Below are 43168 nucleotides of genomic sequence, written 5' to 3' on the forward strand. Positions count from 1 at the left end.
CTGGGCCCGATGGCATTGCCGGTGGAGATGGCGAAGAACAGCCCGACGCAGCCGGTGATGACCGCGCTTTCGATGAAGGCCCACCAGTTCGCCTCGGCCGACAGCGCGTCGAGCGCAGCGGGAATCAGCATGAGCACACCGAGGACGGTGAGCATGACACCGATGACATGCCCCACTGGACGAAGGTCGATCATGATGCGCGAGCCTTCGCCGCGGTGCCGCGACAAGTCAAGCCCGCGGGACGGGACCGCCGCCCGGACGATGGCCGCCGGGGTGGAACGGTTCCTGCGCGCCGACGCGGCCATCCCGGCCGAGGTGGCGGGTCCCGTGCGGCTGAGCGTGTCCGAGGCGATGGGGATCGAGGTGATGCCCCGGGTGCGGGCGGTCATCGACGCGGGTCGCCGCCTTCACCGCCCCGGCCGGCGGCGATCAGCCGGCGGGATAGCCGGGCGGGATGTCCACCCCCGGCAGCCAAGGCTTGATGTCGATCAGCGGCGTGCCGTCGAAGGCGTCGATGGCGTCGATCTCCAGCACCCCCGCCGCCGCATCGACGGATATGAGCCGCACCACCGCCAGCGCCACCGGGTTCGGCCGCGCCGGCGAGCGCAGTGCGAAGGTGCCGCAGGGCGCCGCCTTGTGCCGGGGCGCCTGCACCACGAGGTCGCGCCGCGCCTGCCCCGTCCAGTACAGCAGGATCGCCGCATCCCCCGCCTGCAGCCCCGTCAGCGCGGGCCGGAACGCGGGCGCCACCACCGCCGCGAACCGCCCGCCCCGCGCCCGCGCCTCGGTCAGGTTCTTCGGGCAGTCGCCCCGCCGCCAGGGCGATGCGATATGGCCGATGAAGCACAGGCCCGCATCGGCCCGCGCGCCCGGATCGACGGGCAGCGCGACCTCGCCCGGCCGGGGCGCCTGCCCTGCCCCGCCGCTCATGCCGCCGCTCATGCCGCCTCCTCCATCCGGTCGACGATCATCGCGGCGATGGGCATGGCCGAGGTCGCGGCCGGCGAGGGCGCGTTGCAGACATGCAGCTGCCGCGGCGTGTCGAGGAACAGGAAATCCTGCACCAGCGTCCCGTCCGCCATCACCGCCTGCGCCCGGATGCCGGCGCCGGGCTCGCGCAGGTCGTCCAGCGTCAGCGACGGGCAATACTTGCGGCACAGCGCCAGATAGCCGCGCCGGGACAGGGAATTTCGGAACTCTCCGATCCCGCTGCGCCAATGGCCCGCGGCCATCCGCCAGAAGCCGCCGAAGCCCGCCATGTCGGCCAGATCGGCCGGCCGCAGGCTGCCCCTGGCATAGCCCTCGCGGTGAAAACCCAGCACCGCGTTCGGCCCCACCGTGACCCGCCCGTCGATCATCCGCGTCAGGTGGACGCCGAGGAACGGCAGGTCGGGGTCCGGGATCGGATAGATCAGGTGCCGCACGATCCCCGACCGCGCCGGCGGCAGGGTGTAATATTCGCCCCGGAACGGCACGATCCGGTGGCGGGGCGCGAGGCCGCCCATCCGCGCGACCCGGTCGGATTGCAGCCCGGTGCAGGCGATCAGCCGGTCGGCGGCGATCCGGCTGCCATCGGACAGACGCAGCTCCACCCCGCTGCCGGTTTCGGCGATGGCGGTGGCGGCGATACCGGTGCGCAGCTCTGCCCCCGCCGCCGCCAGCTCCTCGGCCAGCGCCGCACAGATGCGGCGATAGTCGACGATCCCGGTCGAGGGCACGAGGATCGCGCCCAGCCCGGCCACATTCGGCTCGATCTGCCGCAGGCACGCGGCCGAGACAGGCTCGATCCCGATGCCGTTCTCTGCCGCGCGGCCGGCCAGCACCTCCATCCGCTGCAGTTCCAGCGGCGTGGTGGCCACGAGGAGCTTGCCGCAGGTGTCGAAGGGAATGCCCTTCGCGCGGCAGAAGGCCTTGGTCGCCTCGGCCCCCGCCTTGCACAGCCGCGCCTTCAGCGAGCCGGGCGCATAGTAGATGCCGGCATGGATCACGCCGCTGTTATGCCCGGTCTGGTGGCGGGCGAAGCCCGGTTCCTTTTCCACCAGCAGCAGCCGCGCCCGCGGGTCGCGGCGCAAGAGTTCTGCCGCCGTGGCGAGGCCCAAGATGCCGCCCCCGAGGATACAATACCGATAGCGCATCCGCCCTGCCCCCTTCACCGGCCGTCCCCGATGCTTTGCCTCTGCCCGCGAAAGGCGCTAGAACGGCGCGAAGGAGAGACATATGGCCGACCTGAACCGCCCCACCCTCACGCCGCCCGGCGGACACCGCAAGGTGCTGCTGCATTCCTGCTGCGCGCCCTGTTCGGGCGAGGTGATGGAGGCGATGACCGCCTCGGGCATCGACTACACCATCTTCTTCTACAATCCCAACATCCACCCGCAGAAGGAATACCTGCTGCGCAAGGATGAAAACATCCGCTTCGCCGACCAGCACGGCGTGCCCTTCGTCGATGCCGATTACGACACCGACAACTGGTTCGCCCGCGCCAAGGGGATGGAATGGGCGCCGGAACGCGGCATCCGCTGCACCATGTGCTTCGACATGCGGTTCGAGCGGACGGCGCTTTACGCCCACGAGCACGGCTTTCCGGTGATGACCTCCTCGCTCGGCATCTCGCGCTGGAAGGACATGAACCAGATCAACGGCTGCGGCGCGCGGGCGGTGGCGCCCTATGCGGGGCTCGACTACTGGGACTACAACTGGCGCAAGGGCGGCGGGTCCAACCGGATGATCGAGATTTCCAAGCGCGAGGAATTCTACCAGCAGGAATATTGCGGCTGCGTCTATTCCCTGCGCGACACCAACCGCCACCGGCGCGAGACCGGCCGCGGCCCGATCGAGATCGGGACGGTGTATTACCGGAAGGACGGGACGGGGGAGTAGGGGGCGGACCGGAGCGCAAGTCCGTTTGGGACGTATGAGGGCTCGGGGCCGTTTTTGTGGGAAATAAGGCAATGACCGACGACGAGGCGAAATTTTTCCAGCTTCGCAAGTCAGGGAAGACCTTCATCTCCAAGGTCTTTAGTTGGAAGGAAAACTCAGAGGAGCGACTTCGCCACGTTAGGATAGTCATGGACGGCTCCGATATTATCCACCTTGGTGAAATCGAAGGGGCTGTGTGCCTTAGGCTCTCTGGTGAGAAACGGAAGACACAAGTCGCGGCAGTCGTGTCACAGGACGACAAGGCAATCCGGCGCCTGACCTTGCAGACCTTCCAGTCGCGCCAACAGGGCGATTGGTATCAGGGTTACGAAGAACATGCATTCACTTTCCGCCGTGACGAATTCGAGCGGTTGCTAGCGTTTCTGGAGCGCATCAAGTTTGTCGATCTCTCGAACCAAGAACGCTTCGAGATCGAAGATATCTCCACGGGAACTGGACGCAAAGCGATCATCGACGCCGCCGACGGGGACATTGTAAAACGCTTCCTTTCGATGGGCGCTCAGGATCGAGAAGCGGCACTGCGCGCACTCGGGAACTCCCTTTCTCCAAGAGATATCGACATCCTCTTGGGCCGACAGGCGGCGCTAAAAGTTTTTGAGCAGCAGCTTCTTGCAGGAAGTTGGATCGAACGCGATTGGCAGCAGTTCTTTGAGTCTCAGCCTTGGGTCTTTGGCTACGGTCTAGACTATAGGGTGATGCGAACATTCGACCGTGAGGTGACTGTCGGTGCCGGGGGAACGGATAACCGCAATAAGCCGGCCGTAGACTTTCTCACCTCCTTCAGCGACTACACGGTGCTTGTAGAGATTAAGCGTCCCGACGCTCGCATTTTCCAGGTCAGGAAAGGTGGCCGCGCGGGAACGTGGAGTTTCAGCGCCGACTTTACCGATGCCGTATCGCAGATCTTGGAGCAGAAGGCCGAATGGCTCTCTTTCGCCTCGACCGGCGAGCACCACAGCAAAGATGGAAAGCGACGGCTGGAGGCTCGCACGCGCGATCCTAAGGCAATTCTCGTAGTTGGTTCCAAGAAAGAGTTCGATGCCACCGATGACCTGCGCGCTCGGCAGGTCATGCGGGACACCTTTGAACTATTCCGAAGGGACTCACGCTCGGTCGAGATCATCACTTTCGACGAGTTGCTAGAGCGGGCCCAGTTCATCACCCGGGAGCGATAGCACTCGAACAAAGGGCCGGAATACTTTGGTGAGCAAGCCTGGGCGTCACAGTGTAGCCGGCGTGCCATATGTCATTAGTGAAAGTCGTGCCCGCAACCCATCCGGCCGCGAGCATCCGCACGTCCGCAGAGGCCTCTCCTCAGATCTCCGCCGTCCGCGCCCGGTAGGCCTCGGGGATCTTCGCATCGGTGCCGAAGAAGGCGTGTTTCGACATGTCGGCGGTATAGCGGCTGGCCTCGGGGTGCTTGCCCACCGCCTCGGCCACGGCGCGGATGTGGTGCGGGCCCGCGCCGCAGCAGACGCCGAGGTAATGCGCGCCGATCTCCAGCGCCGCCTTCGCGAAGTCCGCCATCTCGTAGCGGTTGCAGGTGAAGGGGTCGAGCGCCACCGGGAAGGGCCGGTCGCCGGGGATGCAGCCGCAATGCGGGTCGCGCAGGGTCTGGAAGGTCGGTTCCGCCTCGGAGGTGCGATAGGGCACGGGAAGCGCCGCGACATGGCAGGATACCGCCGCGCGGATCTCGCGGATATAGGGCAGCATCGTCTGCGGGCCGCGCTGGCAGTTCAGCCCCACCACCGTCGCGCCCGCCTGTTCCAGCCGCTGGCAGGCCTCGACCACCGACACCTTGTCGAACATCTCGCGGCCGCGATGGGCCGACAGCGTCACCACGGTCGGCAGGCCCGTCGCCGCCATCACCTCCAGCGCGCAGTCGGCCTCGCCCGCCCAGTCGATGGTCTCGGCGATCAGGATGTCGGCGCCCTCCTCGACCGCCCACCCGATCTGCTCCTCGAACATGGCGCGGACGGCCTTCTGCTTGGCGGGATCGTCCGCCTCCCAGACATTGGTGTTGCAGATATTGCCGGCCATCAGCGTGCCGGGATGGCGGTCGCGCACATCGCGGGCAATGCGCAGCGCCTGCCGGTTCATCGGCTCCAGATCGCCCTCGCGGCCGATGACGCGCAGCTTCTCGCGGTGGGCGTAATAGGTGAAGGCCTCGACGATGTCGGACCCGGCATGGACGAAATCCTCGTGCAGGCGGGTCACCGCCTCGGGATGTTCCAGAACCACCTCGGGCACGAAGGCGCCGGCCTGCAGATAGCCGCGGCGTTCCAGTTCGAAGAGATAGCCCTCGGCGCAGATGACCGGGCCGGCGTCGAGCCGGGATTTCAGCACGTTCTCGGCCATGACAGCCCCCTCCAGCGTTGATCCTGCCAGGGGCCGCGACCGGCCCCGGCCGCCGCAGGCTCGCATGGCCGCCGGGGCCGGTCTGGACGCCGAGCGACGCCGCGATGTCGCGGGCGGACAAGGGGGGAAGCAAGGGCGGGAAGCAAGGGCGCGGGGCCGCTAGCCCCAGGTGCCGTCCAGCACGGCCAGCCAGTTCCGCCAGGCCAGCTTCTCGACCAGCGCCTCGCCATAGCCATGCGCGCGGAACGCGTCGAGAAGCCTCGGCAGGCCCGCCACGTCGCCCAGGGGTTCGGGGACCGTCGCGCCGTCGAAATCGGAGCCGAGCCCCAGGTGATCCTCGCCGAGGATTCCCAGCAGATGGTCCATGTGCCGCAGCACCGGGTCCCAGCCGATGGCGGGGTCGCGCCGCCCGTCGGGGCGCAGGAAGGAGGTGGCATAGTTCAGCCCGACCATGCCGCCGCTGTCGGCGATCATCGCCAGCTGCCGGTCGGTCAGGTTGCGGGCCGAAGGCGTCACGGCATGGGCGTTGGAATGGGTGGCCACCAGCGGCGCGTCCGACAGCCGCGCCACCTCGTCGAACCCCGCCGCGTTCAGGTGGCTGAGGTCGATCATGATCTTCAGCGCGTTGCATTCGGCCACCAGGCGCCGTCCCGCCTCGGTCAGCCCCGCGCCGGTATCGCCGGTCGAGGGATAGCGGAAGGGCACGCCATGACCGAAGGCCGTGGGCCGCGACCAGACCGGGCCCAGCGACCGCAGCCCCAGCCCGTGCCACAGATACAGCGCGTCGAGATCCTCGCCGATGGCCTCGGCCCCCTCCATATGCAGGATCGCGGCGATCCGTCCCGCCGCCATCGCGGCGCGGATGTCGGCGGTGGACCGGCAGATCTGCAGGGTGCCGGTGCGTTCCATCCACAGCAGATGCCCGATCATCGCGGTGGCGACGGGCAGCGCCGCCTCCATCGGCACCGGCGGCGGCAGCGGCAGGTCATAGGGCGGATTGTCCATCAGCCTGTCGATGTCGAGCGGCTCGCCCTCCGAAGGCGACGGGATGTAGACGGCGAAGAAGCCGCCGGCAAAGCCCCCTGCCCGCATCCGCGGCAGGTCGAGATGGCCCTTGCCCTCGCCCCGAAGCCAGATCGCCTCGCGCGCGGCGGGATTGCGCAGCAGGCGCAGCAGGAAGTCGTTGTGACCGTCGAAAACGGGCGTCAGGGTCATGGATCAGGCCGCCGTATAGCCACGCGACGCCTCGAGCAGCGCCTGCGTGTAGGGGGATGTTGCGGCCCGCGCGCGCAGGGCCGCGCGGGTCAGTTCCTCGACGCCCTGCCCGTGCTGCATCACGAGAAGCCGGTCGCACATATGCGCCACCACGGCAAGGTCATGGCTGACCATGATATAGGTCAGCCCCCGTTCCGTGCGCAGCCGGTCGAGCAGGTTCAGCACCTCGGCCTGGATCGAGGCGTCCAGCGCCGAGGTCGGTTCGTCGAGCAGCAGCACCCGGGGTTCTAGGATCAGCGCCCGGGCGATGGCCACGCGCTGGCGCTGCCCGCCCGACAGCTGATGCGGATAGCGGAAGCGGAAACCGCGGCCCAGCCCCACCTCCTCCAACGCCCGCTCGACCCGGGTCTCGCGGTCGGAAAAGCCGTGGATCGCCAAGGGCTCCGACAGCACCCGGTCGACGGTGTGGCGCGGATGCAGCGAGGCATAGGGGTCCTGGAACACCATCTGCACCTGCCGGAAGAACTCCGGCCCCCGGCGCGGCGGCAATGCGCGCCCGCCGATCAGGATCGTGCCGTCCCATGTCGGCGCCAGCCCGCAGATCGCGCGCAGCACCGTGGACTTGCCCGAACCGGATTCCCCGACGAGGCCGAAGCTTTCACCCTCGGCCACGGTCAGCGACAGGCCGCGCACCGCATGGACCTGCGAGGCCCCGGCGGTGAAGCGCACGTCGAGGTCGCGGATGTCGATCAATGGCGTCATCGGGCCCAGTCCGCCTGTCGTTCGAGGGTGGGAAGCGGGTGACGGTCATGGTCGAGATCGGGCAGGCAGTTCAGCAGGCCCCGCGTATAGGGGTGCCGCGCCAGATGCAGGTCGGCCGCGCGCAGCTCCTCGACCATGCGGCCGGCATACATCACCAGCACCCGGTCGCAGAAGGACGAGACCAGCCGCAGGTCGTGGCTGATGAAGATCAGCCCCATGCCCCGGTCGGTCACCAGCCGGTCGAGGATGCGCAGCACCTCGACCTGCACCGTCACGTCCAGCGCCGAGGTCGGCTCGTCCGCGATCAGCAGGTCCGGCTCGGCCACCAGCATCATCGCGATCATCGCCCGCTGGCCCATGCCGCCCGACAGTTCGTGCGGATAGGCGGCGAAGACCCGTTCGGGATCGCGGATCTGCACGGCGTCCAGCATGTCGAGCGCGCGGCGCCGCTTGTCCGCGCCGGACAGGCGCCCGTGGAACTTCAGCGCCTCCATGATCTGCCGGCCCACGGTCATCACCGGGTTCAGCGAATACTTCGGGTCCTGCATCACCATCGACATCCGCCCGCCGCGCAAGCCGCGCCAGTCGCGCGGGCTGGCGCGGTTCAGGTCGATACCGTCGAAGACCAGTTGCCGTGCGGTGGCGCGGCCCGGCGGCGGGGTCAGGCCCAGGATCGCCCGGCCGGTCTGCGACTTGCCGGACCCGGATTCCCCGACGATCCCCAGCCGTTCGCGCCCCAGCGTGAAGCTGACGCCGCGCACCACCTCGCTCGGGCCCTGGCGGGTCGGGAAGGTCACGCGCAGGTCGTCCACCGTCAGCAGCGCCATCACTTCCTCGCTTTCGGGTCGAGCACGTCCCGCAGGCCGTCGCCGAGGAAGTTGAAGCCCAGCGACACCACGAAGATCGCCAGCCCCGGCATCGTCGCCACCCACCACTGGTCGATCAGGTAGCGGCGGCCTGCGGCGATCATCGCCCCCCATTCCGGCTGCGGCGGCTGCGCCCCCAGGCCGATGAAGCCCAGACCCGCCGCCGTCAGGATGATGCCGGCCATGTCGAAGGTCACCCGCACGATCACGGACGAGGTGCACAGCGGGACGACATGGCCCCAGATGATCCGCGCGCTCGACGCCCCCTGCAGCCGGATCGCGGCGATGAAGTCGCTGTCGCGGATGGTCAGCGTCTCGGCCCGGGCCAGCCGCGCATAGGGTGGCCACGAGGTGATGGCGATGGCGATGATCGCGTTCTCGATCCCCGGCCCCAGAGCCGCGACGAAGGCGAGCGCGAGGATCAGGCGCGGGAAGGCAAGGAAGACATCGGTGACGCGCATCAGCACCGTATCGACCCAGCCGCCGAAATAGCCGGCGGTGGTGCCGACGAAGACCCCGATCGGCGTGGCGATCACCGCGACCAGCGCCACCACCATCAGCGTCAGCCGTGACCCGTGCACGAGGCGCGAGAAGATGTCGCGCGCCTGGTCGTCGGTGCCCATCAGATGCGCGGCCGAGGGCGGCAGCAGCCGTTCGGTGCGCAGGTCGCCCCCAACAATCGGATTGTAGGGCGCGATCAGGTCCGCGAAGACCGCGACGAGGATCAGCGCCACGATGATGCCGAGCCCCACCATCGCCAGCGGATTGCCGCGAAAGGCCAGCCAGGTGCGATAGGCCTGCCCCAGCCGCGCCTGCCGGCGCGAGGCGGGCTGTTCCGTCAGCAGCCAGTCCCGGCGCGAGGGCACGTGCGGCGCCACGGTCATCCCCGCCTCCGCACGCGCGGGTCGAGCAGACGGTAGAGCAGGTCCGACAGCATGTTCAGCCCCACGAAGCAGGTGCCGATCAGCAGCGTGCAGCCCAGCACCGCGTTCATGTCGGCGTTCTGCAGCGAGTTGGTCAGATACATCCCCAGTCCCGGCCAGGCGAAGACCGTCTCGGTCAGGACCGAGCCTTCCAGGAGGTGCATGTAGCTCAGCACCACAACCGTGATCAGCGGCACGGCGGCGTTCTTCAGCGCATGGACCCAGATGATGCGCCATTCCGGCACGCCCTTCACCCGGGCGGCGATGACGTATTCCTGCGCCAGCTCGCCCAGCATGAAGCTGCGGGTCATCCGGCTGATATAGGCCATGGAGAAATACCCCAGCAACGATCCGGGCAGGATCAGGTGCGAGAAGACGTTGCCGAAGGCCGCCCATCGTCCCTGCAGCGCCGTATCCAGCAGCAGGATGCCCGTCCGCACCGTGAAGTCGTATTCATAGGCGATGTCGACACGGCCGGGGCCGGCCACCCAGCCGAGCCGCGCGTAGAACAGCAGCAGCCCCAGCAGCGCCAGCCAGAAGATCGGGGCGGAATAGCCGACAAGGCCGATCACCCGAACGACCTGATCGGTCAGGCCCCCCTGCCGCACCGCGGCCAGCACCCCCAGCGGGATGCCCAGCACCGTGCCGATGATCACCCCCGTTGTCGCCAGTTCCAGCGTCGCGGGGAAGACCCGGCCGATGTCCTGCAGGATCGGCCGCTTGGTCAGGAAACTCTCGCCGAAATCGCCGCGGAAGACATCCGTCAGATACAGCCAGAACTGCACCCAGATCGGCTGGTCGAGCCCCAGTTCCTTGAAGACCCGGTCGTAGGTCGATGCCGTGGCGCGGTCGCCCACCACCGCCAGCACCGGGTCCACCGGCACCAGCCGGCCGATGACGAAGGTGACGAAGAGCAGGCCGAGGAAGGTGACGGCTGCCGTGGCGACGATCTTCAGCGCGCCCCACAGGATGGCAAGGGCGCGCCCGCGCCCCTGCCGCTGCATCGGGATCGCCGTCACTCCTTGGTGACCCCAACGAAGGAGTTGTCCGAGAAGGACGGGCCGACGACGAAGCCGTCCACGTTCTCGCGCATCGCCGCCACCTCGACCTGCTGGAACATGATGATGAAGGGGCTGTCCTCCAGCACCTTGCGCTGCGAGTCCTCGTACATCGCCGCGCGGGCGGCGGCGTCGGGCTCCATCATCGCGGCATCGGTGGCGGCGGTCAGCTCCGGGATGTCCCAGGAATTCCGCCATGCCAGCGGCTTCGACGTCGCGTCGTCCGAATTGTCCGGGTTGTAGGCGAAGGTCGAGGCGTTGGTATGCGGGTCCTGATAGTCCGGGCCCCACTGGCCGATATAGATGTCATGGGTACGGGCGCGGTACTTGGTCAGGGTCTGGCCACCATCGCCGGGGATCAGTTCCAGCGTGATGCCCGCCTGCGCCATCGTCGCCTGGATCGCCTCGGCGATGGCGGTGATGTCGGCGGTGTTGCGGGTGTCCATGGTGACGGAGAAGCCGTCGGGATAGCCCGCCTCGGCCAGCAGCGCCTTGGCCTTTTCCACGTCTAGCGAATAGGGCGTTTCGTCCAGTTCGCCCAGGAAGCCCTTGGGCAGGTAGGTCTGGTGCACCGTCGCCACGCCGGACATGATGGTGTCGGCGATGGCCTGGTAGTCCACCAGATATTTCATCGCCTCGGCGACCTTGGGGTTGGACAGGTATTCGTTCTTCTGGTTCAGGCCCATGTAGTAGATGGACCCCTTCACCCCTTCCATCATCTTGATGTCGGGATTCGAGGACAGCGCCTGCAGCTCTTCCGGCCCCAGCTTGCGGGCGATGTCGATATCCCCCTGTTCCAGCAGCAGCCGTTCGGTCGCCGGTTCCGGGATGTGGCGGTAGATCACCCGCGCCATCGCCGGCGCCTCGCCCGAGTAGTTCTCGTTCCGCTCGAACACCACCGCCTCGTTCGGGCGCCATTCGCGGATCACGAAGGGGCCGGAGCCGGCATAGTTGGTCTTCAGCCAGTTGTAGCCATAGTCATCGCCTTCGGCATGTTCCATGACCAGCGCCTTGTCCACCACCATCGCCACGTTTGCGGTCAGGCAGTAGAGCACCAGCGAGGGCGAATAGGGCTTGTCCATCTCGAACTCGACCGTGGTCGCGTCGACGGCGCGGATCTTTTCCTCGACATTGTCGGGGGTAAAGCCGAACTGGGTGATGATGAAGGCGGGCGACATGTCCAGCTTCACCGCCCGCACCAGCGAGAAGACCACGTCCTCGGCGGTGATCGGATTGCCCGAGGCGAATTGCCGGCCCTCGGCGATCTTGAAGGTGATGGTCAGGCCGTCCTCCGACACGGTCCAGCTTTCCGCGACCTTGCCGCGGATGTCCGACACGTTCATCGGGTCATAGCTGATCAGCGGCTCATAGCTGTTGCCCAGCATCTCGCCGGCCGAGAACTCGAACACTTCGGCCGGATCGAGCGTGATGATGTCGTCGATCGCCCAGGCCTGGATCAGCGTGTCGGGCGGGGTATCGGCAAGGGCGGGCAGACCCTGAACGGCGGCCCAGGCGGCCACGGCGGTGGCCAGCCAATGCGAACGGTGGAACATCGGGTATCCTCTCTGCTGGAGCGTCGCCATGCCCGCAGCCTTGCAACGGCAGCTGTCGGTTGGACTGAGGAGGTCATTAACCGCGCGGTCAAAATTCCTGTCAACCCTTGCCGTCGCGCAAGTTCGTCCCCCGGCCCGGAGTCGGCGTCGCGCGCCCCGGAGCTGCGCGTTGCGGTGCAGCCGGGATCGTCCGGGGGTTCCGGGGAATGGGAAAAGGATTCGGCCCCTGGACCGCTCCGGCGTCCCGCGGCCTGCCCTCGCGGGCCGGCCGCGACCGGTGCGGCGGGTCCCGGGCGCTGCGCCGTCAGGGTGCGGGAATGGTCTTGCCCGGGTTCATGATGTCGGCCGGGTCCAGTGCGGACTTGATCCTCTGCATCGCGGCCAGCCGTTCGGCCGTGCGGTAGCGGCGCATGAAGTCCAGCTTGCTGCGGCCGATCCCGTGCTCGGCGCTGAACGAGCCGCCCATCTCGCGCACCCGCTCCAGTATCCGGCGCTTGAGGCCATCCACCGCGCCCTCCGTCCAGGCGGCGTCGTCGTCGCTGGTCATGGCATAATGCAGGTTGCCGTCGCCCAGATGCGCGACGTTCAGCGAAAGGAACCCCGCGGCGGCTACCTCGGGATCGCTGACCCGGATGAAGTCGGGGACCCGTGCCAGGGGCAGGGCAATGTCGAACATGTACACGTTGCGCCGCGCGAAGATGATCTCGCCCACGCTTTCGCGCATGCGCCACAGGTCCTGCCGCTGCTGCTCGGAACTGGCGATGAGGGCATCCGTGACCAGACCTTCCTCCATCAGCGCCTCGAGTGCCGACAGCATGATCCCCTGCAGGGTCTGCATTCCGCTGTCGTCGGGGACGGCATCGCCGGGACGCGAGGACGCGATCTCCAGCAGGATGCCGGTTTCGGCCGGCACCTCGACGGGCGGGCGCATCTTCAGGTGGTCGCAGATCGCGGCGATCATCGGGGCGGGCATGTATTCGAAAGCCTCGACCAGCCCGCCCGAGACGTCCTGCAGCCGGTTCAGCACGACGAGCGCCGCATCCAGGTCGCGCAGGCTGAGGAAGGCCGTCGCCACCGCCACCGGAGCAGGGAACAACCGCACCGTCGCCGCGGTGATGACGCCGAGCGTGCCCTCGGACCCGACCAGCAGGTCGCGCAGGTCATAGCCCGTGTTGTCCTTGCGCAGGCCGGACAGATCGCTGACGACGCTGCCATCCGCCATCACCGCCTCGATCCCGATGCAAAGCGCCCGCGCATTGCCGTAGCGCAGCACGTTCGAGCCGCCGGCATTGGTCGCGAGGTTGCCGCCGATGGTGCAGCTGCCCCGCGCGCCGAACATCAGCGGATAGATCAGGCCGTCATCGGCGATGGCCTCCTGCAAGGTCTGCAGGACGACTCCCGCGTCCACCGTGGCCGTGCGCCCGGCCTTGTCCACGTTGCGGATGCTGCGCATCCGGTCCAGCGACAGAAGGATGTGGGGGCGGTTCCCATGGGGGGTGGCGCCGCCGGCGATGCCGGTGTTGCCGCCCTGCGGGGTGATCGCGATCCCGTTGGCGGCGCAGATCCTGACGATGGCCGACACCTCTTCGGTCGAGGCGGGGCGGACGACGGCGATGGCCTCGCCGGTATACCGGCCCGTCCAGTCGGTGAGATAGCGTGCCGCGTCCCCGGCATCGGTGACGAGACCGCGTTCGCCGACGATGGCGCGGATCGCACCGATGGTGTCGTCGGCGGCGGGGATCGGGTCGTGCGGCATGATGGGACCTGTCTGTTCGGGCTCAGTTCGGGTGGGTTGCGGCGGCGCCATGGCCCTTGCGGCGGCCGAGGAAGACGATGATCGCCACCGCCATCAGCAGGAAGATCACCGAGGTGGCGGAGCGGAACAGGAAGAACGGATCGCCGCCGGTTGCCGAGAAGGCCTGCCGGGCGGTGTTTTCCAGGGTCCCCGCCAGGATGAAGGCGATCACGAAGGGCAGGACGGGGATGTCCAGCCGCCGGAAGAAGAAGCCGAGGATGCCGAAGCCGAAGGTGATCCACAGCGCCGCCATCCGCGTGTCCTGGATGTAGATGGCGGTCAGCGTCACCATCAGGACGATCGGCAGCAGCAGCCGGATCGGAATGCGCGACATGACCGACATGGCGCGCATGAAGGCGCCGCCGATGGTCCAGTTCAGCAGGTTGCCGAGGGCCATCAGGGTGAAGATGCCGAAGGCCACGACCAGCTCGGGGTTGATCTGCGGGCGGGTGAAGTTGAAGACGGCCGGGCCGGGGTTGAAGCCCCCGATCGAATCCGCGGCGAGGATCAGGAACACGGCCGCCGCGTTCCCGGGGATGCCGAGCGACAGCACCGGGATCAGGTTCGCGCCCGAGACGGCGGAATTCGCTGCCTCGGTCGCGGCGATGCCTTCGGGCGCGCCCTCGCCGAAATCCGGATCTTCCGGCCTTTTCCTGCGCTTGTGGATGCCGCGGCCGACCGTATATCCGAGCGTCGCCGCAAGGGTGGACCCGACGCCCGGCAGGGCGCCGATCAGCGTCCCGATCACCGAAGACCGGGCGATATGGGGCATGATCCGGCGCAGATCGCCCTTCTGCAGCCCGTCCGCGACGTCGCCATGGCTGCTCTGGACGGTGCTGGCCTGTCTCTCTCCGCGCCAGATGTCGTTCAGCGTGACGAAGATCTCGCCCAGGATCAGGGCCCCCAGAACCGCGCTGACCATCGGAAAGCCGTTCTGCAGCCCGTCGATGCCCAGCGTCAAGCGGGGGTGGAAGGTCTGCCCCGTCGCCACGGTCGCGGCCAGCACGCCGAGCGCCACGGCAATCAGACCCTTGCCGACCGAGCTGCCCATCACCGACGAGATGAAGGTCAGCGACAGGATGATCAGCGCAGTCTTTTCGGGCAGGTCGAGGAAGCGCTCGACCATGATCGCAAGGAAGGGCGCGCAGACGAAAAGCACGATGTCGGAGGCCGTATCGCCCGTCACCGACGAGAAATGCGCGATCCGCAGCGCCCGGCGGGGCATCCCCCGCTTGGCCATCGGGTGGCCGTCGAGCGTCGTCATGATCGCATCCGGCGTGCCGGGCACGTTGAAGAGGATCGCCGGAACGGCCCCGCCGACGGTGGCGCCCTTCATCACCCCGATGAGAAAGCCGAAGACCGGCAGCAGCGCGTCGGGACGGACGCCGAAGACCGAGATCAGGATCGGCAGCGACACCGCCATCGCCGTGGGTCCGGCAAGACCGGGGGTCGCGCCGACCGCGATCCCGGTCAGAAGGCCCAGGAACAGCGTCACCAGGCACGAGGGGATGCCGACGCCGAAGACCGAGAACATCGCCGTGTTGGAAAAGACGGACTGGATGCCGAGCAGCACATAATCCATCACACGTCTCCGTTGGGCGGCAGCAGAAGGCTGCCGAAGGGCAGGTCATAGACAAGCGCGAGGCACAGGGCGACGACGAAGCCCAGCAGGTAGACCCGGGCGGTCAGGCGGCGGTCGACCAGCGAGATCAGCGTGCCGATCATGAATCCGCCGCCGATGATGAAGCCCACGTATTTCCAGGGCAATGTGCCGCGCAGGTTGCGGTAGCTCTCGTCGCTGAACAGCGCGGCCGCCAGCGGGCCGGACCAGCGCATCAGCAGCATCGCGCACAGGAAGATGCCCCCGACCCCGGCGATGAAGACGAGGTCGAAGCGATCGAGGCGCAGGGTCGATCCGGTCGCCCGCGCCTCGATCATCAGGATGAGGCCCGCAATCCCCAGAAGCGAGAAGCCGATCGTGGGAGCAAGGGCATCTCCGATCCTCATGCTGCCGCGGACGACCTCGACGATGGCGCTGCCGGTGTCCCTCGGCACCCAGACCAGGACGGCCAGGACGGAGGCCACCACGATGGCCGCACCGAGCACGGCGTCGCCATTGACACGATTCATCGCTTTCTCCTCCCAGGATTGCGGGCGGGGTGGTTCACTTGATCGCTTCGAGAAGCTGGCTCGAGTCCTGGACGCCCTTGGCGATATAGGCGTCAAGCTCGGCCCCGGTCAGCACGGCTGCCCCGCCGAAAGACCGCTGGATCAGCGCGCCGGCCTGGGTGTTCGGATCGCTGGCGACATCGGCAATGGCCTGGGCGAGGGCCACGCGGGCCTCTTCGGGGATGTCCTTGGGCGCGATGAACATGAAATAGCCGTCCAGATAGAACTCGCTGCCCAGATCGACGATCGAGGGCGCATCCGGGCTTTCGGCCAGCGGGGTCGGGATCGCCGTCGCGATGTTAACCAGTTCGCCCGCGGTGACCGCCTTGGCCTGCGCGCCTGCGACCCAGCCGATGTCCAGATCGCCCGCCCGGACCCCGTTCATAATCTCGGCCCCGCCGGCGACGCTCACGATGTTGAAGGGGATCCCGGTTTCGAGGCCGAAGTGATAGGCCATGTCGGCCTGACGCTCCGTGGCGACGCCGAAGCGGATCGGCGTGCCGGCCTCGGCCTCGGCCTTCACCTTGTCCCAGGTGGAGAACCGGCCATCGGCCACGGCGATCAGACCCATCTGGAACGCCGCCGTGGTGGCCAGCGGCGTGAAGTTTTCGGCCTGAAGCGCGGGATCGCCCGCGATGACCGCGTTATAGGCCAGGGTCTCGCTCACGACCATGCCGATGACGGTGCCGTCGGCGGGGGCGGTGCTGAGTTCCTTGGCAAGGTTCAGGCCGCTGTTGCCCGTGACCTGCTGGGGCAGGATGGTCCAGCCCGTCTTGTCCTCGACGCCCGAGGCGACGAGGCGGGCCTGGGTATCGGCGCCGCCGCCCGCCGCGAAGCCGATCATCAGCGTGATCGGACCCGGCGGGGTCCAGTCCTGGGCGGTGGCGGCAAACGGCGCGGCAACGAGCGATGCGAGCATCGCGCAGGTTCTGGCGATTCGGTTCATGAGTAGCTCCTCCCTCTACTCGGTTGACAAATCCACCAAACGACCCTAGCTGTCAATTAGAAGGTTTACTTTTCCACCTTTTTGCGCAAATTGACGGACAACGCGGTGGAGGCGCATGTGGGACATCATCAGGACAGCAGGGGCGGCCTCGATCTGCCTCTCAGCATGCTGATCGCCCAGGTGCATTCGGCGCTCAACGCTCAGGCCCGGGCAATTCTTGCGCATTTCGGTCCGCTCAACCTTGCGCAGTGGCGCATCGTGCGGCTCGTCGGGACGGACATCGCCAGAACCAGCACGCAGGTGCGCAAGATCATCGGCCTCGACAAGAGCCAGCTGAGCAAGGAGCTGAACGCGCTGGTCAGCCATGGCTACATCACCACGCGGACCTACGAGCGGGACAGGCGACAGCAAGTGCTGGAGCTGACGCCCCTGGGGCGCGAGGCGCTCGACCGGCTGCTGCCCGTGCTGACGATCCGGCACGACCACCTGATGAACGCGTTGCGCCCGGAGCATCGCGCAATGATCCGGGAGGCACTCGCCGCCCTGGAAGAAGCCGCACAGAAGACCGATTTCGGGATAAAGGCGGCGCTTGAGAAAGCCGAGCCATGACACGCACGCCGCCACGCACGCCCAATCTACTCGTGATCCTTTCCGACCAGCACCAGGCCCAGGCCATGTCCTGTGCCGGTCATCCGGTGGTGCAGACGCCGAACCTCGATGCGCTGGCCGCGCGGGGCACGCGCTTTACCAATGCCTACACGCCCTCGCCCATCTGCGTGCCGGCACGCGCCGCCTTCGCCACGGGGCAATACTGCCACCGGATCCGGTGCTGGGACAATGCGATGCCCTATTCCGGCCAACCGCGCGGCTGGGGTCATGCCCTGCAGGACAAGGGCATCCGCGTCGAATCGATCGGCAAGCTGCATTACCGCAGCACCGAGGACGATGCCGGCTTCGACGTGGAGCATATCCCGATGCATGTCCACGAGGGCAAGGGTATGGTCTGGGGCTCGATCCGGCGCGAGGACGAGCGGGTCTACAAGCACCATGTCCGGATGATGGGCGATACGGTCGGCCCCGGCGAGAGCAATTACACCCGCTATGACGCGGCAGTCACCGAACGGACCTGCGGCTGGCTGCAGGAGGCTGCGGGCGATGACAAGCCCTGGTGCCTGTATGTGGGCCTGGTCGCGCCGCATCATCCCCTGATCGCGCCGCCGGAATTCTACGACATGTATCCCCATGACGCGTTGCCCTCCGACAAGCTGCGGCCTAAGGACGGATACGAACAGCATCCGTGGATCGCCAAGACCGCGGCCGCCATGGTGGGCGAGGACGGCTGGACCGGCGAGGACGAACGGCGCGTGGCGATCGCGGCCTACTACGGCCTGACCAGCTGGATGGACCACAATGTCGGCCGCATCGTCGCGGCGCTGAAGGCCAGCGGCCAGTTCGACGATACGACGATCGTCTATTCCAGCGACCACGGCGAAAGCCTCGGCGTCCGCGGCCTGTGGGGCAAGATGAACATGTATCAGGAATCGGCCGCGATCCCGCTGATCGTTGCCCCGGCACCGGCTGCGGGCAAGACGCCGCCTGCCCTCTGCGCCACCGCGGCCACGCTTCTCGATGTGTCCGAGACGATCCTGGCGCATTTCGGCGCGAGCCTCGAGGGCGAGAGGCCGGGAATGTCGCTCTACGAGATGGCCGAGGCGCCCGAGAACACCGAACGGGTGGTCTTCAGCGAATATCACGCGGTGGGCGCGGTATCGGCCTCCTACATGATCCGCAAGGGACGCTGGAAGCTGATCGACTATGTGGGCTTCCCGCCCGAGCTGTTCGACCTGGACGCCGATCCCGAAGAGATGCGGAACCGGGCGCAGGATCCCGACGCGGCAGAGGTGCTGCGCGATCTTTATGCCGAACTGGCCGCGATCTGCGATCGCGAGGCCGTCAACGCCCAGGCCTTCGCCGATCAGGACAAGATGATCGCCGGTTACGGCGGACGCGAGATCGCGATGAATATCGGCGCCCCGTCCTCCACCCCTCCCCCGACGGCCTGACGCCTGACCCCGGCCCGGCGACGCAGCGCCGGGCCGATCCGCCGCAACCGATGCGCCTGCGACCATCAGGATTGCCGCCATGAGCTGCTGCCCCGCCTCGCGCCGCGCCGCCACCGCCGAGGCACCGATCGTCTATGCGGCATCCGCCAGGGACAGCGCCCCGGTCGTGGCGCTGGACGGCGGACGCTTCCACATGGGCACGAATGACAGGATCCTGCCGCAGGACGGCGAATATCCTGCCCGTCCGGTCACGATCCGGCCCTTCGCAATGGATGCCTCGGCCGTGACGGTCGCCCGCTTCGCCCGTTTCGTCGCCGAGACGGGGCATGTCACCGAGGCGGAGGGCTTCGGCTGGTCCTATGTCTTCGCGGCGCTGCTGGAGACGCCCGACGCGTATCGCGCGCTTCCCGGCCTTGCCTGGTGGCGCGGCGTCGACGGCGCGTGCTGGAAACATCCCGAAGGCCCCGACAGCGAAGTCGAAGGGCGCGCCGATCACCCGGTCACGCATGTGTCGTGGAACGACGCGACAGCCTTCGCCTCCTGGGCGGGCGGGCGGCTGCCGACCGAGGCCGAATGGGAATACGCGGCCAGCGGCGGCATCAATGGCACCCGCTTTCCCTGGGGGGATCAGGAGCCCGACGATACCGGCTTCCAGCCCTGCAACATCTGGCAGGGTCATTTTCCCGATCACAACACCCGGGCCGACGGCTTTCTGGGCACGGCCCCCGCGGCCAGTTTCGCGCCGAACCGTTTCGGCCTCTACAACATGGTCGGCAATACCTGGGAATGGACGGCGGATGTCTTTCGGCTCCGGTCCGTCGCCAAGGCCGCGCGGCAGGCGAATGCAGCGGCGCGGGGCGCGCGGACGCGGGTGATCAAGGGCGGCTCCTACCTCTGCCACCGAAGCTATTGCTACCGGTATCGCATCGCCGCCCGCAGCGGCAGCCCGCCGGATTCGAGCACCGGCCATATGGGCTTCCGGCTCTGCTACGACAGGACCTGAACGGGGCGGCGGGCCAGCACGACCCCGGTCGCCGGCTGTCAGAGGTTGCGGGCGATCACCAGGCGCTGGACCTCGCTCGTCCCTTCGTAGATCTGCGCCACCCGCACATCGCGATAGATCCGCTCGACCGGATAGTCGCCGAGATAGCCATAGCCGCCATGGATCTGGATCGCGGCCGAGCAGACCTCCTCGGCCATCTCCGAGGCATAGAGCTTGGCCATGCTCGCCTCGGTCAGGCAGGGCTTGCCGGCCTCCTTCATCATCGCGGCGCGCAGCACCAGCAGGCGCGCGGCCTCGATCCGGGTGGCCATGTCGGCCAGCCGGAAGGCGACGGCCTGATGCTCGATGATCGGGCGGCCGAAGGCGATCCGCTCCTTCGCATAGGCCAGCGCCGCCTCAAAGGCACCGCGCGCCATGCCGACCGCCTGCGCCGCGATCCCGATGCGCCCGCCCTCGAGGTTCGAGAGGGCGATGCGATAGCCCTCCCCCTCTGCGCCCAGCCGGTTTTCGGCCGGAACGCGCATTCCGGTGAAGGCCAGCGCGCAGGTGTCCGAACTGTTCTGGCCCAGCTTGCGCTCGACCGACATCACCTCATAGCCCGGCGTATCGGTCGGGACGATGAACGCAGAGATGCCCTTCTTGCCCGCCGCGGGGTCGGTCACGGCGAAGACGATGACGACATTGCCGTTCTTGCCCGAGGTGATGAACTGCTTGGCCCCGTCGATGACGTAGACATCGCCGTCCCGCCGCGCCCTGGTGCGCAGGTTGGCGGCGTCGGATCCGGCATGCGGCTCGGTCAGGGCGAAGCCGCCGATCCATGCGCCGCGCGCCATCGCCGGCAGGAAGCGGGCCTTTTGGTCGTCCGTCCCGTAGCGCAGGATCGGCACGCAGCCGACGGAACTGTGGACGGCCATGATCGTGCTCAGCGCGCCGTCCGCCGCCGCCACCTCTTCGACGGCCAGCGCATAGGCGACCATGCCGGTCTCCGAACCGCCATGGGCCTCGGGAACCAGCATTCCCAGAAAGCCCAGCTCGCCCATCTCGGCCAGCTCGGCGCGGGGGAAGGCGTGGTCGCGGTCCCGCTGGGCCGCGCCCGGCGCAAGCCGCTCCTGCGCGAAGGCGCGGACGGCGTCGCGGATCTGTTCCTGCTCTTCGGTCAGCATCAGGACATCCTCTCGATGGAAACGGCCGTCGCCTCCCCGCCCCCGATGCAGAGCGCGGCGAGCCCGCGCGTCAGCCCGTGGGATTCGAGCGCGGCGAGCAGCGTCACCAGGACCCGCGCCCCGGACGCGCCGATGGGATGGCCGAGCGCGCAGGCCCCCCCGTGGACGTTGACCCGGTCATGCGGCAGGCCGAGATCCTGCATCGCCGCCATCGCGACCACCGCGAAGGCCTCGTTGATCTCGAACAGGTCATAGTCGCCGAGACCGATACCGCCACGCTCAACCAGTTTGCGGATCGCTCCGATGGGCGCAGTCGGAAACGCGCTGGGCTTGCCGGCATGGGTGGCATGGCCGACGATCCGCGCCCGGGGCGTCAGGCCCCGCCGCTCGGCCTCGGACGCACGCATCAGCACAAGCGCCGCCGCCCCGTCCGAGATGGACGAGCTGTTGGCCGCCGTCACCGTGCCGCCGTCACGGAAGGCCGGGCGCAGGGTCGGGATCCGGTCCGGCCGCGCCTTGCCCGGCTGCTCGTCGGTGTCGACGATCCTGTCGCCGCCGCGGCCCGGGACGGTGACGGGCGCGATCTCGGCCGCGAACCGGCCCTCGGTCGCCGCCTTGAGGGCACGGGTGAGGGAAGCGAGCGCGAAGTCATCCTGGGCCTCGCGGGTGAACCGGAAGGCCCCGGCGCAATCCTCGGCGAAGGTGCCCATCAGCCGGCCCTTGTCATAGGCATCCTCCAGCCCGTCGAGGAACATGTGATCCATCACCTGCCCATGTCCCATCCGGTAGCCCCCGCGCGCCTTCGGCAGCAGATACGGGGCGTTCGACATGCTCTCCATTCCGCCCGCGACGACGATATCGGCACTTCCGGCGAGGATCAGGTCATGGGCCAGCATGACCGCCTTCATCCCCGAGCCGCACATCTTGTTGACGGTCGTGGCCCCCGCCGCCAGCGGCAGCCCCGCACCCAGCGCGGCCTGCCGTGCCGGGGCCTGCCCCTGGCCGGCGGGCAGCACGCACCCCATGATGACCTCGGCCACGGCCTCGGGCGCGAGATCGCCCAGCGCCGCCCGGATCGCGGTGGCGCCGAGCACGGGGGCCTGCAGGCTGCTGAAATCGCCCTGGAAGCCGGCCAGCGGCGTCCGGGCGGAACCGACGATGACGACGGGATCGCTGCGCATCTCTTCTATCCTCATTTCGGGGCCATGCGCAGGGCGCCATCCAGCCGGATGACCTCGCCGTTCAGCATGAGGTTTTCGACGATGTGACGGACCAGCGCCGCGTATTCGGCCGGATCGCCCAGACGGGCCGGAAAGGGCACGGTGCCGCCCAGACTTTGCTGCACCTCTTGCGGCAGGCCCGCCATCATCGGCGTCGCGAACAGGCCGGGCGCGATGGTGACGACGCGGATGCCATGGCGGGCCAGTTCGCGCGCGGCGGGCAGGGTCAGGGCGGCGACCCCGCCTTTCGAGGCGGCATAGGCGGCCTGTCCGATCTGCCCGTCGAAGGCCGCGATGGAGGCGGTGTTGACGATGACGCCGCGCTCGCCGCCGCCGTCGGGATCGTTGCGGGACATGGCCTCCGCAGCGAGGCGCAGCATGTTGAACGTGCCGACCAGATTGATCTGGATGGCGCGGGCGAACCGGTCGAGGTCGTGCGGTCCGTCGCGGCCGAGGATCTTCTCGCCGGGCGCGATCCCGGCGCAGTTCACGCAGACGTCGATATGCCCGAAGGCCTCGGTGGCGGCGGCGATCCCCGCCGCGACTGCCGCCGCCTGCGTCACGTCGCAGGCCGCGAAGCGCGCGTCGGCGCCCAGGTCACCGGCCGCGGCGGCGCCGGCCTCGGCATTGACGTCCAGCAGCATGACGCGCGCGCCGCCCCCGACGGCCATGCGCGCCACCGCCAGCCCGAGGCCGGAGCCGCCGCCGCTGATGAGGAATGTCCGGTCCTTGGTCTGCATGGCATGTCCTTCCCTGATGTCTGCCGGCGGGCGGAGGGGGTTCCTCTCCCCGCTCCGGCGGCCCTAGATGTGCAGCGCGTGGCCGAGGATGCGCAGGGACGCCTCGTGCAGCGCCTCGCCCCGCGTCGGATGGGCGTGGATCGTGCCGGTGATGTCCTCCAGCACCGCGCACATCTCGATGGCCAGCGCGAATTCGCCCGCAAGTTCCGCCACGCCGGCACCGACGGCCTGGATGCCGACAACCTCGTGACTGGTCTTTCGCGCCACCACCCGGATGAAGCCGCCGTCATCGCCCGCCGTCATCGCGCGGCCGTTGGCGGAAAACGGGAAGACCCCGACCTCGACCGCGAGTTCCCTGGCCTTCGCCTCGTCGGGGGACAGGCCCACCGTCACGATCTCGGGGTCGGTGAAGCAGACCGCGGGGATCGCACGCTTGTCCCAGGACCGCGGATGCCCGGCCAGGATCTCGGCCAGCATCTCGCCCTGCGCCATGGCGCGGTGGGCCAGCATCGGATCGCCGGTCACATCGCCGATGGCGTAGACGCCCTGCATCGAGCTGCGGCAGCCCTCGTCGATCCGGATGAAGCGCCCGGCCATCTCCAGCCCCAGCCCCTCGAGCCCGAACCCCTCGGTCGCGGGGGCGCGCCCGGCGGTGACCAGCACCTTGTCGGCCGGAATGTCGCGCGGTCCGTCCGGGGCGGTGACGCGCAGGCAGCGGTCGGCAAAACTGTCGGCGCTGGTTCCGGTCAGGACTGTCGCGCCGAGCGCCTTGAGCCGGGCCAGGACGGGGCGGGTCAGGTCGGCGTCGTATTGCGGCAGGATGCGCGGCGCGGCCTCGACCACCGTCACCTCGGCCCCCAGCTTGGCCATGGCCGTGCCGATCTCGAGGCCGATATAGCCGCCTCCGACGATGGCGAGGCGCTGCGGAACCGCGCTCAGGGACAGGACCTCGGTCGAGGACAGGATGTCGCCGCCGAAGGGCAAGGCGGGGATCGCCTGCGGGCGCGAGCCGGTGGCAATCACCAGATGCTCGGTGCGGATGCGGAGCGGGCCATCCGGCGTCGCGACCTCCACCGTCTTGCCGTCGAGGATCCGGGCCTTCCCCCGGACCATCTGCACCCTGGCCTTGCGCAGAAGCCCGGCCACGCCCTCGGTCAGCCGCGCCACGATGCCGTCCTTCCAGGCCACGGTGCGGGACAGGTCGATCCGGGGCGCCGAGGCGGTGATGCCAAGGGGATTGTCGCCGGCATGGGCGCGGGCCGCGAAGAACGCCTCGGCGGCGTGGATCAGCGCCTTGGAGGGGATGCAGCCCACGTTGAGGCATGTGCCGCCGGGGGCCGCGGCCTCGACCACGATGGTGTCGAGGCCCAGTTGGCCCGCGCGGATGGCGCAGACATAGCCGCCGGGACCGGCGCCGATGATCAGCACCTTGCAGCTCTCGTGCCTCATGCCTCGTCCTCCATGAAGATCAGCGCGGGCGTTTCCAGCAACTGCTTGACGCCCTGCACGAAGGCGGCCGCGTCCCATCCGTCCACGACGCGGTGGTCGAAGCTGGCCGAGATGTTCATCATCTTGCGCGGGACGAACTGGTGCCCGTCCCACATCGGCCGCACAGCCATCTTGTTCACCCCGAGGATCGCCACCTCGGGATGGTTGATGATCGGGGTGGTCGCGATCGCCCCCAGCGGCCCGAGCGAGGTGATGGTGATGGTCGAGCCGGTCAGTTCGTCCCGGCTGGCCTTGCCGCTGCGGGCGGCCTCGGCCAGCCGCGCGATCTCGGCGGCGGTGGCGCGGATTCCGAGCGCCTCGGCATGGCGCAGCACCGGAACCACGAGCCCGCTGTCGGTCATCGTCGCAATGCCGATATGCACCGGGTTGTAGCGGGTCACGATGCCGGCGTCGTCGTCGAAATGGGCGTTCATCCCGGGGTGATCGGCAAGGGCGCGGCACAGGCCGGCGCTGATGAAGGGCAGCATCGTCACCTTGGGCCGGTCCCCGCGCGCGGCATTCATCGCGGCGCGCAGATCCTCCAGCGCGGTGACGTCCACCTCCTCGACGACGGTGATATGGGGAATGCGGCTGTTGGCCAGCGACATCCGGTCCGCGATCTTGCGGCGCAGTCCGATGACGCGAAGCGTGGACGTGCCCTCGCGGCGGCGGCCGCGCGACGGCGCGGCGGCGGCGGACCCGGGCCCGGCCTCGAAGACCCGGTCCAGATCGGCGGCGGTGATCCGGCCCGCCGGGCCGGTGCCGGCCACCTGCCGCAGGTCGATCCCGGCGGCGCGGGCCCGGGCCCGGACCGCGGGGGCGGCCAGCGGCGCCTCTCCCTCGGCGCGCAGGGGCCGCGCCGTGCCGGCCGGGGGCGCGGCGCGGTCGGGGGTCCGGTCGGCGGTCCGTTCGGGCGCGGGGGCCGGTTTCGCGGGGCTGGCCTCCGGGGTCTCTGGCGGGGCCTCGGGTTTCGCCTCCGGCGTCGCCGCCGCGCCGGCCGCGGCACCGCTGCCGCCGCTCGTCTCGATCACGACCAGCACCGATCCGACCGCGATCGTATCGCCGATCTCGCCGCCGAGCGAGACGATGGTCCCCTCGAAGATGCTGGGAATCTCCACCGTCGCCTTGTCCGTCATCACGGCGGCGATCACGTCATCCTCGCGCACCATGTCGCCGGGTTTGACATGCCATTCGACCAGCTCGACCTGGGCCACGCCCTCGCCGACATCGGGAACCTTGATGTTTTTCTCGGCCATGTCAGTCCTTTCCAACCTCGAGCAGCGCCCGGGCGATCCGCGCGGGGCTGGGGAAATAATCCCATTCCTGCGCATGGGGATAGGGGGCGTCCCATCCGGTGACGCGCAGCAGCGGCGCCCGCAGATGCCAGAAGCAGGCCTCCTGTATCTCGGCGATCAGTTCGGCGCCGAAGCCGCTGGTGCGCGTCGCCTCGTGGACGACGACGCAGCGGCCGGTCTTTTGCACCGAGGCCGTGATCGTCTCGAGGTCCAGCGGCAGAAGCGTGCGCAGGTCGATGATCTCGGCATCGACGCCCGCCGCGGCGGCCGCGGCCTCGGCAACATGGACCATGGTCCCGTAGGCCAGCACCGTCACCCCGGCGCCCTCGCGGTGCACCCGCGCCTGGCCGAGCGGCACGACGAAATGCCCCTCGGGCACCTCGCCGCCGTCATGGCTGGCCCAGGGCACCGACTTGCCGGAATGGTCGCCGTAGAAGGGGCCGTTGTAGATGCGTTTGGGTTCCAGGAAGATGACCGGGTCCGGATCCTCGATCGCGGCGATCAGCAGGCCCTTCGCATCATGGGGCGTGGCCGGAATCACGACCTTCAGCCCGGCGACATGGGTGAACAACGCCTCGGGGCTCTGGCTGTGGGTCTGGCCGCCGAAGATGCCGCCGCCGGTGGGCATCCGGATCACCAGCGGGCAGGTGAACTGGCCGTTCGAGCGGTGCCGCAGCCGGGCGGCCTCTTGCGTGATCTGGTCGTAGGCGGGAAAGACATAGTCGGCGAACTGGATCTCGACGCAGGGGCGCATCCCCTGCGCGGCCATGCCGACGGCCAGCCCGACGATGGCGCTTTCGTTGATCGGGGTGTCGAAGACGCGCTCTTCGCCGTGGCGGGCCTGAAGCCCGGCAGTGCAGCGGAAGACGCCGCCGAAATAGCCGACATCCTCTCCGAAGATGATCACCGACGGATCGGAAGCCAGCTTCACGTCCATGGCGCTGCGCAGCGCCTCGATCATGGTCATGCGTGCCATCTCAGAACCCCATTTCCTGCCGCTGCCGGCGCAGATGCGGCGGCGGCTCGGCATAGACGCCCCGGAAGATCTCGGCCGGAGAGATGGGCTGCGGATCGACGAAGGTGCCATGGGCCTCGACCGCCTTCTGGACCGTCGTCACCTCGTCGAGGATCTCGGCCTCGGCCTGCCTGTGCCGGTCCTCGGACCAGTCGCCGCGCAGGATCAGATGCGTCTTCAGCCGGTCCACCGGATCGCCCAGCGGCCAGGCCTTCGCCTCGTCCCGGGGGCGGTAGGCGGTGGGATCGTCCGACGTCGAATGCGCCGCGACGCGATAGGTGAACCACTCGATCAGCACGGGGCCATGGCCGTTGCGCGCCCGCTCGATGGCCCAGCGCGACACGGCGATCACCGCCAGATAGTCGTTGCCGTCCACCCGCAGCGCGGGGATGCCATAGCCGAGCGCGCGGGCGGCATAGGTCTCGCTCTGGCCGGCGGCGACGCCGGTATAGGTCGAGATCGCCCATTGGTTGTTGACCACGTTCAGCACGACCGGGGGCAGATAGACCGAGGCCGACAGCAGGGCGCTGTGGAAATCGTTCGAGGCGGTCGCCCCGTCGCCGATCCAGCCCGCCGCAATCTCGCCCGTGCCGCGCAGCGCGCAGCCCATCGCCCAGCCGACCGCCTGGACATACTGCGTGCCGAGATTGCCCGAGATCGAGAAAAAGCCGTGATCGCGCGCGGAATGCATGATCGGCAGCTGGCGTCCCTGCAGCGGGTCCAGGTCGTTCGAGTAAAGCTGCCCCATCAGCGCCTCCAGCGGATAGTCCGCGGCGATCAGCAGGCTTTGCTGGCGGTAGGTCGGGAAATTCATGTCGCCTGGCGACAGCTCTCTCTGGAAGCCGCAGCCAATCGCCTCTTCGCCGGTGCATTGCAGGTAGAACGAGGTCTTGCCCTGCCGCTGCGCGTTCAGCATCCGCCGGTCCACCGCGCGCATCCGCAACATGTCGCGCAGCCCGCGCAGCAGCGGTTCGGCGGACAGATCGCCCAGATATTCCGCCCAGGGGCCGACGGCCCGGCCGTCATCGTCCAGCACGCGGATCATCCCGGTGGCGAAGGGCCGCGATGCCCCCGCGTCCAGATCCGGGGGCGGCACCGGCAGCGCGCCGGCTTGCGGCACGACGATCGCCGAGAAATCCGGCGCCTGATCGGGCCGCGCGGGGGGGCGGGGAAAACTCAGCCTGGCCGTGCTCATCGTCAGATCCTCCAGGGCGGCGCAGCTCGGCGCCGCATGGGCCGGCACAGATGGGCAGGGGACGCACCCGTGCCGCCCTCCCCGCCGGTTGCATTGCGGAAGCATAGCTCCGTCCGCGCGGCTATTCCTTGCTTTCGATGCCGGCCCGCGAGATCATCAGCATGATCCAGCCAAAATTTGAGGGCCAATCGGGGATTCCATGCACACGATCGACGAGACCGACATCCGGATCCTGCGCGCGATGCAGAATGACGGCAGCCTCACGGTAACCGAGATTGCCGAGCGCGCGGGGCTGTCGCAGTCGCCCTGCTCGCGACGGATCGCGATGCTGCAGGAGAAGGGGATCATCCGGGGCAAGCGCACGATCCTCGACGCAGGGCAACTGGGCTTTCACACCCTCATCATCCTGCGGATCAAGCTGCAGGGGCACGAGTCCGCGCTGCTGGCGCAGTTCAAGGCCGCCGTCCGCACCATCCCCGAGATCCAGATCGCGCTGCTGGTGCTGGGGGATTTCGACTTCTACCTGCGCATCGTCGTGCGCGACATCCAGCACTACCAGACGCTCTTGCAGGAGCGTCTGGTGGTCCTTCCCGGGGTCCGGGAAATGCACAGTTCCGTCATCCTCGAGGTGGTGAAGGACTCCGCGGCCCTGCCGATCTGAACCGCGCCCCTGCCCCGCACGCCTGCCCCGCACGCCTGGCCCCCGGGGCGCTGCCTCTGCACCCGCTCCACAATGTGGAATGCGTCGGTTGTGGCCTCCCCGAACACCGGGACAATGGCGTCATGACACGAGCATCATTCAGTTAGGGAGGACATGAAATGATGACGTCGAAGAGAACGCTTCTACAAGCGCTGGCGGCGGCGGCGGCACTTGCGGCCGTCGGCGGAGTCGCGAATGCCCAGGACTACCCGTCGCGCCCGATCACGCTGATCGTACCGCAGTCGCCCGGCGGCGGGACCGACCTCGTCGCCCGCGCGATCCAGACCGGGGTCGAGTCGGCCGGCGCCTCGCCTCAGCCGATCGTCGTCATCAACCGCGAGGGCGCCGGCGGATCGGCAGGGACGCGGGAGGTCCTGAACGCCGATCCCGACGGCTATACGATCGGGATCTGGCATTCGGGTCTGGTCTTCGGCAAGGCGATGGGGGTCGTGGACTACGATCACACGGCGTTCACCCTGATCGGCCAGGTCGCCGAGACGGCCATGGGAATCGGCGTGTCTTCGACCAGCGACATCATGACCCTGCCGGATCTGATCGAACGTGCGCGCTCGGGGACAGTGTCGTTCGCAACCAACTTCGGGGCCTCGCCCCAGATCGTGCCGCTGCTGCTGTCGAACGAGGCGGGCGCTCCGTTTCGCTTTGTCCAGACCCAGGGTGGCGACGGCGCGCGCATGACTCAGGTCGTCGGCGGCCATACGGACGCGGCCCTGCTGTCCGCGGGCGGGCTGGTCCGGTTTGCCGAACAGGGCGTCCGGCCGCTTGCGGTCTTCTCGAGCGAACGCGAGCCCGTCCTGCCGGATGTGCCGACCGCTGCCGAAAGCGGCTACGATACCTTGTTCAGCGAGCGGCTGGTCCTGATTGCGCCGCCCGACACGCCGGCCGAGGTCGTTGAAACCCTGGTCGGGTATGTGAACACCGCGCTTGCGCAACCTGCCGCGGCCGAACAACTCGCCTCTCTGGGCTTCAACGTCCGGTTCCTGGACGGTGCGACGGTGTCCGGCATTTTCGATGATCTGAGCACCGATATCGAGGCCGTTGCGGATCAGCTGAACTGATCTTCCAGTCGTGAGGGTGCCGTCCTGCGATGACGGCATCCGCCCGATCCCGACGCAATCCGAACCAACGCCCGCGGGCGCGGAGATGATGCATGTCCAATGATGTCCCAAGATCCGTTATCGTGACCGGCGCCGCCTCGGGGATCGGTCTTGCTGTGGCCGAGGCGCTGGCGGAATTTTCCTTCCATCCGATCCTGGTCGACCGCGATGCGGACAGGCTGGACGCGGCCCGCTCCGGCCTCGGTGCGGCAGGATGCGACGCCGCCGTTTTGGATGTTGCGGACGAAACCGCGGTTCTGGAGGTCACGGAGGGGCTGTGCGACCGGCATTCCATCGTCGGGCTGGTCAATTGCGCCGGCATCGGGATGGACAAGCCTGCTGTCGAAACCTCCGTCGCGGAGTTCCGCCGCATCCATGATGTCAACCTGATCGGGGCGTTCCTCCTCTCGCGGACGGTCGCGCGGCACTGGCTTGCGCACGACAGGCGGGGTTCGATCGTGAACATCACCTCGGTCTCGGGGATGGTCGGCAACAAGGGGCGCAGTGCCTATGGCAGTTCCAAGGCCGCGCTCAATTCGCTCACCGAAATCATGGCGACCGAACTGGGTCCTCACGGGATCCGCGTGAACGCGGTCGCGCCCGGCCCCATCAATACGCCGCTGGCCGAGGCTGCGCATACCGACGAGGTGCGCCGCCAGTGGAACGAACGGACCGCGCTCAAACGCTACGGGACCCCCGCCGAGGTCGCGGGCATGGTGGCGTTCCTGCTTTCGGACCGTGCCAGCTACATGACCGGTCAGGTCATTCCGGTCGACGGCGGTTTCCTGAGCAGCGGCCTGCACATCTGAGCGGCCGCGGCCTATCGCTCGAGTCTTGCGGACACGCGCTCTTTCTCCTCCCTCATGATGGCGACCAGTTTGCTGATATGCGCCTCGGTCATGCGATGATCCACCGCAGAGACCGTGATCGCGCCAATGGCCTGTCCGGTGGTGGAGATAATCGGAATTCCGATGCCCCAGGCATGTTCGAACAAGAGCCCGCGATTCAGCGAATAGCCGTTTCGCCTTGCATTGCCGACATTCTTCACGATCACCGACGACGTGTTGGCGGGGAATTGCTTGTTGAGGGTCTCGCGGTTCAGCACGACCAGATCGACGACTTCCTCGTCCGACATGGCAGACAGGATCGCGATCCCGGCCGCGCCGGCGCCGAGCGGAATGCGCTGGCCGGGTTGCACCATATGCGAGCGGATCGGGTAGGTTCCTTCCACGCGGGCGATCACCACGCAGAAGTCGCCCTGCCGCATCGTCAGGATGCAGGTGTCCCCGGTGCGTTCGGCGATCCGGACGATGGCGCTGCGGTAATGCTCCATCAGCGAGAACCGAGGCGAGGCGAGATTGCCCAGCGAATAGGAGGCCGATCCAAGCAGATAGTGCCGCGATTTCGGGTCCTGATCGACAAGGCCGACATTGAGCAGCGATAGCAGAAGACGCCGGCAGGTCGGCTTGGAAAGGCCAAAATCGGCGCACAGACCGGCGAGCGGCGCACCCCGCTCGCCATAGGTGCCGATGGCCAGCAGCAAGGCGAGTGCCCGGTCGACGCTTTGTGCGCCCTTCGTGTTTCGTTCCCTGTCGCCCATGCGGCCATCGTGGTGGTTGCGCGTTCCACATCATAGACGAACGTTCCACATTGCGGAAGCGGCGCATTACCCGGCACAGCCGTCCCGGTATGATCGGCTGACACGGACCCACAGCATCGGAGAGGGCCCACATGGATGCGCAAAACTTCCTTTTCATCTTCTCGGACGAGCACCGCCGGTCCCTGACCGGATGCTATGGCAGCGAGGTGATCAAGACGCCGAACCTCGATCGGCTGGCCGCACGCGGCGCGGTGTTCGACAACGCCTATACGCCCAGCCCGATTTGCGTCCCGGCCCGCGGGGCGCTCGCCACCGGGAAATGGGCGCATCAGGGGCCGTACTGGGACAATGTCTTCGCCTATCACGGAGAATGCCCGAGCTGGCATCGGCGGATCCGCGAATTCGGTCATCGCATGGATGTCACCGGCAAGCTGCATTACCGCAGCGACGCGGATGACAACGGCTTCACCGAAGAACTGGACACGATGCACAGGCTCAGGGGCACCGGCGACCTGATCGGCTCGATCCGGAACCCTTCGCCCCCACCGCGTCTTGCAATGCCGGCCTTGGCGAATGGCGCCGGCGCCGGCGAATGCACCTACAATCACTACGACCGAAAGATCGCGGACAATGCGGTGCGCTGGATCGCGGAACGGGCCGGAAATCCTGACCCGACGCCCTGGGCCTATATGGTGTCGTTCACCAGGCCGCATTATCCGCTGACCTGCCCGCCGGAATTCCTGTCGCTTTACGACCCGGCCGACATCGAATTGCCCGCCTGGTATCGCGGCGAGCGGCACGCGCGCCACCCATGGATCGAGGAACTGTCGCAAACCATCAACTATGGCGACTATTTCCGCGACGACGACCATGTCCGCCTTGCCATTGCGTCCTATTACGGGCTGGTCAGCTTCCTCGACGCCCAGATCGGCCGGGTCCTGGATGCGCTATCCGACGCCGGGTTGGAAGGTTCCACCCGCGTTCTCTATTCGTCGGATCACGGCGACAACGTCGGCGATCGGGGGCTGTGGGGCAAATCGACGATGTACGAGGAAAGCTGTGCGGTGCCGATGATCTTCGCCGGGCCCGGGATCGACGCGGGTCGCCGCATCTCGACCCCGACATCGCTGATCGACATCTACAAGACCGCGATCGAGGCGATGGGCCACGACGTTCCCGCGGAGGATCGCGACCTGCCGTCCCGGTCGCTCTTCGACTTCCTCGCCAGGGAAGAGCCCGAGCGGGTGGTGTTTTCGGAATATCACGCCATGGGCTCGAACCATGCCAGTTTCATGGTCAGGTCAGGGTCGTGGAAATACATCTACTACGTCGGACACGAGCCGGAACTGTTCAACCTGGCGGTCGACCCGTACGAGACGACAGACCTCGCGGCGGATCCGGGGTCGAAGGCGGTGCGACAGGCCTTCGACGCCATCCTGCGATCCATCTGCGATCCCGAGGCGACGGATCTGCGGGCACTCGAGGACCAACGGCAGATGCTCGACGGCTACGGGGGCGTTGCGGCGGTGCTGGCGCGGGGCGACCTGCTTTATACGCCGACGCCCGGCGAGGAGCCCAAGCTGAAGCACGACCGGACGCAGGCACTGGAGGCAAAGGCATGAGCGCGCAACCCGAAAAGCGCCCTGACGGACTGCCGACGCTCGAGGCGGTGCGACAGGCCTACGAAAGGTCGCGGGATCGCCTCCTCGAACTCGGCATCGCCCTGCTGCTGATGGGTCTGGGGATCGTGATCGCGATTGTCGCGGCGCGCATGCCGCCCAGCCGGTTCGAACCCATCGGCCCGGGGCCCGTTCCGCTGATCCTTGGCATCCTCCTGGCGGTCATGTCGGCATTGGCCGCGGCGCAGACGCTGCGTTCCCTGGTCCGGATGCCCGAGGGATGGCGGCTTCGCGCGCCGGACCCGCACAGGCTGGTGATCGTTTCGGCCATCGTGGTCTACGTGGCCGTCATGCAATGGGGCGTCGTGCGCTACGACGTGCTGACAGCGGCGTTCCTGTTGCTGACCGGCCTTTACCTCGCGCGCTTCGATCCGCGCCAGATCGTGCCGATGGGTGCGATTGCCGTCGTGCTCGCGGTCGGCATCCAGTTTGTCTTCACGCAGGTCTTCGTGACGGCTCTGCCCGGCGCCTACTGAGCCGCGACAAACGACTGAGGGAGGACTCTTCTTGATTACCGGACTCGCAAGCGCGATGGCGGTCATGCTGACGACGCCATGGACCGCTGCCCTGATGCTCATCGGGACCCTGACGGGCATCATCGTCGGCGCAATACCGGGGTTGAGCGGCGGCATGCTGATCGCCCTGTCGCTGCCCATCACCTTCTATTTCCATCCCGTCGACGCCGTGGCGCTGCTGATCTCGATGTATGTGGGGTCTGTGTCCGGCGGGCTCATCACCGCGGCGCTGCTGCGCATTCCCGGCGCGCCGGCGAATGTGATGACCACGCTCGACGCCTATCCCATCGCCGCCGGGGGCGAGCCCCGCCGGGCGCTCGGGCTCGGCATCTATGCATCCTTCGTCGGCGGCCTGGTCGGTTGGGTGGCGCTGTATCTCTTCACCGAACCGCTGTCGGTTCTCGCGCTCCGCTTCGGCCCCTTCGACTATTTCGCGCTGACGATGACGGCGCTCGTGCTGATCGTGACGGTCAGCAAGGGGACGATGTTGAAGGGCCTGATCGCGGGCGTGCTGGGGATGCTGGTCGCGATCCCGGGAATCGATCCGTCCTCCGGCCGGCTGCGCCTGACCGGCGGGCAACACTGGCTGGAGAGCGGCTTCGACATCTTGCCGGTACTGGTCGGTGTCTTCGCCATCAGTCAGGTCATCGTGCTGGCGACACGGCATTCCGACCATGCCACGGTCATCGAGACGGGTCTGGGCCCCGTGTTCCTGCGGACCCGGCAATGGGCGCGGCACTGGGTCAACCTGCTGAGGTCCTCGGCTCTCGGCACGATCATCGGCATCCTGCCCGGGATCGGGGCCTCCATCGGCTCCGTCGTGTCCTATGCCGCCGCCAAGGCCTTTTCCCGCACCCCGGAACGCTTCGGCAAGGGCAGCGAAGAGGGGGTGATCGCTTCGGAGGCGGCGAACAATGCGACGGTCGGTGGTGCCCTGATCCCTCTCATCGCGATCGGCATTCCGGGCAGCGTCATCGACGCGATCCTCATCGGCGCGCTTGCGGCGCATTCGCTGCAACCCGGTCCCCTGCTGTTCACGCAGAACGTCGATGTGGTCTGGGCGATGATCGCGGCCTGCCTTATCGCCAACGTGCTGATGTTCATCGCGATGATCTTCCTCGCCGGTCCGATTGCCAAACTTGCCAGCGTGCCGCGCCACTATCTGGTGCCCATCGTCTCGGCCTTCTGCGTGGTCGGGGTGTTCGCGGCGCACAATTCCATGACGGATGTCTGGGTCATGCTCGGCTTCGGCGTGCTCGGCTATCTTCTGGAAAAGGCGGAATACCCGCTGGCCCCCTTCGTCATCGGGCTGGTCATCGCGCCGATTGCCGAAGCGAACCTGCGCAGCGGCCTGATGGCCTCGGGCGGCGACGCCTTCGAGATCTTCCGCCATCCCATCGCGGTCGTCTGCCTGATCGCCGCCGCAGTCATGCTGCTGTGGCCGTTGATCGCCCGGCTTTTCAGCAGCCGGACGTTCCGGGCGCGGAGCAACGGCGAGGTGTAGCGGCGGACGCAGCGGCGACCGGCAGCCCGGCCCTGTCCCCGCAAAAGGCAGCAGCGCCCGGCAGGGGCGCCCCGAGGATCGAGAGGAGACGCCACCATGGCATCGAAAGCCTGCATCGTCGGCTGGTCGCACAGCCCGTTCGGCAAACTGGACATCCCCGATGCCGAAGGCCTGATCGCGGCCACGGTCCCGGCCGCACTGGCGCATGCGGGCATCGCGCCCGAGGATGTCGAAGGCATCTTTCTGGGCACCTACAATTCGGGCTTCATGCCGCAGGGCTTCGAGGCCGGTCTGGTGGGCATGGCCGTGCCCGCGCTGCGCCACGTCCCCGCCGTGCGGCTGGAGAATGCCTGCGCCACGGGCTCGGCGGCGCTGTATTCGGCGCTCGACTTCATCGAGGCCGGGCGCGGGCGCATCGCGCTGGTGGTGGGGGTCGAGAAGATGACCGCCATCGCGCCCGCCGAGGCCGCCGCGCTGATGATCCATGCCAGCTATGTTCCCGAGGAAGGGCACTTCATTCTCGGGTTCGCCGGTGTCTTCGGCCATATCGCCCAGAGCTACTTCCAGCGCTTCGGCGACCAGTCCGACGCCCTGGCGATGATCGCGGCCAAGAACCATCGCCACGCGGTGGCAAACCCTCTGGCACATATGCCCAGGGATCTGGGCTTCGATTTCTGCAACACCGTCAGCGACAGGAACCCGCTGGTGGCGGGCCCGCTGCGGCGCACCGACTGTTCGCCGATCTCGGACGGGGCGGCGGTGCTGGTGCTGGCCTCGGAGGACGTGGCGGCCGGGTTGCCGCGGGCGATCCGGTTCCGCGCCCGCCGGCACGTCAACGATTTCATGGCCCTGTCGCGGCGCGAGGCGCCCTATGTCTTCGAGGGCGCGGCGCGGGCCTGGGCCGGGGCGCTGGAGGACGCGGGTGTGACGCTCGACGACCTCGATCTGGTGGAAACGCATGACTGTTTCACCATCGCCGAGATGCTGGAATACGAGGCGATGGGCCTTGCCCCCCGCGGCGAGGGACACCGCGTGATCCGCGAGGGCGTCACCGCGCGCGACGGACGGTTGCCGGTCAACCTGTCGGGCGGGCTGAAGGCGCGCGGTCATCCGCTGGGTGCCACGGGTGTGTCGATGCATGTCATGGCGGCGATGCAGCTGGCCGGCGAGGCGGGGGCCATGCAGCGCCCGGGTGCCACGCTGGCGGGCGTGTTCAACATGGGCGGCGCCGCCGTCGCCAACTACACCTCGATCCTGGAGCGTGCGCAATGACCGCGGCAAGCCCCTGGCCCAGCAGCACGCGGGTTCCCAACATCGCCTATTTCCTGACCCGCAACGCACGGCGCCAGCCCGATGCGGTGGCCATCGCCTATGACGGGCAAACCTGGACCTGGGCGCAGTTCGACGCGCGCGTGGGCGCACTCGCGGCAGCATTGACGGGCGAACTGGGTCTCAGGCGCGGCGACCGGGTGCTGGTGCAATCGGCCAACAACAACCAGATGCTGGAAATCATGATGGCGGTCTACCGCGCGGGCCTGGTCTGGGCCCCCGCCAATTTCCGCCAGAGCCCCGACGAGGTGGCCTTCCAGTGCGGCACGGCCCGCGCCCGTGCGATGTTCGTCGAGGCGGGCTTCGCGGGCCATGCCGCCGCCTGCCGCGCGCTGGTCGATCATGTCATCGCCATCGGCGGCATGGAGAATGCGCTGGATTACGAGGATCTGCTCGCCCGCCACGAGGGGCAGGCGCCCGACAATGCCGCCGTCGAGCGCGACGACACCTGCTGGCTGTTCTTCACCTCGGGCTCGACCGGACGGCCCAAGGCCGTGGCATTGACGCATGGCCAGCTGACCTTCACCATCCTCAACCACATCAGCGACCTGATGCCGGGCCTCGGGATGTCGGACAGCAGCTTGGTTGTGGCGCCGCTCAGCCACGGCGCGGCGGCGCATCAGATGGCGCAGATCGCGGCGGGGGCGAAAAGCGTGATCCTGCCGCAGGGCCGCTTCGATCCCGCGGTGGCCTGGGCGCTGGTCGAAGAGTGGCGGGTGACCAACATGTTCACCGTGCCGACCATCGTGAAGATGCTGGTGGAACACCCGGCGGTGCAGGCGCACGATCATTCCAGCCTGAAGCACGTGGTCTATGCCGGGGCGCCGATGTACCGCGCCGACCAGAAGCGCGCGCTGCAGACGCTGGGTCCGGTGCTGGTGCAATATTACGGGCTGGGCGAGGTCACGGGGGCGATCACCGTGCTGCGCCCGGAGGATCATTCGCTGTCCGACGGTCCGGAGGCGCGCCCCGGAACCTGCGGGGTCGAGCGCACGGGCATCCAGGTCACGATCCAGGATGACGACGGCAGGCTCTGCGCCCCGGGGGAAACCGGCGAGATCTGCGTGATCGGCCCGGCGGTCTGCGCGGGTTATGACGGGGACGACGCGGCGAACGCCAAGAGCTTCCGCAACGGCTGGTTCCGGACGGGCGACCTGGGGCACATGGACGCGCAAGGCTTCCTGTTCATCACCGGGCGCGCCTCGGACATGTACATCTCGGGCGGATCGAACGTCTACCCGCGCGAGGTCGAGGAAATCCTGCTGACCGTGCCGGGCCTGTCCGAAGTGGCGATCCTCGGCGTCCCCGACACGCGGTGGGGCGAAGTCGGGCTGTGCGTCTGCGTGGCCGAACCGGGCGCCACGCTGGACGAAGGCGTCCTGCGCCAACATCTCGAGGGGCGGGTTGCCCGGTACAAGCTGCCCGCCTACTTCGTCGTTCTCGACGAGATGCCCAAGACGGCCTATGGCAAGATCACCAAGAAACTGGTGCGCGAGAACCTTGCGGCCCGCGGCCTGATCCCCGCGCCCGCCGGGGCGGCGGTCTGACGATGCGCGCCATTCCCGGCCCCCGACGCGCCGATGCGCCGCCGATGCCCGAAGGCGACAGCCGCGACTGGCTGCGCCATCCGGGCGCCGAGGTGCTGCCGCGCGTCAGTTCCACGCCCTGCCATGCGCGCCGCGTCACCGCACGGCTGCAGGCTGGCACGACCCTGCTGGACGCGGTCTCGGCCGCCGTGGAGGCCGCCGTCGCGGACGGGGGCGCGGACGGGGGCGCGGACGGCGCCTGCGCGATCCTCGACGGCGTGGCGCTGGCCGGGATGGCCTATGTCATGCCCGACGGCCCGCCCGATGACCGGCACGCCGCCTGGTACAGCGAGACCTGCACCGCCCGGAACGTGACGCTGGACCGCGCCACGGCGCCGGTCGGGCGGCGGGACGGGGCCTGGTTCCTGCATTGCCACGCGATGTGGAACGGCGGCATGGGCCATCTGCTGAACGACCGGTGCATTCTGGCGGCGGATTGCGAGGTCACGCTGTGGCTGACGCAGGGCGCGCGGCTGGAGGTCGCGCCCGATCCGGAAACCGGCTTTCCCCTGTTTGCGCCCCGTGCCATGGCGGCGGTCACCGGCGCCAACGCGGCGACGGTGACGGTCCGGCCGCATGAGGATCTGCACGCCGCGCTGGAAGCCGCCTGCGCCACCGCCGGGCTGATCGACGCCGACCTCCACGGCATAGGCAGCCTGATCGGCGCCGGCTTTCACGACGCCCCGCCGATGTCGGCGCCGATGTCCGAGGTCCTGCTGCTGCCCGGCTGCCGTCTGGAGGCCGGCCGCATCGGCGCGCTGCCCGTCGCCTGCGTCGATCCCTGGGGGACGATCCATCAGGGGCACCTGCGGCGCGGCGCGGGCCCCGTCTGCGTCACCTTCGAGGTGCTGGCCGTCGGCCGCTGACGCCATGGAACCGCATCGCCCCCGCCGCGTGCCGCCGGGTGCGGGGCGACAAAGGCATTCTTTGTTCCCGCGGCCCGTGGCAAGATGCGGCGATGACCGCCTCGATCCGTCCCCCCTTGCCGCCCCGGCGACTGGCCCTGCTGCTGATCCTCGTGGCCGCGCTGGCAGGGGCCGCGATGTTTGCCTCGCGCGAAGCGGGGCTGCGCCGGCTGGACGACGAGCTGCAGCGGCGGCTGACACTGACCCGCCACGCCGTCACCGCCCAGATCGAGCGCTATCGCTACCTGCCCGACGTGATCGCCCAGGATGCCCGCATCACCGAACTGCTGACCGCCGGTGCCGGAGGCAGCACCGAGGCCGCCAACCGCTATCTGCGCGCCGCCCGCGACCTGTCGGGGGTGGACGAACTGTATCTGCTGGACGCGGCCGGCCGCACCCTCGCCGCCAGCAACTTTGCCGAGCCGGGCAGCTTCGTCGGCCACAACTATGCCTTCCGCCCGTATTTCCGGCAGGCCATGACCAGCGGAGCGGGGCGTTACTATGCCGTCGGCGTCACCACGGGCGTTCCGGGCTATTTCCTCGCCTCGCGCATCGGGCCGGCCGGCGCGCCGCTCGGGGTGGCGGTGGCCAAGGTCGACATGTCCGAACTGTCCCGCACCTGGGCCGAAGCCGAACAGGACATCGCGCTGGCGGACGATCTGGGCGTGGTGTTCCTGTCCGGGCAGCAGGAATGGCTGTATCGCCCGCTCGACGGACTGGGCCCCGACGCGCTGGCCCTGATCGAGGCCGAGCAGCGGTATGCGGGCCTGTCCATCGCCGAGACCGGGCCCCTGCGCGACGCCCTGCGCGGCAGCGGGCTGCGCCTGGCCGAGGCCGGGCTGCAGCCCGACGGCTGGCGCATTCTCGCGGCACTCCCCTTGGCCGGCGTTCAGGCGCAGGCGCGGCTGATGGGCGCGGTCGCGGCCATGGCGGGCCTTCTGGGCGCGGCGCTCGGGGTCGGGCTGTGGCAGCGGCGGCAGCTGACGCGCATGCGGCTGGAACAGAACGCCATGCTGGAGCGGCGCGTCGCCGAACGGACCGAGGCCCTGGCCCGCGAGATCGACGAGCGCCGCCGGGCGCAGGAAGAACTGAGCGCGGCGCATGAAAGCCTGGTGCACGCGGCCAAGCTGGCGGTGCTGGGACGAATGTCCTCGACTATCGTGCATGAGGTCAGCCAGCCGATTTCGGCGCTGGACAGCACGCTCGCCGCGGCCGAGCTGCATCTGGCGGCAGGGCGGGACGGCAAGGCGGCGGCCAGCATCGGCTCGGCCCGCGCGTTGCTGGTGCGGATGCAGAAGATGGTGCGCAACCTCAAGCGCTTCGGCGCCCGCCAGCGGCTGGAGCCGCCGGAACCGGTGGACATGGTCGCGGTCCTGACGGCCAGCGCCGAGGTGCTGGCACCGCGCCTCCGCGAACTGGGGCAGCGGCTGGAGCTCGACCTGCAGGACGGCCTGCCGCCGGTGCGCGGCCATGCGATCCGGCTGGAGCAGGTGGCGACGAACCTGATCCTGAACGCGGCCGAGGCGAATGCCGCCGCCGGCAGCACCGCGCCGCTGCAGGCGGGCCTGTCGCTCGGGCCGGACATGTTGCGGCTGGTCGTGGCCGATCGCGGGCCGGGCATCGGACCCGAGCTGCAGGGCCGCATCGAGGAGCCGTTCTTCACCACCCGCCTGTCGGGCGAGGGGCTGGGCCTCGGCCTGTCGATCACGCGCGGGATCCTCGATCAGGCGGGCGGACGGCTCGCCTTCCAGCCGCGCCCCGGCGGCGGCACGCTGGCCGAGGTCGAGCTGCCGCTGTATCATGCGCAGGAGCGCCTCGCCGGCTGATCATGACCCAGGACCTGCGCGGCCGCATCACCTTCATCGACGACGAGGCGCAGATCTGCGCGGCCGCAGCCGACTGGCTGGAGGCCTCGGGCTTCGACGTCACCACCCATACCGATCCGGTAGAGGCGCTCGCCCGGCTCGATGCGGCGGGCTGCGACTGTCTGGTGACCGACCTGCGCATGCCCGGCATGACCGGGCACGAGGTGCTGGACGCGCTGCGCGCCCGCGACCCCGACCTGCCCGTCGTGCTGCTGTCCGGACATGCCGACGTTCCCGTCGCGGTCGCCGCGATGCGGACCGGCGCGCATGACTTCCTGGAAAAACCGTATCGCGCCGAACATCTGGTCGAGGTTCTGGACGGCGCCGTGGGCCTGCGCCGGATGCGTCGCGCGGCAACGGCGCCCGGTTCGGCGCTGGCCTCGGAACGGCTCGAGATGCGGCTGGCCGGCAGCAGCGCCGCGATCCGTCACCTGCGCGCGATGGTGATGGCCCTGGCCGACCTGCCGCTGGACGTGCTGATCGCGGGCCCGCCGGGCAGCGGCCGGCGCGGTCTCGCGCGCTGCCTGCACGATTTCGGACGCCGCGCCCGCCGGCCCTTCGTGACGCTGGACTGCGCCGCGCTGGAACCGGCCGGCGCCGAGATGATCTTTCTGGGGCACGAGCGCGGCTACCTGCCCGGTGCGGCGGCGCGCGCGGGCCTGTTCGAGCAGGCGCATGGCGGCACGCTCTATCTGGCCAGCCTCGACAGCCTGCCCGCGCCTCTGCAGGCCCATCTGATGGCCGTGCTGGGCGCGGCCGAAGTGACGCGGCTCGGAAGCGGGGTGCCGCGCCCGGTGGACCTGCGCGTCATCGCCTCGGTGTCGGATGCGGCGCGGGCGGAAGGGCTGCGGGCGGACCTCTACCATCATCTGTCGCCCGCGACGCTGGTCCTGCCGCCGCTGAGCGAACGGCGCGAGGATATCGCTGTGCTCTTCACCACCTTCGCGCAGGAGGCCGCGCGCCGGCTCGGGCGGCCGATGCCTGCGCTGCGGGCCGCCGATCTGGACCGGCTGAGGGCGCAGGACTGGCCCGGCAATCTGCCGCAGCTGCGGGCCGAGGCGATCCGCCGTGTGCTGAATCTTCACGCCCCGCCGCCGCCCGCAACCCCCGTGCCGCTGCCCGAGAGGCTGGCCCTGATCGAGGCGCAGATCATCGCCGAGGCGCTGGAGGCGGCCGGGGGCGCATCCGCCCGTGCAGCGGAGGCGTTGGGCATCCCGCGCCGCACCCTGAATGAAAAGATCGCGCGCCTCGGATTGCGGGCCGACTGATCGGGCATGATCTTGCCCCGCCATTTCGCTGCGTGGCGGAACGCCGCCAGGCGCCGACCGGCAGATCCTTGCGCAAACGACTGATGCGCAATGAATTCCTTCTGAATTGGCGAAACTCCCGATGCTGCGTGACTCTGCGTTCTCACGACAGGGCGAGTTGCTAGCCTGTGCTTCGAGGAGATCACGGGAGGACTTCATGTTTACGCGTTTCGCTGCCGTTGCGTCGACGGCCGCTCTTGTTGCCATCGCGCCGCAGGCGCAGGCCCAGAGCTTCATCAACGTGCTGACCGGCGGCACCTCGGGCGTGTACTACCCGCTCGGCGTCGCCCTGTCGGAGATCTATGCCGAGGGCATCGGCGGGGTGCGCACCCAGGTGCAGGCCACCAAGGCCTCGGTGGAAAATCTCAACCTGCTGGCCCAGGGCCGCGGCGAGATCGCCTTCGCGCTCGGCGACTCCGTCCAGATGGCCTGGGAAGGGAACGAGGAAGCGGGTTTCCCGCGCCCGCTGACCGAGCTGCGCGCCATCGCGGCGATCTATCCCAACTACATCCAGATCGTCGCCGATGGCAGCGCCGGGATCGAGACGCTGGAGGATCTGAAGGGCAAGACCCTGTCCGTGGGCGCGCCCGCCTCGGGCACCGAGCTGAACGCGCGCGCGATCTTCGCCGCGGCGGGAATGAGCTATGACGACCTGGCCCGCGTCGAGTACCTGCCCTATGCGGAATCGGCCGAGCTGATCAAGAACCGCCAGCTGCAGTCGACTCTGCAATCCTCCGGCCTGGGGGTCGCCTTCATCCAGGACCTCTCCGCCACGCATGACATCACCATCGTGGCCATCCCCGAAGAGGTCGTGGCCGCCATCGGCGCGCCCTTCACCCCTGGCGTCATCCCGGCCGGGACCTATGCCGGCCTCGACGAGGACATCCCGACCGCCGCCGTCGGCAACATGCTGATCACCCATGAGGGCGTGGACGAGGAAACCGCCTATCAGATGACCAGGCTGCTGTTCGAGAATCTCGACCGGATGCGCAGCGCGCATGGCGCGGCCCGGGGCATCAGCCCCGAGACCGCCGTCGAGGGCCTGCCGATCCCGCTGCATCCGGGGGCCGAGCGCTATTACCGCGAAATCGGGCTGATCCAGTAACGGCGCGCGGGCGCGCGCGGCGGGGCATGCCCCGTCGGCGGGCGCCCTGCCCCGGATCGCCTGTCCCCGGATCGCCTGTCGTTGCCATTCGTTCCTGAGCGGAGCCCGTCATGACCCTGTCCCCCACCGCGCCCGGCGAGGCGCGGAACGATGCCCTTCATGCCGAGGAGGTGGCCGAGGGCCTGCCGCCC

39 protein-coding genes (1 of these 39 running past the window's edge) are annotated in these 43168 nt (G+C 68.6%); 17 read left to right on the forward strand and 22 right to left on the reverse strand.

Annotated features, from left to right (window positions below):
- The 3 genes from EEY80_RS06775 to lhgO all read right to left on the reverse strand — a co-directional run.
- Positions 1 to 194: the 5' portion of a TrkH family potassium uptake protein gene (locus EEY80_RS06775; protein ID WP_126975873.1), read on the reverse strand. The gene continues 1255 nt to the left of window position 1, outside the view; 194 of the gene's 1449 nt are visible here — the first part of the coding sequence; the start codon lies at positions 192 to 194; its stop codon lies beyond the left edge, outside the window.
- A 235-nt stretch (positions 195 to 429) separates the two neighbouring features.
- Positions 430 to 942 (reverse strand): TrmO family methyltransferase domain-containing protein, encoded by a 513-nt coding sequence (locus EEY80_RS06780; protein WP_205749042.1) that lies wholly within the window; start codon positions 940 to 942, stop codon positions 430 to 432.
- Positions 939 to 2135 carry an L-2-hydroxyglutarate oxidase gene (lhgO, locus tag EEY80_RS06785; protein ID WP_126975817.1) on the reverse strand — a complete coding sequence of 399 codons (1197 nt, stop codon included), beginning with the start codon at positions 2133 to 2135 and terminating at the stop codon, positions 939 to 941. The genes EEY80_RS06780 and lhgO overlap by 4 nt, the downstream gene beginning before the upstream one ends.
- A gap of 82 nt (positions 2136 to 2217) precedes the next feature.
- Here lhgO and EEY80_RS06790 point away from each other — a divergent pair, with 82 nt between their 5' ends.
- Both EEY80_RS06790 and EEY80_RS06795 read left to right on the forward strand, forming a co-directional pair.
- Positions 2218 to 2880: an epoxyqueuosine reductase QueH gene (locus tag EEY80_RS06790; protein WP_126975818.1), complete on the forward strand. Its 663-nt coding sequence runs from the start codon at positions 2218 to 2220 to the stop codon at positions 2878 to 2880.
- 71 nt (positions 2881 to 2951) lie between these two features.
- Positions 2952 to 4115 carry a Shedu immune nuclease family protein gene (locus EEY80_RS06795; RefSeq protein WP_126975819.1) on the forward strand — a complete coding sequence of 388 codons (1164 nt, stop codon included), beginning with the start codon at positions 2952 to 2954 and terminating at the stop codon, positions 4113 to 4115.
- A 139-nt stretch (positions 4116 to 4254) separates the two neighbouring features.
- Here EEY80_RS06795 and EEY80_RS06800 read toward each other — a convergent pair whose 3' ends face one another.
- From EEY80_RS06800 to EEY80_RS06850, 11 genes are all read right to left on the reverse strand, one after another.
- The gene (locus tag EEY80_RS06800; protein WP_126975820.1) at positions 4255 to 5298 is read right to left on the reverse strand and encodes a homocysteine S-methyltransferase family protein; all 1044 of its coding nucleotides are present in this window, start codon (positions 5296 to 5298) and stop codon (positions 4255 to 4257) included.
- Between the two features lie 159 nt (positions 5299 to 5457).
- Positions 5458 to 6513 carry a dipeptidase gene (locus EEY80_RS06805; protein WP_126975821.1) on the reverse strand — a complete coding sequence of 352 codons (1056 nt, stop codon included), beginning with the start codon at positions 6511 to 6513 and terminating at the stop codon, positions 5458 to 5460.
- A gap of 3 nt (positions 6514 to 6516) precedes the next feature.
- Positions 6517 to 7275 carry an ABC transporter ATP-binding protein gene (locus EEY80_RS06810; protein WP_126975822.1) on the reverse strand — a complete coding sequence of 253 codons (759 nt, stop codon included), beginning with the start codon at positions 7273 to 7275 and terminating at the stop codon, positions 6517 to 6519.
- Entirely contained in the window at positions 7272 to 8102 is an 831-nt protein-coding gene (locus tag EEY80_RS06815) for an ABC transporter ATP-binding protein (protein ID WP_126975823.1), read from the reverse strand. Before EEY80_RS06815 ends, EEY80_RS06810 begins: the two co-directional genes overlap by 4 nt.
- Positions 8102 to 9025 (reverse strand): ABC transporter permease, encoded by a 924-nt coding sequence (locus tag EEY80_RS06820; protein ID WP_126975824.1) that lies wholly within the window; start codon positions 9023 to 9025, stop codon positions 8102 to 8104. The genes EEY80_RS06815 and EEY80_RS06820 overlap by 1 nt, the downstream gene beginning before the upstream one ends.
- The gene (locus EEY80_RS06825) at positions 9022 to 10083 is read right to left on the reverse strand and encodes an ABC transporter permease (RefSeq protein WP_407920720.1); all 1062 of its coding nucleotides are present in this window, start codon (positions 10081 to 10083) and stop codon (positions 9022 to 9024) included. The genes EEY80_RS06820 and EEY80_RS06825 overlap by 4 nt, the downstream gene beginning before the upstream one ends.
- Positions 10080 to 11675 (reverse strand): ABC transporter substrate-binding protein, encoded by a 1596-nt coding sequence (locus EEY80_RS06830; protein ID WP_126975825.1) that lies wholly within the window; start codon positions 11673 to 11675, stop codon positions 10080 to 10082. Before EEY80_RS06830 ends, EEY80_RS06825 begins: the two co-directional genes overlap by 4 nt.
- 304 nt (positions 11676 to 11979) lie before the next feature.
- Positions 11980 to 13431 carry an FAD-binding oxidoreductase gene (locus EEY80_RS06835; protein ID WP_126975826.1) on the reverse strand — a complete coding sequence of 484 codons (1452 nt, stop codon included), beginning with the start codon at positions 13429 to 13431 and terminating at the stop codon, positions 11980 to 11982.
- Positions 13432 to 13453: 22 nt separating this feature from the next.
- Complete coding sequence (locus tag EEY80_RS06840) at positions 13454 to 15052, reverse strand: tripartite tricarboxylate transporter permease (RefSeq protein ID WP_126975827.1); 1599 nt, start codon at positions 15050 to 15052, stop codon at positions 13454 to 13456.
- Positions 15052 to 15600 carry a hypothetical protein gene (locus EEY80_RS06845; RefSeq protein ID WP_126975828.1) on the reverse strand — a complete coding sequence of 183 codons (549 nt, stop codon included), beginning with the start codon at positions 15598 to 15600 and terminating at the stop codon, positions 15052 to 15054. The genes EEY80_RS06840 and EEY80_RS06845 overlap by 1 nt, the downstream gene beginning before the upstream one ends.
- 34 nt (positions 15601 to 15634) lie before the next feature.
- Entirely contained in the window at positions 15635 to 16585 is a 951-nt protein-coding gene (locus EEY80_RS06850; protein WP_126975829.1) for a tripartite tricarboxylate transporter substrate-binding protein, read from the reverse strand.
- A gap of 105 nt (positions 16586 to 16690) precedes the next feature.
- On the opposite strand from EEY80_RS06850, the gene EEY80_RS06855 reads away from it, so the two are divergent.
- The 3 genes from EEY80_RS06855 to EEY80_RS06865 all read left to right on the forward strand — a co-directional run bounded on the left by EEY80_RS06855 (position 16691) and on the right by EEY80_RS06865 (position 19651).
- Positions 16691 to 17194: a MarR family winged helix-turn-helix transcriptional regulator gene (locus EEY80_RS06855; protein ID WP_126975830.1), complete on the forward strand. Its 504-nt coding sequence runs from the start codon at positions 16691 to 16693 to the stop codon at positions 17192 to 17194.
- On the forward strand, positions 17191 to 18648 hold the full coding sequence (locus tag EEY80_RS06860; RefSeq protein ID WP_126975831.1) for a sulfatase-like hydrolase/transferase: 1458 nt from the start codon (positions 17191 to 17193) through the stop codon (positions 18646 to 18648). The genes EEY80_RS06855 and EEY80_RS06860 overlap by 4 nt, the downstream gene beginning before the upstream one ends.
- Before the next feature lie 79 nt (positions 18649 to 18727).
- The gene (locus EEY80_RS06865) at positions 18728 to 19651 is read left to right on the forward strand and encodes a formylglycine-generating enzyme family protein (RefSeq protein ID WP_126975832.1); all 924 of its coding nucleotides are present in this window, start codon (positions 18728 to 18730) and stop codon (positions 19649 to 19651) included.
- 38 nt (positions 19652 to 19689) lie between these two features.
- On the opposite strand, the gene EEY80_RS06870 is transcribed toward EEY80_RS06865, so the two are convergent.
- The 7 genes from EEY80_RS06870 to EEY80_RS06900 form a co-directional block, all read right to left on the reverse strand.
- The gene (locus tag EEY80_RS06870; RefSeq protein ID WP_126975833.1) at positions 19690 to 20817 is read right to left on the reverse strand and encodes an acyl-CoA dehydrogenase family protein; all 1128 of its coding nucleotides are present in this window, start codon (positions 20815 to 20817) and stop codon (positions 19690 to 19692) included.
- Positions 20814 to 21995 (reverse strand): acetyl-CoA C-acyltransferase, encoded by a 1182-nt coding sequence (locus EEY80_RS06875; RefSeq protein ID WP_126975834.1) that lies wholly within the window; start codon positions 21993 to 21995, stop codon positions 20814 to 20816. The genes EEY80_RS06870 and EEY80_RS06875 overlap by 4 nt, the downstream gene beginning before the upstream one ends.
- Positions 21996 to 22006: 11 nt before the next feature.
- On the reverse strand, positions 22007 to 22774 hold the full coding sequence (locus tag EEY80_RS06880) for an SDR family NAD(P)-dependent oxidoreductase (protein WP_126975835.1): 768 nt from the start codon (positions 22772 to 22774) through the stop codon (positions 22007 to 22009).
- A 63-nt stretch (positions 22775 to 22837) separates the two neighbouring features.
- Positions 22838 to 24223, reverse strand: coding sequence for a dihydrolipoyl dehydrogenase (gene lpdA / locus EEY80_RS06885; protein WP_126975836.1), 1386 nt, complete (start codon positions 24221 to 24223; stop codon positions 22838 to 22840).
- On the reverse strand, positions 24220 to 25518 hold the full coding sequence (locus EEY80_RS06890) for a dihydrolipoamide acetyltransferase family protein (RefSeq protein WP_126975837.1): 1299 nt from the start codon (positions 25516 to 25518) through the stop codon (positions 24220 to 24222). The genes lpdA and EEY80_RS06890 overlap by 4 nt, the downstream gene beginning before the upstream one ends.
- Before the next feature lies 1 nt (position 25519).
- Positions 25520 to 26533: an alpha-ketoacid dehydrogenase subunit beta gene (locus tag EEY80_RS06895; protein WP_126975838.1), complete on the reverse strand. Its 1014-nt coding sequence runs from the start codon at positions 26531 to 26533 to the stop codon at positions 25520 to 25522.
- Position 26534: 1 nt separating this feature from the next.
- Positions 26535 to 27767, reverse strand: a complete 1233-nt coding sequence (locus EEY80_RS06900; RefSeq protein WP_126975839.1) for a thiamine pyrophosphate-dependent dehydrogenase E1 component subunit alpha — start codon at positions 27765 to 27767, stop codon at positions 26535 to 26537.
- Between the two features lie 199 nt (positions 27768 to 27966).
- On the opposite strand from EEY80_RS06900, the gene EEY80_RS06905 reads away from it, so the two are divergent.
- The 3 genes from EEY80_RS06905 (at position 27967) to EEY80_RS06915 (ending at position 30391) form a co-directional block, all read left to right on the forward strand.
- Positions 27967 to 28428 carry an Lrp/AsnC family transcriptional regulator gene (locus tag EEY80_RS06905; RefSeq protein ID WP_126975840.1) on the forward strand — a complete coding sequence of 154 codons (462 nt, stop codon included), beginning with the start codon at positions 27967 to 27969 and terminating at the stop codon, positions 28426 to 28428.
- A gap of 158 nt (positions 28429 to 28586) precedes the next feature.
- The gene (locus tag EEY80_RS06910; RefSeq protein ID WP_126975841.1) at positions 28587 to 29543 is read left to right on the forward strand and encodes a Bug family tripartite tricarboxylate transporter substrate binding protein; all 957 of its coding nucleotides are present in this window, start codon (positions 28587 to 28589) and stop codon (positions 29541 to 29543) included.
- Positions 29544 to 29635: 92 nt separating this feature from the next.
- Positions 29636 to 30391: an SDR family NAD(P)-dependent oxidoreductase gene (locus tag EEY80_RS06915; RefSeq protein ID WP_126975842.1), complete on the forward strand. Its 756-nt coding sequence runs from the start codon at positions 29636 to 29638 to the stop codon at positions 30389 to 30391.
- An 11-nt stretch (positions 30392 to 30402) separates the two neighbouring features.
- Here the strand turns inward: EEY80_RS06915 and EEY80_RS06920 are convergent, their stop codons facing one another.
- Positions 30403 to 31182 (reverse strand): IclR family transcriptional regulator, encoded by a 780-nt coding sequence (locus EEY80_RS06920; RefSeq protein WP_126975843.1) that lies wholly within the window; start codon positions 31180 to 31182, stop codon positions 30403 to 30405.
- A 131-nt stretch (positions 31183 to 31313) separates the two neighbouring features.
- Here EEY80_RS06920 and EEY80_RS06925 point away from each other — a divergent pair, with 131 nt between their 5' ends.
- From EEY80_RS06925 to EEY80_RS06965, 9 genes are all read left to right on the forward strand, one after another.
- Positions 31314 to 32804, forward strand: coding sequence for a sulfatase-like hydrolase/transferase (locus EEY80_RS06925; protein WP_126975844.1), 1491 nt, complete (start codon positions 31314 to 31316; stop codon positions 32802 to 32804).
- Positions 32801 to 33337, forward strand: a complete 537-nt coding sequence (locus EEY80_RS06930; protein ID WP_126975845.1) for a tripartite tricarboxylate transporter TctB family protein — start codon at positions 32801 to 32803, stop codon at positions 33335 to 33337. Before EEY80_RS06925 ends, EEY80_RS06930 begins: the two co-directional genes overlap by 4 nt.
- Positions 33338 to 33431: 94 nt before the next feature.
- Positions 33432 to 34880 (forward strand): tripartite tricarboxylate transporter permease, encoded by a 1449-nt coding sequence (locus EEY80_RS06935; protein ID WP_205749044.1) that lies wholly within the window; start codon positions 33432 to 33434, stop codon positions 34878 to 34880.
- A 96-nt stretch (positions 34881 to 34976) separates the two neighbouring features.
- Entirely contained in the window at positions 34977 to 36152 is a 1176-nt protein-coding gene (locus EEY80_RS06940; protein ID WP_126975846.1) for an acetyl-CoA acetyltransferase, read from the forward strand.
- Entirely contained in the window at positions 36149 to 37756 is a 1608-nt protein-coding gene (locus tag EEY80_RS06945; protein WP_126975847.1) for an acyl-CoA synthetase, read from the forward strand. The genes EEY80_RS06940 and EEY80_RS06945 overlap by 4 nt, the downstream gene beginning before the upstream one ends.
- 2 nt (positions 37757 to 37758) lie before the next feature.
- Entirely contained in the window at positions 37759 to 38661 is a 903-nt protein-coding gene (locus EEY80_RS20040) for a PPC domain-containing DNA-binding protein (protein ID WP_164738174.1), read from the forward strand.
- 92 nt (positions 38662 to 38753) lie between these two features.
- Entirely contained in the window at positions 38754 to 40526 is a 1773-nt protein-coding gene (locus EEY80_RS06955) for a sensor histidine kinase (protein ID WP_126975848.1), read from the forward strand.
- Between the two features lie 2 nt (positions 40527 to 40528).
- Entirely contained in the window at positions 40529 to 41833 is a 1305-nt protein-coding gene (locus tag EEY80_RS06960) for a sigma-54-dependent transcriptional regulator (protein ID WP_126975849.1), read from the forward strand.
- Between the two features lie 196 nt (positions 41834 to 42029).
- Positions 42030 to 42977: a TAXI family TRAP transporter solute-binding subunit gene (locus tag EEY80_RS06965; protein ID WP_126975850.1), complete on the forward strand. Its 948-nt coding sequence runs from the start codon at positions 42030 to 42032 to the stop codon at positions 42975 to 42977.
- Positions 42978 to 43168 lie beyond the last annotated feature (191 nt).

It is taken from the genome of Frigidibacter oleivorans (genome assembly GCF_003993775.1).
Taxonomy (GTDB): domain Bacteria; phylum Pseudomonadota; class Alphaproteobacteria; order Rhodobacterales; family Rhodobacteraceae; genus Frigidibacter; species Frigidibacter oleivorans.

Bases quoted from the DNA above. Each gene is read 5' to 3' on its own strand.
- EEY80_RS06780 (WP_205749042.1), bottom strand. From the start codon at position 942: ATGAGCGGCGGCATGAGCGGCGGGGCAGGGCAGGCGCCCCGGCCGGGC.
- lhgO (WP_126975817.1), bottom strand. From the start codon at position 2,135: ATGCGCTATCGGTATTGTATCCTCGGGGGCGGCATCTTGGGCCTCGCC.
- EEY80_RS06790 (WP_126975818.1), top strand. From the start codon at position 2,218: ATGGCCGACCTGAACCGCCCCACCCTCACGCCGCCCGGCGGACACCGC.
- EEY80_RS06795 (WP_126975819.1), top strand. From the start codon at position 2,952: ATGACCGACGACGAGGCGAAATTTTTCCAGCTTCGCAAGTCAGGGAAG.
- EEY80_RS06800 (WP_126975820.1), bottom strand. From the start codon at position 5,298: ATGGCCGAGAACGTGCTGAAATCCCGGCTCGACGCCGGCCCGGTCATC.
- EEY80_RS06805 (WP_126975821.1), bottom strand. From the start codon at position 6,513: ATGACCCTGACGCCCGTTTTCGACGGTCACAACGACTTCCTGCTGCGC.
- EEY80_RS06810 (WP_126975822.1), bottom strand. From the start codon at position 7,275: ATGACGCCATTGATCGACATCCGCGACCTCGACGTGCGCTTCACCGCC.
- EEY80_RS06815 (WP_126975823.1), bottom strand. From the start codon at position 8,102: ATGGCGCTGCTGACGGTGGACGACCTGCGCGTGACCTTCCCGACCCGC.
- EEY80_RS06820 (WP_126975824.1), bottom strand. From the start codon at position 9,025: ATGACCGTGGCGCCGCACGTGCCCTCGCGCCGGGACTGGCTGCTGACG.
- EEY80_RS06830 (WP_126975825.1), bottom strand. From the start codon at position 11,675: ATGTTCCACCGTTCGCATTGGCTGGCCACCGCCGTGGCCGCCTGGGCC.
- EEY80_RS06835 (WP_126975826.1), bottom strand. From the start codon at position 13,431: ATGCCGCACGACCCGATCCCCGCCGCCGACGACACCATCGGTGCGATC.
- EEY80_RS06840 (WP_126975827.1), bottom strand. From the start codon at position 15,052: ATGGATTATGTGCTGCTCGGCATCCAGTCCGTCTTTTCCAACACGGCG.
- EEY80_RS06845 (WP_126975828.1), bottom strand. From the start codon at position 15,600: ATGAATCGTGTCAATGGCGACGCCGTGCTCGGTGCGGCCATCGTGGTG.
- EEY80_RS06850 (WP_126975829.1), bottom strand. From the start codon at position 16,585: ATGAACCGAATCGCCAGAACCTGCGCGATGCTCGCATCGCTCGTTGCC.
- EEY80_RS06860 (WP_126975831.1), top strand. From the start codon at position 17,191: ATGACACGCACGCCGCCACGCACGCCCAATCTACTCGTGATCCTTTCC.
- EEY80_RS06865 (WP_126975832.1), top strand. From the start codon at position 18,728: ATGAGCTGCTGCCCCGCCTCGCGCCGCGCCGCCACCGCCGAGGCACCG.
- EEY80_RS06875 (WP_126975834.1), bottom strand. From the start codon at position 21,995: ATGCGCAGCGATCCCGTCGTCATCGTCGGTTCCGCCCGGACGCCGCTG.
- EEY80_RS06880 (WP_126975835.1), bottom strand. From the start codon at position 22,774: ATGCAGACCAAGGACCGGACATTCCTCATCAGCGGCGGCGGCTCCGGC.
- lpdA (WP_126975836.1), bottom strand. From the start codon at position 24,223: ATGAGGCACGAGAGCTGCAAGGTGCTGATCATCGGCGCCGGTCCCGGC.
- EEY80_RS06890 (WP_126975837.1), bottom strand. From the start codon at position 25,518: ATGGCCGAGAAAAACATCAAGGTTCCCGATGTCGGCGAGGGCGTGGCC.
- EEY80_RS06895 (WP_126975838.1), bottom strand. From the start codon at position 26,533: ATGGCACGCATGACCATGATCGAGGCGCTGCGCAGCGCCATGGACGTG.
- EEY80_RS06900 (WP_126975839.1), bottom strand. From the start codon at position 27,767: ATGAGCACGGCCAGGCTGAGTTTTCCCCGCCCCCCCGCGCGGCCCGAT.
- EEY80_RS06905 (WP_126975840.1), top strand. From the start codon at position 27,967: ATGCACACGATCGACGAGACCGACATCCGGATCCTGCGCGCGATGCAG.
- EEY80_RS06910 (WP_126975841.1), top strand. From the start codon at position 28,587: ATGATGACGTCGAAGAGAACGCTTCTACAAGCGCTGGCGGCGGCGGCG.
- EEY80_RS06915 (WP_126975842.1), top strand. From the start codon at position 29,636: ATGTCCAATGATGTCCCAAGATCCGTTATCGTGACCGGCGCCGCCTCG.
- EEY80_RS06920 (WP_126975843.1), bottom strand. From the start codon at position 31,182: ATGGGCGACAGGGAACGAAACACGAAGGGCGCACAAAGCGTCGACCGG.
- EEY80_RS06925 (WP_126975844.1), top strand. From the start codon at position 31,314: ATGGATGCGCAAAACTTCCTTTTCATCTTCTCGGACGAGCACCGCCGG.
- EEY80_RS06930 (WP_126975845.1), top strand. From the start codon at position 32,801: ATGAGCGCGCAACCCGAAAAGCGCCCTGACGGACTGCCGACGCTCGAG.
- EEY80_RS06935 (WP_205749044.1), top strand. From the start codon at position 33,432: ATGCTCATCGGGACCCTGACGGGCATCATCGTCGGCGCAATACCGGGG.
- EEY80_RS06940 (WP_126975846.1), top strand. From the start codon at position 34,977: ATGGCATCGAAAGCCTGCATCGTCGGCTGGTCGCACAGCCCGTTCGGC.
- EEY80_RS06945 (WP_126975847.1), top strand. From the start codon at position 36,149: ATGACCGCGGCAAGCCCCTGGCCCAGCAGCACGCGGGTTCCCAACATC.
- EEY80_RS20040 (WP_164738174.1), top strand. From the start codon at position 37,759: ATGCGCGCCATTCCCGGCCCCCGACGCGCCGATGCGCCGCCGATGCCC.
- EEY80_RS06955 (WP_126975848.1), top strand. From the start codon at position 38,754: ATGACCGCCTCGATCCGTCCCCCCTTGCCGCCCCGGCGACTGGCCCTG.
- EEY80_RS06960 (WP_126975849.1), top strand. From the start codon at position 40,529: ATGACCCAGGACCTGCGCGGCCGCATCACCTTCATCGACGACGAGGCG.
- EEY80_RS06965 (WP_126975850.1), top strand. From the start codon at position 42,030: ATGTTTACGCGTTTCGCTGCCGTTGCGTCGACGGCCGCTCTTGTTGCC.